6 protein-coding genes (2 of these 6 cut by a window edge) are annotated in these 57,671 nt (G+C 55.4%); 1 reads left to right on the top strand and 5 read right to left on the bottom strand.

What is annotated here, in order from left to right; genetic code table 11:
• The 3 genes in view from SPB21_RS32920 to SPB21_RS32910 are tightly spaced (at most 3 nt apart) and all read right to left on the bottom strand, a layout consistent with a single transcriptional unit that may run on beyond the window.
• Positions 1-12,398, bottom strand: the 5' portion of a protein-coding gene (locus SPB21_RS32920) for an SDR family NAD(P)-dependent oxidoreductase (RefSeq protein WP_499869265.1). Its footprint begins 6,631 nt before the window's first position; the window shows 12,398 of its 19,029 coding nt (coding positions 1-12,398); its start codon is at positions 12,396-12,398; its stop codon lies off the left edge, out of view.
• A complete protein-coding gene (locus SPB21_RS32915; RefSeq protein WP_499869263.1) occupies positions 12,395-25,594 on the bottom strand; it encodes an SDR family NAD(P)-dependent oxidoreductase in 13,200 nt (4,399 codons plus the stop codon). The genes SPB21_RS32920 and SPB21_RS32915 overlap by 4 nt, the downstream gene beginning before the upstream one ends.
• A 3-nt stretch (positions 25,595-25,597) precedes the next feature.
• The gene (locus SPB21_RS32910; protein WP_499869261.1) at positions 25,598-26,752 is read right to left on the bottom strand and encodes a MupA/Atu3671 family FMN-dependent luciferase-like monooxygenase; all 1,155 of its coding nucleotides are present in this window, start codon (positions 26,750-26,752) and stop codon (positions 25,598-25,600) included.
• A gap of 614 nt (positions 26,753-27,366) precedes the next feature.
• On the opposite strand from SPB21_RS32910, the gene SPB21_RS32905 reads away from it, so the two are divergent.
• The gene (locus SPB21_RS32905) at positions 27,367-29,136 is read left to right on the top strand and encodes an ABC1 kinase family protein (protein WP_499869260.1); all 1,770 of its coding nucleotides are present in this window, start codon (positions 27,367-27,369) and stop codon (positions 29,134-29,136) included.
• Here the strand turns inward: SPB21_RS32905 and SPB21_RS32900 are convergent.
• Together SPB21_RS32900 and SPB21_RS32895 are read right to left on the bottom strand one after the other, a co-directional pair.
• Complete coding sequence (locus tag SPB21_RS32900; RefSeq protein WP_499869259.1) at positions 29,133-50,705, bottom strand: SDR family NAD(P)-dependent oxidoreductase; 21,573 nt, start codon at positions 50,703-50,705, stop codon at positions 29,133-29,135. The genes SPB21_RS32905 and SPB21_RS32900 overlap by 4 nt on opposite strands.
• Positions 50,668-57,671 carry the 3' end of an SDR family NAD(P)-dependent oxidoreductase gene (locus SPB21_RS32895; protein WP_499869258.1) on the bottom strand. The gene runs 8,158 nt beyond the window's last position, so 7,004 of the gene's 15,162 nt are visible here — the last part of the coding sequence; its start codon lies beyond the right edge, outside the window; its stop codon occupies positions 50,668-50,670. Before SPB21_RS32895 ends, SPB21_RS32900 begins: the two co-directional genes overlap by 38 nt.

Genomic DNA, 57,671 nt, shown 5'->3' with positions numbered 1-57,671 from the left:
GACTCATCCGGACGTAAGCGATGGGGCGGTATATGGAGTGCGGAGGTAATCAATTGTCTTAAGTAATCGATGGCTACCGCTTCTGGCTCAGAATATTCATCGACCCTGGCTGTCGACCCATGGTCAACCTCAACCAAGGTCCTGTCGGGTTCAACAGAAACTTTAAGCAGCGATCGCAACCGTGACAGGTCGCCTGTTAATGGCATCATCTGGCCTTTGCCCGATGCCAATATGCATTCAAACGCCTCTAGCCCAACCACAGATGCCATGGAAGTTAATCCCAGCTTATCTGTCATCGTCGCTTGGGCAGCGGCGGCCATCTTCATGCCACCGTCCTGCCAAAGTGGCCAATCGATGCTGACGGTACGTCCACTCCGCTCACCGCGCTCAACACGCCCGTTGCGGAAATGGGCAAAGGTGTCTAAAAATGCGTTGGCCGTTGCGTAATCACTTTGGCCCGGATTGCCGAGTAATCCCGCACCCGCTGCAAACAGAGCAAAGAAATCCAGATCCAGTTGCCTCGTTGCCCGATCCAGATTCCAGGCTCCGGCAACCTTAGGGGACAGGACTTCTTGAAACTCATCAACCGGTTTCTGAAGTATGAACGCGTCCTGTAAAACCCCTGCCGCGTGAAGAATACCGTCGATTTTCACATAATCCCTGACGATCTCCTGGGCCAGGCGTTCAACGTCTGCTTCCAGGCTGATGTCGGCCTGCCGATAGTCCACACGGGCACCATTGGCATTCAAGGTTTCAAGCCATTCTCGTTGCTCGGCAGCCAAGGCTGATCGGCCTGTCAATATCAGCGTGACATCCTGCGTTTCGGTGGCAATATATTTGGCAAAGAGGCGTCCCAGACCGCCCATGCCCCCCGTGATCCAATAAACACCTCCAGATTTCCAGGGTACAGTCGATAGTTTTGTCGGCATCGGCGATGCAAATTCGCACCAATGTATCGTCCGCCGGACACCCCGCTCATATCGGATCCTGACATCCTCCAGACCAGTGGCATTCTCAGCCAAAATCTGCACCAACGTGTCTGCCGATGTTCGAACATCGACCTCAATCACTTGACCCGCAAACAGGGGATTCTCTAACCGAGCCGTGTGCAGCAAGCCCGCGAGTCCACTGAACAGGTTGCCTGTCCCTTTGGACGGAATCAAGATTTGCACTAGCACCCTACGGGTGGGTTTCTTAGCCAACAACTCCTGCGTTAAACGAAAGACTTGCGTAGAGACCCCTGCAAAAGCAGCTGCGACATCGTCTTGGTCAAACGGCAACTGTTGCCATGCAACCCCTGGTAACTTAGCGTGAACAACGTCGTCGGATAGCCCATCAACGCCATAGACCAGGAGATGACGGTGCTCAAAATTAGGTGAGGGATCCGCAGCCATAACGGATTGCTCGCGCCATTCAGGATAGGCAAGCAGCAGGCTACTCGCTGCGTCTGGGTGAGAAGAACCGGATGGTAATGGGCGAAATGTGAATCCTTTCATGCGAATGCACACCTGCCCATGGGCATCGCACAGCTCGAAATCAAGTTTCTGCCCTCCTGCTGACGGGGATGTCGCTTCACTCACCTGAATCCAGACCCACATGTCGTTCACCCATGGGGCGAAGATCTGCAATTCATCCAGGGCAAACGGTACGGTTGCCGCCAGGTTGTCAGCGACAACCGTCTGCCCCCCCTGTAGTGCCAAGCCAATCGCCGCCTGGAGCGCGCCGTCTAAGAGACTGGGATGCAGTAGATAGGCGTCGCTGGTTGCTAATGCCGCATCAGGCAGTTGCAGCCATGCCAACACGTGCTTGCTGTCAGCAAACAGTTCCACCAGGCTTTGATGGGATGGTCCGTAGTTCACCCCCATGGATTGGAATGTGGCATAGCACTGGGCGGCATCGAATCGCGGCGCGTTAACAACTGCCGCCTTGAGCCTATCCAAGTCCAGCACAGGCGTCTCAGATTCCATCTTCACAGCCTGGAGCATGGCAACCCCCTGGCCATGCAGCACAGGAGAATCATCCGTCAATGACGAGTAGATTTCGAACCGTACCTTGCCCTCCCCTTCATCCAAAAGGCCGACATGCAAAGTTTGTGGACGCTCCGCCACAACAATTGGTCGAGCCCAAACAACATGGTTGATCGACCGAACTGACAAACCTTCACATGGGCCGCTGATCTGCTCCACCGCCGCCCGTGCCATTTCCAAACAGGCTACGCCCGGCAGGAGCTTTTGACCGCCCACAACATGGTCTGCGACATAGGGCGCGTCGGCTAAGAACACTGAACTGAAGCGTAATCCATCCAGGTCCGACGTATTCTGATGAAGCAGGGGATGCAGGGGCTGCACACTCTGTCGTTCATTAGCTTTGGAGACACCCACGCGAATCCAATAGGGTTCCTGCTGAAATGGATAGGTGGGCAATACGACCCGGTTTGGACGGGGATGCCCATAGAGCTGCTCCCAGTCTATGGGCATCCCCTTGACCCACAAATCCAGAAGTTTAGACAGCTTTCGCTTGCTGTGCCAAGCTCGGATCATCTCCTGGGCGTCCTCGTCATGGGCAAGTCGTGTCAAACTATCGTGGCCGCGAGCGACACAGTCACGCACGCAGTCCTTCACCTGATCTGGCCCGACAGCAAGAAAGCCCTGGAGCTTTTCGATCAGCTCGTGCCTGGTGCGGGCAATAAAACCAACCCGCTCCTCCATCGGATCACGCCCCGTTTGCAGCGTGAAGGCGATATCGCGTAACGCCGGAAACTCAGAAGCATCAGCCCGACTCAAAAAGTGCAACAACTTTTCGACATAGGCGGAGAGACTGTCCTCCGTTTTGGCAGAAAGGACGATGATCACAGGATCGTTGTTGTCGTCGTCGTTAGCGATCGCAACTCTGTTGGGGGGCTCAGCCAGGATCACGTGGGCGTTAGAACCACCCGCTCCAAACGACGAGATGCCAGCCACATAGGGATATTCTTTCAATGGACCATCGAGCCTTAACTGGGGCCGTTCCCATGGCTCCGGCTGCACCTGCACCTTAAACGGAGTCTTTGGAAATGGGATCTTAGGATTCAAGGTTTCTGCATGCAAACTGGGCGTCAGTTCGCCGTGTCGCATCTGCAGAACCACCTTGGTTAACGCTGCAATCCCGGCAGCGGCCTCCAAGTGACCGATGTTTGACTTAACCGAACCCAAGGCACAGTAACCGGTGTCTGTAGTATCCGTTTGAAACGCCTGGGTCAGGCCGGTCACCTCAATGGGATCGCCCAACTCCGTACCCGTGCCATGGGCCTCCACATAACTGACGCTGCGAGCATCAATACCAGCATTGTCCAGCGCCTGTCTGATCAGCTCGCTTTGGGCTTTGGGGTTGGGGACGGTATAGCCATTGGTCTTACCGCCATGATTAACCTGGGTGGCCCGAATGACGGCATGAATAGGATCGCCGTCCGCTAGAGCATCAGACAAGGGTTTCAACAATACTACGCCGACGCCTTCGCCTGGAACAAAACCATTGCTGCCGTCTCCAAAACTTCGACATTGCCCAGTTTTAGACAGCATATATTGGGCACATAGACCCACGTAGGAGGACGGATGGAGATACAGATTAACGCCACCTGCCAGAGCCATGGCACAATCCCCCTGACGCAAGTGCTGACAGGCCTCATGGATGGCAGTCAGAGAGGAGGAACACATCGTGTCGATCGGCATACTGGGGCCGTGGAGATTCAGCAAATACGAGACGCGATTGGCAACTGAACCGAACGATGTATTGGGCACTGCGGTTTCCCCCTGGTTTGCCCAATCCCGTGCATATCGATCAAATCCTGTCTTGGTAATGCCAGCAAACACACCAACATTGCCATCCACGGTCTGGGCCAGTCTTGCTCGTGAGTACCCTGCCGATTCGACCGCCTCCCAGGCCGCCTGCAAAAATAGACGTTCCTGGGGATCTATGCCCATTGCTTCGAGGGGCGAGATGTTGAAGAACAGCGGATCGAAGTCGGCGAACCCGTTTAAAAATCCCCCCCATTTGCTGTAGCTCAGGCCCTGGGCCACCGCCTGCTGTGGATCCGGATGGTAAAACCCGTCCAGGGACCAGCGTTCCTCGGGAATTTCAGTGATACAGTCTTTGCCGGTTTTCAAGTTCTCCCAATAAGTGTCAAGGGAATCAGCTTGGGGATAACGACCGCTGATGCCAATGATGGCGATCGGCTCCTGAATCGACTGACGGGGGCCATTGCCTACAAGTGAGGAATCTGCGTTGTTGCCGACTCGGTTCACATCCTCAGCCGAAGGTCCGACGTCCTTGGCATTACGGGTTGTGGTTGGTCGAGTCACAGGTGCCATTACCGTGTCCAAACCTGTCCAGCGGATACAGTCCAGGCGAAACGTATCGACTAAATGATCGGTAAGATCCCGCAGATTACGGATCTCAAAGAGTAAGGTCTGGGAAACCTCTGGGAAAACACGCCCCAGTTTCAGGTTGAGTTGGGTCACCAGAATTGAATCGATGCCGTAACTTTCAAGCGGTTCATACTCATCAATCCGGTCTTTAGCAAGATTGATGGTTTCACCCAGCAGAGATTTCACCTGATCTAATGTGCGATCGCAAAGTTCCTGTTCGTCCACAGCCGCCGCTGATTCCAGGACATCATTGGCGGACTGTTTTGAATTCCCTGACAAGATGACCTGACGGAGACGCTTTGTTTCTCCGGACAGAATCATGACCTGGGTAAGTCCACTGGCAATTATTTGATAAAAGGCTTTCAGACCCGCGTCGCTCTCCAAAGGGATAGATCCCGTCCTTTCATGCATGGCTGCCAAAGTGGCATCATCCACCCTCATCCCCCCGGAATTCCAGAGGGGCCAATTGACAGAAACGATCCGGGTCGGGCGAGCATTCGCTCCATGCTGGAGCCCATGCCCATGGGCAAACGCATCCATAAAGGCATTAGCAGCAGCATAGTCTGCCTGACCCAGGTTACCGGTTACCCCAGAGCAAGACGAGAAAAGAACAATCAGCTTGGGAGCTAACTCTCGGGAAGCACGCTCCAACAGCACGGTCCCCTCCACTTTGGCTGCCAAAACAGTTTTGAATTCGGCAGTTGTTTTTTTCGTTACAAAGTTGTCACGAATCATGCCAGCGGCATGCAACACGCCATCCAACCGTCCAAAATCACGTCGAATGCTTTTCATTAAGTCTGTTACGGCAGTCTCGTCTGCCACATCGACCTGCCGATAGTCCACACGGGCACCTGCAGTTGACAGCCGGTCCAACCGAGCTTGCATTGGATCATTGAGCACCGACCGACCGACCAGAATGATACTGGGAGTCGCAACCCTGGAAACGATTTCCTCAGCAAACAACGCGGCCAGTTCTCCAGCACCGCCAGTAATTAGGTAAACGCCCTCATCCTGCCAGCATCGTGATGGCTCCTCAGACACATCAGTCAGCTCTTCGAAGGTGAGCACCATGCGGTTGCCATCGACATAGCGGATCCGTACATCCTCTGCTTGCGCATGATTTTCCAACAAGGTGGTCACCGGATCGCCATCTGGCTGTAATTCGATCACCTGACCAAACATGGCAGGATTTTCAAGGGTCGCCGTTTGCAGCAGTCCTGCAAGACCGGCCAAAATCTGCCCCTCACCCTGGCTGTCAATCAGCACCTGGACCAAGGTTTTACCCTCAGCTTTTTCAAGCAGTAGGGACTTGATGGTTTCAAACACCTGGCAACTGACATCCCCAAAGCGGACCGCAATGTCAGTCGCATCACAGTGTAAAACAGTGCAACGCGCCCCCGGTAAACCAGACTCAATAGCCGCCGCCTGGGACTCAAAACTGCCACACAGCAAGATCACATGGCGGATAAAGGGTTCAGTAGTGTTTTCAGTAGTATGCTCATCGACAGAAACCGCCGCCGCTTTCCACACTGGTCGACACAACAACGTCGAAGAGGCCAGAGAAGGAGTCAGCCCTGAGCTTGCAAGTATAGGGAGCACCCTTGAGGTGCTAACGGTTTCATCCCCTGGCATGGCAACAGTAGGCTGCCGCCAATAATGCTCCCGTGCAAAGGGATACGTCGGCAGGGAAACACGGCGTCGCTGTTTCCCTGTGTGTAGGCATTGCCAATCGATGTCAAGGCCATCGACCCAGAGTTCCATCAGTTTGGCATAATCCTCCTGTGCCATCCATTTTGCGACCAATTCTTGCATGGCACCGTCGGCAGCAAGCCGTGACAACGCATCCTGATCACGTTGCAGATGCCCTCGGAAAAGCCCAACCACATCGTCTCCGGAAAGGTAGCGTTGAAGCATTGTCTTCAGCGCCGCCTCTGATTTGGCAACGAAGGCTAAACGTTCAGTCATCGCAGCACGACCGATTTGGAGCGTATACGCCAGGTCGTGCAAACTGCACCCGGACGCCTTGAATTGGCTGTCCATGTAGTGCAGTAAATTCTCGCCGATTGCCCTGAGCCGATCGCGATTCTTGGCTGATAGCAGAATGACAGCTGGTGCCAGGGGTGCGTTGGTTGTGTCCTTTTGGAAAGACGGCACATACTCTTCGAACACCACATGAGCATTCGTGCCGCTGAATCCAAACCCGCTCACCGCAGCGCGACGCACTTCACCGTCCTTAATCTCCCAATTCCGACAGGAGGTATTCACGTAAAACGGAGAATTTTCCAGATCGATGTGCTCATTAAGTGCTTCGAAATGTATGGTCGGAGGGAGTTTTCGGTATTTCAAAGCCAGTATCGATTTGATCGCACCAGCAATACCCGCGGCTGCAAGTAGATGACCAACGTTGCTTTTAACCGAGCCGAGAGCACAATAACGCTTGCGACTCGTGTAGTCTTGGAAAGACTTTTTCAAACCCGCCACTTCAATCGGGTCGCCCAGTTTCGTCCCGGTACCATGGGCTTCGACCATTTGAATACTGTCGGGATTGAGTCCAAAGCGATCGTAAACGTATTTTTCCAACCTGGTTTGGGCATCGCCATTGGGCGCAGTGATTCCATTAGTTTTTCCGTCCTGGTTCACACCCCAACCCCGGATCACACCGTCGATGCGGTCCCCGTCCCTTTCGGCGTCCTCCAGACGTTTCAACAGAATAACGCCGACTCCTTCACCCGGCACAAAGCCGTTGGCCCGCTGGTCAAAGGTGAAACAGCGTCCATCCGGCGAGAGCATGCCAGCCTTGCTGGTCATAATGTGCATCATAGGTCCAGCCATGATGGCAACACCGCCCGCAAAGGCAAGATCGCTGTTGCCAAGGGTCAGACTATCGCAGGCTGAGGCAATGGCAACCAGCGATGACGAACAGGCCGTATCCATGGCCACGCAAGGCCCCTGCAAATTCAACACATAGGAAATGCGGGCCGCCAGAATCGACATGGATCCTCCCATCAGAGTAGACGCGTCCCTTTCTGCGCCCTCGAAACCCAGACCATAGTCGCCAGGTCCACACCCCGCAAAGACTCCACACTTGCTGCCCGCCAACTTTAACGGATCGTAACCGGCATCTTCGATGCAACTCCAACAGCTTTGCAGGAAGAGACGTTGCTGTGGATCCATTGCCTCCGCTTCCATGGGAGAAATGTTAAAGAAAAGTGGATCAAACTTGTCCACATCTTCCAACATGCCCATCCATTTGGAATAGGTTTTTCCGGGTACCTCTGGGTTGAGGTCGTAATACGACTCAAGCGGCCAACGAGTCGGCGGCACCTCCGAGATACAGTCTTTACCTTCGAGCAAGTTATTCCAAAATGTAGTGATGTCGCGGGCCATTGGAAACTGACCGGCCATGCCAATCACCGCGATGTCGTGACGCGTTAGCTCACGGTCTCGGGAAACTGTTTGAGATCGCGCCGTTGTTTCGAACCCACCCATTTGTTCGGTATCCGCAGATACCCGAGGAGTTTCAACAGTGGCGGTGCTAACCGCAGAGGGCTGGGGCTGGGGCAGATGCCTGTTATCCGGCAATCTGTTATCCGGCAAGAAGAGCCCGAGCTTGTTACCCTCATGCCGCACATATCTTGCCAGTTCATTGATTGTGGGGTGGTTGTAAATCTCCGTGGCGGGGATGGACAGTCCATAACGCTGATTGACTTCGCGCATCCAGGTCACACTGTTGATAGAGTCAAGCCCCATTTCAATGAACGCTACGTCATTTTTTATCTTGCCTAATGCCATGTGCAATTCGGCGGCCAGGGTTTCGCGTAGGGTATGAACAATGGTGCGTAAGATTTCGCTGCGTAAGACCTCGTCACCCATTGCAGAGGTTTCGGCAGCCTGGTAGTCGGACTGTGCCTCAGTCTGCTCCATTTGGGTTGCCATGGGGGTGGATGGACCACCATACAAGGTCTCAATTCTTGCACGCACCTCCTGGCTCCCCACAAAGGTTTGCTCATGCATGGCAAGTTCTGCGGCGTAGATCGATTCCAGGCGTTGCCTCAATACACGAACGCGCGTCTGCTTCCAGTCCATCAATGTTTGGCGGGAAGCAGACGCTAGATGATGCGCCGCCGCCATAGCACCCGCCAACACGTCTGAACGTGGAAGCACAGGCATGGTAATACCGCGACGCTTCAACTCATGGCCTTTAAATTCCCTAGCACCAAACAGTATTTCCCCCCCGAGATCATGCCCGAACTGATGCGGGATAATCAGGGTTGAACCGGCACCGGGCGTAAATCCATATTGCATGTAGGGACTGTGATAAACACTTTCAGCGCTAAACACGGCCCCATCGCAGAACATCCCCAGCGCCCATCCAGCACCGATACCATGGCCTTGCATCGCAGCAATCACCGGAATGTTGCATTCCAGCGGTAGACTGGTAACCCGTGAGTCAGTGAAACGCGCCCGTCCTGCCTGAATCGCCAGCAGTGCCTCACGCGTGCCACCACAAGCAAAGTAATGGCCATACCCGGTCAGCACAACCACCTTGATTGAGAAAGTCTTTTCAACCCATGCAAAGGCCTCAGTAAGACCTTGGGCAAGGGCTTCAGTAAATGTATTCTTGCTGTCTCTGTCATCCATCGTCAGGACAGCCACGCCGTCAGAAAAAATCTCTAATTTGACAACCTTGGACTGAAGATTCACGATTTCAGGGGCTGCCATCTCGGGTGTTGCGGTTGCCTTGAATGCCGACTGCAACAGTGCTTCGGACGCTTCAGAGTCTAAGGGTAAATCAGCATCTTCTACCCTCGTTATGGCAGTGACCGTTCGATCAAATGTAGCTGCAATGGGGCGGGAGAGATGCCGCTTCAACAAGGTTAGAGATTGGCGCGGGGCACCTGCCATTCGATGGGCAAGATCCAAGGCAAACTCATCAATGTCATGACGAGGCAATACCAGGCAACCAATACCAAGGTCGTACAGTTCGCCACCTGTGGAACGATTGCTGGGTTGAATCAGGGCCTTAGCGATCGCAGGGCCGAAGCGCTCTGTTAGAAAATCCATAGCTGCTTGGGAGACGGATGCTTCGGTACCGGGCTCAAACAATTGCAATCCGCTCTCTTCACCGCAGATCATCAAGTCGCAAAGTGCTCCTACCATTAATCCTGCCCCAGAGGCTGAGCCCTTCATGACCGCGATGATCGGTACCTGCTGATCGAGCGTCAACCGGCCAAGTTGTTGGTCAAAGGGCGAAACTGCCGCCGAGGGGGCACTGGTCAAGAAGCCATCGTCATTGCCCCGCAGCAATACCACATTTACATCTGCCCGGTCACATGCGATCGCTAATGCTTGTGCCAATTCATCGAGCAATGCCTGGGTCAATTGATTACAACCGTCGTGGCTATCGATTAGAACCGACACCACACCGGCTCCGTGCTCCTCTGTATTCACACTGAATAGCGACGGCTGCTTGAACGACTGCTGCTGCATCCACCAGTTCATGGGTGGATGCAACAGCCTTGGTACCTTGGCCACAGCCGGGACAGGAAACGCACTAGGCATGATGGTTGGATCGCCCAAGGCCACCAGGCGAGGTGGCTTAGCCAAAATCGTTGCAGGCGGGGGTGTCCCATCACCTATCAATGGACGGCTCCCAGCATGAACGCTTGCAGTTGGCTCTGGAGATGCTGGCACCCAATACCTTTCCTTGGCAAATGGATAGGTCGGTAAACTGACATGTCGACACTGTTTGGGTTGCGGCCAAATGAGGTCCCAATCAAATACGAGCCCCGTCACCCAAAGTTCCAGCAACAACGAATAATCACCAACGTTTGATTGGGCCTCAATGCGCTGGAGCGTCTCCTGGTCAGGTTGAAACAATGCCAGTCGACCACGCTGGCGCTGAACTCGACCGCGAAATGTCCTCGACCCTGCAGCCTCATTTTCAAGAAACTGGGTCAGCTTCTCAATCAACTCGTCAAGGGATGACACCACCCATGCCAAACGCTCTTGCATGGCTTCACGCCCAACTTGCAGGGTATGGGCAAAATCTTTTAAAGAAGGTAGCGTTTGCGAGCCCGACGTCAAAAAAGCACGGAGATTTTCCACCACATCACGCAGACGATCTTCATCCCTCGCCGACAGGACCACGGGAGTTGGCAAGCTAATATCTGATGATTTAGGAGAGGGATTAGCCTGAACATATTCTTCGATCACAACGTGGGCGTTGGTGCCGCTGAAGCCGAATGAACTCACCGCACCCCGTCTGGGATGATCTGCAAGCGCGCTCCAATCTTTCAACTCTGTGTTTACATAGAAGGGAGAATTCTCAAAATCACAGTGCGCATTGGCATGCTTGAAGTGCAAACTAGGCACCAGTTGCTGGTGTTTCAGCGACAATAACACCTTGTGAATACCGGCCATGCCCGCCGCCGCCGAGGTATGACCTATGTTGCTTTTGACCGATCCTAGAGCGCAATAATGTTGTTGATCAGTCTTTTCATGAAACACTTTGGTTAGGGCTTCGAATTCGATCGGATCCCCCAATTGGGTACCGGTGCCATGGGTCTCTACATAGCTAATTGTGGCTGGATCGATTTGAAACCGATCATAAACAGTGCGTTCCAGTTCGATCTGGCTCTGAACACTGGGGGCAGTAATGCCGTTGGTGCGGCCATCCTGATTAATACCTGAACCAATGATCACGCCATGGATACCATCGCCATCGCGCTCTGCGTCTTCAAGCCGCTTTAATACCACAAGCCCCGCCCCTTCACCGGGAACAAAACCGTTGGCCGAAGTATCAAATGACTTGCACTGACCATCCGGAGACAGCATTCCCGCCGCGCACATGCCAACGTAAGACGCTGGAGTCAGATAAAGGGTGACACCACCTACCAGGGCCATGTCAATCTCACCGCTACGCAACGCCTGACAAGCCAAATGGACGGCCACCAGAGATGACGAACAGGCGGTGTCAATAGGGATCGCCGGTCCTTTTAGATTCAAATGATACGGTATCCGGGCAGCGGCAATGGAATAACTGTTGCCCGTATTCAGCCCTCCAACCTGTTGCTGAGACAGCAAGTGGACGTACTCGCTGTTCATGATTCCCATATAGACACCGCACTTTTTGCCATCCAGCGCCTGAGGACTGTAGCCAGCATCTTCGAACGCCCTGTAGGCCTCCTCAAGAAAGATCCGATGCTGTGGGTCCATCAGTTCTGCCTCGGCGGGCGGAATCATGAAAAACGACGTGTCAAAGCAATCAATATCCGCTAAAACACCCAGCCATTTACAATAAATCTTGCCAGGTTTGGCAGGATCGGGATCGTAATACTCGTTTACGTCCCAGCGATCCTTCGGGATCTCTGCCACAGAGTTTCGCCCCTGTTTCAGATTGTCCCAAAACTGTTGAAGATCGGCGGCACCTGGATACCTTCCGGACATCCCAACAATGGCAATACCTTCAGCTACAGGGGGGTGATTTTCGGTCTGAGTGAGGGGCTGTTGAGTCTGCTCATCGAAGTGCCGTGTTGGTTGTATTGCCTGCGAAGTAACAACAGTATCAGCTGATGATGCGATCGCAGAGGTGAAAGTGTGCAACTGGGTCGGGAGCTTTCCTTGAAGTTCCGTGCCCAGGTAATCTGCGAATTGAACAATGGTTGGGTAATCGTAGGTCCGAGTTGCTGGAATCTTGAGCCCATATTGTTGATTGACCGTTTGAATCCATTCCACATTGATAATTGAGTCAAGCCCCATTTCACTAAAGGGCTCATCAAGGTCCACATCCTCCTTGTCCATGTAGAGGGCAGCAGCGAGACTTTCTCGCAGGCTTTCCTGTAACACATCCGGGGAACCCAATGCCTCTGATTGATTACCCTTTAGGTGGCCATTCGATTCCTCAGTGTTGCTGTTGGCGCGTATGTCACGTCGAGCCTCTTCCAGGCTGAGATCACCATCTTGCAGGGACTGTAGGATGTGTTTCAAGCTCATGGTTTAACAAGTTCTAATGCGGCCAGGTCAAGTTTTTCAATCAGGCGTTCAGCTTCTGAGACCTCCAATTCACCACGCTGAACGTGCTGAAGAACTTCGTCCAAAGAAGTTGATTTTGCAGGTGCAGACTCCTTGTCTTGATTTTGCGGAGGGGACTGCTGCTCCAGGGTGTCGGCAAGAAAGTTAGCGAAAGCAAGAATATTGGGATAGTCGTAGACTTTAGTAGCCGGAATCTTAACGTCAAAACGTCGATTGACTGCCTGAATCCACTCGACACCGATCACCGAATCCATGCCCATATTTGTAAACGACTCATCGGTCGAAACATCGCTCACACCCATGTAGAGAATCTCGGCTAACATATCCACCAGCACATCAACAATTGACTCGATTAAGCCTGACGGCGAGGCTAATTTGAGCTGAGGGTTCACACTGGGTTGGGCCACTTCAGATAGCTCAGTTTTGACAATCGATGGCAGATTCTGACTAAAGACCGTTTCAGATGATGGTGGGGAGAGGGTAATGTCCTGCAGCTGCGTTAGTAGCTGCACACCGTTGTCAGCTGCTGATTTATTTCCGCCCTCATTTTTCTTAGCGAACCAGAATCGTTTCCGATCGAATGGATAGGTGGGTAAGCTGATGCGTTCCGGCGTAATGTCTCCGTGGAGTTGTGACCAGTCGGGGTCGGCCCCCTCCATCCAGGCAGCCAGCCAGCTTTCAGGGGTGTCCTCGGGACCAGGCTGCCGGTTTGCGCCCCCCCGATGAACCCGACTATGGTAATAGGTCTCGGCCTTTTCACCTGCCAAAAATGATGTGAGCGTCTCAACGGTCTCGTTCAGGTCAGCGGCCACGAAACCCAACCGCTCTGCCATCGCCTCCCGCCCAGTTTGTAGCGTCCAGGCAACATTTCTCAGTCTGGAAGACTTACTGCCAGCGGTCTGCGTCAAAAAGGCCAGCAGTTTCTCGGCGTATCCCTTAAGACAGCTCATATTCCTGGCGGATAAAACCATCACCTGGGGATGATCCGCAGGTGGTTCCGGGCCAGCGGTCGCTGGTTGCCCATGGCCATAGGCTTCTAAGACTACGTGGGCATTGGCCCCCCCAATGCCGAAGCTGCTCACACCTGCCCGACGGGGCAGTTCCTGCCCATGGGCATCGCGCGGTGCTGGCCAGTTCTGGGTTTTATCGGCCAAATAAAAGGGCGTTTTCTGAAGGCCCAGATAGGGATTGGGCTCTTTCAAGTGGGGGTTACCCGGAATCTTTTGATATCGCAGCATTTGGATCACCTTAATCACCCCGGCCATCCCCGCCGCCGCCTCTAAATGGCCAATATTGGCCTTGACCGACCCTAATCCGCAATGGGGTTCACCGACGTTAATGCCCTGTCGTTGATACAACTCGGCAAAGGCCGCTTTTAATCCGTCGATCTCAACGGCATCGCCCATGGCCGTCCCGGTGCCATGGGCTTCAATGTATCCCACGGTGCTTGGATCAATCCCCGCCCGGGTGTAGGCATCGACGAGCAACGCCTGTTGAGCCACCGGATTGGGGGCTGTGGGAGAGGCAGCTTTGCCGCCATGGTTTTCGGCACTGCTGCGAATTAAACAATAAATATGGTCACCGTCTGCCAAGGCCTGATCGAGGGGCTTTAGCCATAGCGCGGCCACCCCTTCACCCCGTCCATAGCCATCGGCGCTTTTATCAAAGGTCTTGCAGCGACCGTCCTCACTAAGCACACCAGCGCGACTGGCGGCGATGGTGATATTTGGGGTCAAGATCAGATTGACGCCGCCCACTAAGGCGGACTCACAATGGCCCATCCGCATGGCCCCAATGGCGCGATGAATAGCAATTAAAGAGGACGAACAGGCGGTATCGATGGGCTCACTGGGACCGTGTAAATCCAACGCATAGGAGATGCGATTAGCAACTACAAAATGGGAAACGAGTAAAGGGCCGTCCAGTTCCTGATCAGAGGCCGCATGTTGGAGCCAGGCGTCCTTATAGTCAGAGGTGGAGACCCCCATAAAAACACCGACCGGACGACCGGAAAACTCACTGGCCCGATAGCCAGCATCTTCGACAGCGGACCAAACGGTTTCCATCAGCAGGCGCAGCTGCGGGTCCATGCCGATCGCCTCCCTGGGGGAAATACCAAAAAAGGCCGGATCAAATTGGTCCACATCCTCCATAAAACCGGCGCATTTGACTTTGGTTTTGCCTCGCTGTTCCAGTGGATCGCCGTAGTATTTCTGCCAGTCCCAGCGCTCCACTGGCACGTCTGAAATCAGGTCGTGGTTGGCTTCTAGATGACGCCACAGCTCATCCACGTCTTTGGCACCAGGGAAACGGCCACTGATGCCAATGATGGCAATGGGGTCCGGTTGACCTGGTGATGGTGGCTGAGCCATGGCGATAGTCGTCTCTTGGGACACATTCTCGATGTCCGGAGTAGGGGAATTCATGGGAGGTTCTGCCATAGGCCCATGGGTTCTGCCATGGGTTCTCCCATTTGCTCTATTAATGGGGGCAGCGACGGTCTCTTTTGGCGCACTGCGAAAACGACTGGTGGATTCAGGCGGCTTTGCCAAAACCTTGGCTGGCATATCTGGTGTTGGTTGTGGGACCAGCTGCGCCGCTAGGGTCTCCGGATAACGTTCCAGCAGGTGTTTGGCCAGGGATCTCAGGGAAGATTTTTCGAAAAATAATGTGGGCATCAGGTCGAGCTGAAAGCGGCGATTGAGCCGATTTGCAAACTCAGTGAAGGCCAGGGAATCGAAACCATATTGGGGAAGTTCCACATCCGGTTCAATTCTGTCTAAGGGCACCTTTTGCTGATCCGCCACCATGGCAGTCAGGGCCTGGAGCGTTTGTTCAAAGGAAACAGTATCGGTGCCTGCCGCAGACTCTTCACTCACAGTGTTGTCCGTTGAGGTAAACAACTTTGCTCGGATGGCTGCCCCCTCACCATGGAGGACCAGCAGATGGTCGCGATCGCTTTGCAAACAACGCTCAAATACTGTTATTCCCCTGGCCGTATCCATGGGGGTGAGACCAGAGTTTTGTTGCAGCAGGGTGTTATGTTCTGCATCGAGCTGCATACCGCCGTCACGCCAGAGGGGCCAGCCAATGGATACGGTGCGACCGCAACGGTGCCCTGCCCGGACCCGAAGATTACGTTCCCTGGCAAACAGGTCCATGAACCCATTGGCCGCAGCATAATCGGCCTGCCCTGGGTTGCCAAAGGTGCCGGTGAGTGACGAGAACAGCACCATGAAATCTAAGGGGATATCCCGGGTGACTTCATCCAAGGCCAGGGTGCCAGCAATCTTGGGCTGCATTACCCGCACTGCTTCCTGGGTGGATTTCTTCAGTAAATGGGCGTCCTCAATTACCCCTGCACAATGGACAATGCCATTTAAGACTGACTCAGTTTCCAGGATCGAAGCCAGGCTTTTTTCGACGTCGGCACGATCCGCCACATTGCATTGCAGATAGCGCACAGTAGCCCCTGCATGGGTTAGGGAATCCAAGACCTGGCGCTTATGCTGAGACAAGGGCGACCGCCCGCTCAAGACGACACGGGCCTGACGAGTCACCGCCAGATGTCGGGCCAGTTGCAGGCCGACACCGCCAAGACCCCCGGTAATCCAAATCACATCACCGGGCGAAATTTCATACGCTGGTGCCAATGTAGCAGGCACAATTTCGGCCAGCGAGGCCACAAACCGAGTTGCTTCAGCGTCATAGAATGTCTCAACATCGCCAAACGGATGACTGAGTTCGGTGGCCAAGATCCTTATCCAGCGGTCATCCAATGGGCATTGCACAGCAGCGGGCAAGTGGCAAATCCGGACATCCACGTCCCCCTGTTCCAGCCGCACTGTCCTAAATAGCCCAGCTAGGGCAGCGTGCATGGGGGAGAAAGCACCGTCTGGCACCGCCAACATAACCGGCTGAATCCTGTCCGAGGCCTGTCCGAGGGCGGCCTGGATCAGCTGCAGGACCTCCAGAACACTGGATTGTGCTGCCTCTGCCGGGTCGCTAATGGATGAGAGCTGGATGAAACGCGCCCCAGGCCATTGGGCCTGTAGAGAAGATTGCCAATGGGCGGTATCCCCGTTGAGCAGAAACACTGGGGCCACCGATGGCCGCTGAGGCTCAGGGCCGTCGCTGGCGGCCATCGCCTGGGGCCTCCAGTCCAGTACCCCATAAAGAATGTCTGCTGGGATATCTGCTGGAATATCTATTGGGGCTGCGTTACTTGGCTGAGTCGCTGGGATGGCACAGTACCCCTGCATCGAAACCACCACCTGGCCCTGGCCATTGGCGATCGCAATGTCATACTTCATGGCCCGATCGCTGGGCCCATTAGCATCATCTTCCACAACCTGGGTCACATGGGCGAATGCCTGCTCAGGCAGGTCCCCATGGATCCATAAGGCATCCACACTGAAGGGCACTGGCGGCCCACCCGGACGACGAATCAGGGACAACAGATTGGCCGCTTGTACCGCCCCATTCATCATGCTGGGATGGAGACGGTAGTCCTGAAAATCATCCCGCACGCAGGCTGGCAGTTCCAGGGTTGCCAGCGCTTCTACCTGATTGTGGCGGAAATCTACCAGGCTGCGAAAACTCGGACCCAGGTCTGTGGCTAGCCTGCGATCGCACTCTGATGGCACAAGCCTCTCACCGCACCGTTCCCGAATTTCATCAAGGGGAATGTGGGGAATGGGGCCAGCAAATTCTTCGGTGGCGATCTTGCCCTGGGCATGCACCCGATCGTCGGCGCTTACCCGATAAAGAACAGTGCCATCCTGGTGTTCTAGCGAGGTACAAACATCACGAGGGCTACCGTCCAGACGAATTAGATCGCTCCAGACTATCTGCTTTAATCCGGTCACTGGACCCATCAACGTGCCAGCCACCTGGGCCCATTCTAAGGAAACCACCCCAGGCAACAGTCCACCATGATCTTTCAGGAAAAACTCTTTCCCCGTTAATCTGCGCACGTAACGATCTCCAACTGCCCTGGCAAATGCCCGGACAGAGAACCCCTCAATGCGTACCGCCACATGGCCATCCCCATCGCACACATCAATATCCAGTTTGATCACGCCGCTGTTGGTCATATTCTCCGGAGAGCGACGTGTCCAAACCCAGGACGGGACGGGACAGACCGCAAAAACGCTGAGGCGCTCTATGGCAAAGGGTACCAACGGCGGCGACGAGCCATGGCTCCCTTGCCCATGGACAAAAGACTGCAAGCCGAGCATGGACTGGAAGGCGGTATCCATCAAACTTGGATGCAGCACAAAGGCATCAGCTCCGACGGTCGCCACCTCGGGCAGGTCAATGCGCCCAAAGGTTTCTTCATCACCGATCAGCAGTTCCTGCAAGCCCTGGTAGAAGGGACCATAGTTCAAACCACTGGAAGCAAACGTTTGGTAACACTGCTGGGCTGAGAGTTGTCCCCCCTGCATGCGTTGTTTGATGGCTGGAATGTCCAAGGGCGACGGCGGCAATGTGGCTAGCATAGATACCCGTCCCGTGGCGTGAATCACGGGCATCGCCCCGTCGGTGCGGCACTCAAAGTTAATGCCGTCATCTTGTTCTGTAAGAGCCAGCTCCACCTCCAGCCCCCCTGTCGGTATCACCAAAGGCCTTAGCCATACAACGTTTTGCAGTTGATAGCCGGATTGATAGCCAGATTGAGGGTCTCGGTGAGCGACTGACTGCTCGAACGCGGAACGGGCCATTTCTAAAATGCCAACCCCAGGCAAGACTGTTTGGCCATGGACCACATGGTCGGCCAGAAATGGCTCCTGCCCCGTGAACATAGACCTGAACTGTTGCTGAGAAAAATTAGAGGTGTTGCGATGCACCAGGGGATGCAGTTGATGAACCGCTGGCCTGATTGCTGGCCTGACCACTGGCCTGTCAGCTAGCCTGACCGGGGACGTACTACCGTCACTGACCCAGTAGTGATTGCGCTCAAACGGATAGGTGGGCAGATGCAGGCGTGGCGGCAGGGGCATCCCCCACAAAAGAGCACCGTCCAGCTGGTATCCCTGACAGTAATAATCAGCCAATGCCCGCAAGGCGTCGCCATAGTCTTCGATCGTGCGATCGCGACATTGGCCCATTAAGTCTTCCGCATGCTTCCGGATCACCGTCTGCCCTTTGAAATCCGGCGGCACCAGCCCCTGAAACACCTGGGGATGAGGTTCCTCATTCAGGGCGGCGGTCCAGGCAGCGACGGCGTCATCATAATCCGCCACCACCACCGCCAATCGGTAACGAAAATGATGGCGTCCCTCCCATAGGGTGCAACTGATCCTGTCCAGACCGGCCTCGGCAGTCGCCTCCATCTGCAATACCTGGATCAGGCTACGCACCCTAGCTTTGAGTGCGACGGATGTTTTGGCCGATAAAACTAATAAATGGTAAGGGGATACCTGTGATGGGGAATAGGTTGTCTCACAGTACTCTGCAAAGACCATATGGGCATTGGTGCCGCTCATGCCAAAAGCACTCACCCCACCCAGGCGTTCTCTAGTGTGATGGCGCGGCCAGGGTCGGGCAGTCTTGTTGACGAAAAAAGGGCTTTCATCCCAATGGATATAGTCATTTTCAGTGTGGCAATGCAGACTGGCAGGAATCAGGTCGTTTTGAAATGCCTTGACCAGGCTGACGGCACTGAGCAAACCGGAGGCAGCAAAGGTATGGCCAAAATTACTTTTCGTTGAGGTTAAGGCGCAATGACCATGGTTCTCGCTGGTGCCCTTAAACGCATCGTAAAGCGCGTTGATTTCCACCGGATCACCCAGCTTGGTGCCAGTGCCATGGGTGACGATGTAGTCCACATCCCCAGGGCGGATGTGGGCCTTTGAGTAAACGTCCCTTAGCAGCTCGGTCTGGGCAACGCCACTGGGGGCCGTAATACCATTGGTTTTGCCGTCATAATTTACACCGCTAGCCCGAATCGTCCCATAGATCGGATCCCCGTCAGCTTCAGCCTTGGCCAACGGTTTCAACACCATCGCCACCACCGCCTCACCGGGGGTCATGCCATTGGCCCGCCGGTCGAAAACAAAACACTTGCCATCGTCTGACAACATGCCCGACTGGCCCATGGCCACCAGACCGGCGGGGGTAAGCAGCAGGTTCACCCCCGCCACCAACGCCATGTCACACTCCCCACCGCGCAGACTCACACAGGCCTGATGGGCCGCAACCAATCCTGACGAACAGGCGGTGTTGATGGCCATGGCTGGCCCCCGTAGGTCCAGAAAATAGGCTAACCGCGAGGCCAGGATACCGTTATGGTTGGCGGTGATTTGCCCGTCTCCAGCCAAAAACACATAGTCACCCTCCTCTGCCCCGACAAACAGCCCCACCTTGTGATTTTGCAGATGTCGTGGGCCACAGCCAGCATCCTCCAGGGCATTCCAGGCCTCTTGCAGTAGCAAACGCTGGCGGGGGTCCATGGCTGCCGCCTCGCGGGGCGAAATTTCAAAAAACAAGGGATCAAATTCGGCAACGCCAGGAATAAAGCCGCCCCATTTACCATTGGTCTTGCGGCTGTCCGCCTGGGGGTCACCGTAATACTGACGCCAGTCAAACCGCTCTGTCGGCACTTCCTCAATCGCATCCCTGCCGGTGGCTAGGATTTCCCACAGGGTGTCTATATTCCGGGCCTGGGGAAATCGACCGCTCATGCCGATAATGGCAATCGGTTCCCCAGGGTATCGATCCGGTGGCTGGGGCACTGATGTCTGGACGACGGCTGCTGTGGTCAGGCGGTGAACAGGGGTCTGGGGTTTCACCTCGGTCTGTGGTGCCTGGGCATAAAACCCATGAACCGCCTGATGATGTTCGTCCATAAAATACTGACAGAGCTTGTTTAGGGTGGAATGCCCAAAAAACAACGCAGGTGTGATTTCGATGTCAAAATGCCTGGTCAGGGCCTCGGCGAATTCGGCCAGACTGATGGAATCAAACCCGAGATCTGCAAAATTTGCAGTTGCCTTGAGGCGGTCTCGTTTGATTTTCAAGAGGGCTCCCACCAACTCGCGCAGATCCCACAGCACACAATCCTCAACGCTGAATCCCTTCATTTCAGGCTTACGCCCCCGACCAAGAGCGGGCTCTGCGGGACGCTCCGAGGCTGTATCAGATGCCGTGCCCGCTAGGTTTAAAAACCGCCATACCCGGTGACGCTTGCCCACCAGCACTAGATGCTGCGGGCCAGGCTGGGCCAGCAACTGTTCAAATAGGTCAAACCCCTCTTGGGTTTCGAGCGCCCGCTGACCGCTAGTTTTCAGATAAAAGTCCATCTGTTCACGGTTGCCTGCCCCCATGCCTCCTTGGGCCCAAACCGGCCAGTTGATCGCTACGGTCTTGCCCTGGCGCTGCCCCTGGGCCACCAGCTGATGGCGATGCCGGGCAAAGGCCATCTGAAATCGATTGCCCATGGCATAGTTGCCAGCACCAAAGTCCCCCAGGATGGCGGCACTGGAGCTGAAATACACCATGAAATCCAGGGGCTCATGCTGGAGCACCTGATCGAGCACCCGGGTGCCATTGATTTTTGGTGCGGTCACGCGCTGAAAATCAGTCATCTCCATGTCCAGAATGGTGTGGGTCGATTCCACCCCTGCCGCATGGATGACGCCATCAATGGTGCCGAAGCGTTCTTTAGCTTGGGCCACGGCTAACGTCATGGCGTTAGCATCGCTCACGTCTGCTTGCAAATACATGACGCCGCCGCCCTGTTTGATCAAGGCATACAGTTGCGATCGCTTCTCCGGTGTCAGCTCCGAACGCCCGGTCAACACGAGATTTGCCTGGTGTTTGTGGGCCAGATGTGTGGCCAACTGCAAACCTAAGCCGCCGCCGCCGCCGGTAATTAGATAGGTGCCCCCTGGTTTCAAGGGCAGCGCAGTCTCCACAGGAGGCACCGTGTGCTCTGGCAAATTTACAGGCTGTAGGCGCGCCGCCAGGCGCTGCTCTCCTTCATATAGAACACTCTCAGCTACGGTGGCGTGCCATTCATCATGTAGCGCCTGGGCACATTGCTCAACCGCAAGGGATGGCTCGGCAATGCGCATGCCGACAACCACGACCAGGGTTTTTGGCAAAATCATTCCCAGGGACTTTTCGCACCCCACCCAAGCGTCTGCATAGCAACGCTGCAGGTCGCTATGGAATGGACACATAATTAGCACGCGAGCGGGGTTGAGCGCAGCTTTTGCCAGGGCCTGGATCAGCGGGACGATGTGGGCGGGATTATAAAGCCCGGCGGGGTTACCGATGGTGCGCAGATCGAACAGAGCATCGGGGGATCCAAACTCCTCACGGATTTGCTTGAATGACTTTTCCAGGGCACCTGCGCCATTATCCTGAATCAGCTGCCAATGGCTATCGGTTGCTAAGGATTGCAAAACATCCGCCACCGCCCGTTGTTCGGGAGCATCGCCCAGCACACATACTGCTGTCTTGGGTTTCTTGGGTTTAGAAACCGTTTCCCGAACCAGCGCTGCAGGCTGCCATGTCTCCTCGAAGAGCAGGATTTCATGGGGTGCCTCCTCGGCGACATTTGACGCACTGGGTTTAGCGGGCGCTGGAGTAGGCAGAGCGGCCAGGGTGGAGTCTGGCGCGGTTACATCCAGCCAAAAATGCTCTTTCTCAAACGGATAGGTGGGCAAATGAACACGCCTGGGATTTTCCTGGCCGTAAAGTCTGTGCCAATCAACCGCCACCCCGCCAACCCACATTTTTAACAGTTTCGAATACTGGCCCGCTTCCAGACAATGGCGCACCCATTGGCCGATGTCGTCATCATCCACTAACGCACCCAGCACAGCGTCTGACTCTGATGCTTCGCCGTAAAAAATCTGCGCTTTGTCCATGGTGCCGTTCAAAAAGGCGGTTAGTTGCGATCTTAGTTCGGCTTGCGATCGCGCCAGAAAACCCAGCCTCACGGCCATCGCCTGGCGGCCCACTTGCAGTGTGTATGCCAGGTCCTGTAAGCGTCCAACCGGATAGTGCAGCAACCTTTCTGCCGCTTGCCTGAGCTGGTCTTCCCCCTGGGCGGACAACACGATCATCAGCGGTTGTTGCTCGTCGTCAGCGGACTGAACCAACGGCTCACCACTGTCGCCTAACACCACATGGGCATTGGTACCGGTATGGCCGAAGGAACTAACGGCAGCAAAACGGTGCTCAGCGTCCCAAGCCTGCAAAGCCGTGTTTACATAAAACGGACCATGGTCAAGATCGATGTCCGGATTGACTGCTTCGAAATTCAAGGACGGCGGAATCGCCCGATGATGCAAGGCGAGGGTGGCCGTGATCAAATTGACAATGCCCGAGGCGGCCTGGGTATGGCCAATATTCGTCTTGGGGGAAGTGAGGGCGCAGTAAGGCGGATGCTCTCCATTGGCTCCAAAGGCATCCAATAGGGCATGGTATTCAATGGGATCCCCCAGAGTCGTGCCAGTGCCATGGGTAACGACGTAGGCAATCTGCTCCGGGCGGACACCACTCTGACGCTGTACCCGTTCATACAGTTCGCGCTGACGTTCGCCACTGGGGGCGGTCAAGCCATTGGTACGGCCATCATAATTAATGCCACTGCCTTTAATCACCGCATAAATAGAGTCGCCATCCCGCCTGGCCTGGGATAGGCGCTTGAGCACCACCAACCCGAGGCCCTCGCCGATCACCATGCCATTGGCCCGGTGGTCAAAGGCGTAGCAGGTTCCATCCGGTGACAGCATGTTGCCCATTTGGGACAGAGCGGCGTGGGTGCGCTCCGGCTGGCAGATAATATTGCATCCTCCCACCAACGCACAGTCACTCTCTCCATCGAGAATGCTTTTACAGGCATAATGAACAGCCACCAGGGAAGAGGAACAGGCCGTACTGATGGCCAATAATGGCCCCTTAGTATCGAGGAAATAGCCAATGCGTGCCGGTGCCGTACCGCCATGGATGGCCGTGATCTGGGATGCCGTCGATACCGGATAATCCGATTCTTCGATACCGATGAAAATACCATGATTCTTGCCTTTCCAGTCCTCCGGGTTGTAGCCAGCATCCTCAATGGCGGACCAGGCCGCCTCCAACAGCAGGCGGTGTCGCGGGTCCATGGCCTCGCATTCCCGAGGAGCGATGTTGAAAAAGAGCGGGTCAAAGGTATCGATGGACGGCAAGAACCCCCCCCGGATATCTGGGCCATCCGTCGCACCGTTAGCTCGGGCCACGGGCAACTGTGTAATGGCGCATTGGCCCTCCTTCAGCAACTGCCAGAAGTCTGCATGATCCTCAGCCCCGGCAACGCGCAAATGCATGCCAATAACTGCGATATCATCATCGGCCTGCCCGTCCGTGGCGGCCTTGTCCTTGGGGCCAGGCAACGTCTTAGCAGGGCGAGATTTTACGCTCACCCCTTCGTTGGACGCACGCCTCAATGTGGCGACATGGGTGGCTAAGCGATCGGGTGTTGAGTAGCTGAACAGATCGGATTTGCGAATGGAAACATCAAACGTGGTTTCCAACTTGGAGACCAATGAGCCGATGGAGAGTGAATCGACACCGAGTTCGGCAAACGGTAAATTAATAGTGGAGGCTTTATTCTTTTGCCCCAAAGCCTCCAGCATTACGGCCAATACTTTTTCTTTCAGGTCGCCTGGGGCGATGTCCGTCAACAACGGCTTCGCGATCGCAGGGAACCAATGACGTTTAAGTTCAAAGGGTCTTCCCTTAAAATTTTGTTGACGATCCGCCGTTGTTTGCCATGCACCTTGATAGTCTTCTAAAAGTACATGGGCATTGTTACCACCAGATCCGTAGGAATGTAAGGCTGCCAACCTTGGCTCTGAGGACTGTTCCCACAATTCGGTTTCCCGAGTAAAGCGACATGGCATCGCCTCCTTGTCGCAGAACTCGTTGGCTTGCTCGAAGCCTGGGATTTTATGAATCTTATTGGTCTGAAAGCTCCGAATAATCTTTAACAACGCCCCCAGGGAGGACGCGGCATGCATATGGCCCACCAGAGGCTTGAGCGTACTCACCCGGCAAAATCCAGGCTCGTACGCCAGCCCTTTTTCATCACACAGCTGCGTCAATGCCCGATTAATGGCGTTCCATTCCGCGATATCCGCCACTGGCAGCCCCATACCTTGGGCCTCCACATAGGCAACTCTCCTCGGATCGATGTCCGCCTCTCGGTAACACGCCTTAATTAACTCCGTATGGGCTTCAATGTTGGGGGCAGCCATGGAAAAACCACCCTGGCCGTTGAAATTGACCGAAGCGTTTTTGATCACCGCATACACAGAGCGACCCGCCGCTTCAGCATCTGACAATCGTTCAATCAAGATTGTCCCCACACCTTCGGCCCGGAGAAACCCGTCTGCACCATGGCCAAAAGACTTGACCGATGAACCAGCAGTCAACTGACCGGCCTCGGATAAGATCCTAAATGGATCAGGCAACAGAATGAGATTCGCCGCTCCCACAATGGCCCGCTCAATCAGCCCTAGCCTAACGGCGGTAAACGCCCGATGCAGTGCCACCGCGAACCCAGCACAGGTGGCGTTGACCATCTCACTGGGACCGGCAAAATCAAAATGATAGGAGATCCGGTTGGCCATCATGCTGTCGGCCTGGCTCAACCCCATGGTCGGAACAAAACCATGCTGGGCCATTAACTGCGCGTATTCGTTGGATTCACAGCCAACAAACACACCTGTAGCACTTTTCTTGAGAGATTCAGTGTTTATACTGGCATCTTCCAAGGTGCGCCACGTGGACATCAACAACAACCGTTGCCGAGGATCCATCTCGTCAGCTTCAATGGGCAGGATCCCAAATAATTCAGCATCGAAAGAAACAATATCTGGGATAAATCCACCCTGTTGCCGCCGCATAAACCCCAGCTGATCACCCCCTTGATGAATCATCAGGTCCAAACGGTGATCAGAAATAGCCGTAATCAGAGGCTGATCATGATCAATATGATTGAAGAATGAAGCCACATTCATACAGCCAGGAAAATAGCCAGAGACCCCCGTTACAACAACAGCGTCATCAGTAGCCGTGACAGAAGCTGGCGGCTGAGTAGCCGCTTTCCTGGCCTTTATCCATGTCCGGATCCATTCCAATCTTTCTGTTTCAGCCTGCATGACTTAGCCCGCTAGATGTCTAGATTCTCGGTTACGGTTAACCAGTTCCCCCACATATTCGAGTGATTGCTGCACCGCACTGTATTCAACACCGAAGTCCTGCAGTAATGCGATGTCATTCACCCCAGCAGCGATCACCTGATCGATCTGTCGCTGACAATCTGTCAACGGTCCAAAAATACCGCCCGTTTGTAAATACCGGGCATAAGAATAATCAACAATCCGATCAACTTCTGAATCGTTAAAATGCTTGCCTACCGCTTTCATCTGAGGCAAAACACTGCTAGCAATATACTCCTTAAATGGTCCGGAAACGACATGTTGCACCCAGTCCATGTCCGGGTGCACAAAGGTGTGCATCAGCAATGAGACAATTCCGGTTTCTGGATCAAAACCTGCAGCAGCACGCGCCTGGCGATAGCGGCTAATCTTTTTGGCTAACGCATTCACATTGTCGGGCAGCAGCATCGTAAAAATGTTGTAGCCCATACTACCAGCACGCTCAAATCCCTGTTCAGAGAATGTGGAATACCAAACATTTAGTTCCGGCTGAATGGGGCGCGGATACACTGATATGGGGAACATCTCTCCACCGGGTCCCGGAAAGTCAACCGTTTCTCCACGCCAGAGTTTTTGAATGATGGGAATCCGCTGATCACGCAGTTTGAAACGATTCTCGTAGGTTTCAGGGGAAAGGACAAAATCGGGTTTATTCCAGCCGCTACCGAATCCCAAATCCACTCGACCATTCGACAAGATATCGACCATGGCCCAATTCTCAACAATTTCAGCAGGGTGATGCAACGTGACAGAAACCGCAGCCGCCCGCAACCGCACATGGTTCGTCAATGGGGCGAAGTATGCCGCCACAACCGCATTATTGGCATAGATCGCGCCAAACTCATGGAAATGCCTCTCAGGAAAACAGACGGCTTCAAATCCTGAATGGTCGGCAAATTCAACCAGCTCTCTCACAAATGCATACTTGCTGCGATTGGAAATGGCCTTACGGACATCAGAGAAAAATATGCAACTGAAGGTCACGTTGGTTAAGCCACCACCAGCGTCCTGGGACAACATTGACGTTGAAGACCTGGATGGCTCCACAACAATGTTCTTAGAGAACAAATCTGTTAATCGCTGATTAACCGTGCTCATCGATCACCCTTCAATTCTGCAGGTTCTGTATCAAATCTCAACTCGCGATCGCTTGTCTAATAGGAGCGTGAGCCAAGCAGCGTGAATTGTTCGAAATATGAGCCAACTATAACTATGAAGATATCTGAAGGTTAGATCAAAAAGATCATGGCCACAATTTCCATCGTACTTCTGAACCGTTTCGATGACAACTTTAAACGTTACGACCTCACCCCTCAGACTCTCGACATTTGAGCATAGCTACCCATGGGTGTATTTGAGACGTGAGATTTGAGACGCTAAATTTGATTTATTACGTCTATCAGACATTCTAAATTCAGAACGTGCTAAATAATACAAAATAATACAGGGAGATTGCAACCGCTTTCCTGGAAAGCTAGTAGAATGCCTTTCACAATCGAGTGTAAATTTTTCTTATCACGGTTTATCCAATGTAATTAGACAAGAGAAAGAAACTATTTCTTAAAAAGAAATAGTCGCTCTCCGCATGTGCTTGGTCATCCGAATCGCACCAACAGATTTCAGAGTGGAATGAATCGCTGTAGCCGATCAGCCATCGCTGATGCTCCGTCAAATGGTAAATGTTATCTTGCGTCGAGCCCCAAAATGCCACCATGCTAAAGAAAAGCCAATGTACAACGCCATTACTACAACCATCGGAGAAAAAGGCGTTGCAAGAAGTACCGGTCAGTAAACCGCAATTTTGGCGGATCTTCTTTATCTTAGGTCGACTGTTGCTGTTGGTGCTCAATTTTTTGCGTGACATCGTTCTGCAAGGTTCTGAAGAGGGCAGAGCAGCCAAGGTGCGTGAGTTTCTAGAACTCTTAGGCGGCATGTGGATCAAAGTGGGGCAGATATTCGCCATGCGAACCGATTTGTTTTCACTAGAGTTTTGTAGGGAACTTGCAAAACTTCAGGATCGCGCCATGATATTTTCACCCCAACTTTCTATGGAGATCATTGAGGCGCAGTTGGGAACTTCTATCGATGAAGTATTTGATGATTTCGAGCTGGAACCGTTTGCCGCCGCCTCTCTCTCTCAGGTGCACAAGGCGAGGCGCAAACAGGCAGGCAACTGGGTGGTCATTAAAGTTCAACGTCCCTACGCAGCCGAATATTTTCAATATGACTTTAACTTGTTGAACCTGGCATTCAATCTTCTGGGTCAATTCAAGGCCCTACAGTATTTAAGGTTAGATGAAATGCTTCAGGAAATTCAGGCGAGCATGGAAGAGGAGTTGGACTACCGACTGGAGGCCAGCAACATGCTCAGGCTCAAGCAAACACTTACTGATCATGGAATCTATGTGCCTGATGTCTACCTGGAGTTCAACACCGACCGTGTTCTTGTCATGGAATTCATTGACGGTGTATTTGTTAGTGATTTCAACAGTGTATTAAGGGACGATCCTAAAAGGGTCAAGCACTGGCTTGCAGAAAATAACATTGATCCCTGTAAAGTTGCCCAGGAACTCTTACAAAGTGCTTTCAGACAACTGTATGAAGATTTACTTTTTCATGGTGATTTACATTCGGGCAATATTATTCTTCTGAGAAACAGCAAGCTGGCGTTGATTGATTTTGGCAGTGTTGGCAGACTCGATCCGAAGTTTGCTGCCCAGTATGATCAATATTTCCGAGCTATGGCCGAAGGGGCATTTGACAAGGCAGCCGAGCTATTATTGCTCACCATGGGCCAACTGCCGCCGATAGACCTCGTGAAAGTGAAAAGGCGAATTGTCCGAGTACTCAACAAACAGGCAGCCCGCAGCATGATCAAGAATCTGCCTTACTACGAAAAGTCCATTGGCAGCTCTTCAGCCGAACTCGGTCAAATCATGGCCGAGTTCAAAATTGGTGTGAATTGGCAGTACCTGAGGATGAGACGTACTTTTGACACATTAGACCAAAACATCAGCATTCTGAATCCAGGGTTTGATTTTGTAGCGGAAATACAGATGTATCTGGAAGGGAAATTTCGCCGGATGAAATGTAAGCAAATACAACAGCCACCGGACATGATGCAACGCATCAATGACTTGTATGAACTACTGACACCTGCACTCACCAGACGAGCGTTTGAGTTTGAAGGAGAAGTCTCGCTCGAATCTCGCTTGGCGGCCATGGTATTGCAAAGTATTACCCTCGCCATGTGGCTTGTTCTGATCTTTTGCTTTGGAATCTATCTCTATCAATACCACTACTCTATTGTGGGAAATCTTCACCTGACGAGCAACTGGTTCACCCATTGGCTCGATTCAATTCCCCCTATTCACCCATATGCTTGGTATCTGCTTGGTTCTGTCATGATTGTCATCATCTTTCGAACCAGTCGATTCGCGTCCTCTCTTTTGGAGCCGGTTGTGCCGCTGCCACGGGATTAATTTGATGGATTGTCTTTCACTTCCTTATTGAGTTTTTCCATCAGTAAATTTAGCGTCGGATACTCAATCAGCCATCGGGGTTGCACTGGACAATTTAAATGCTTTTCTAATGTGGTGGCCAGTTGCATGGCAATAATCGAATCCAATCCGTAATCCTGGAGTGGATGGTTCCAATCCAGTTCACTTTCCGGAATCTTCAGGGTCTTCTTGATACTGGCCAAAATGGCCGCTCGTAATGGATCTGAGTCTTTAGACGCTGGCTTAGGGCTAATTGCGACTTGGATTGGGCTGTTAGAGGGCTGTTGCCCAGTATCAATACGAGCACCGTTGCTGTTGCGTTTCTTTCCAGCAGGCCGTTCAGCAGGTCGTGAAAACGAATCAGCAGCACGGATCACCCGAATGATTTCAGCTTGGATGGAGTCAGTCAGATCCTGGTCGGGAACTGAATCCAAGAACCGAGCCAGATCCAAATCCGTCCATTGCTGGTGCTCATAAGCTTTGATTCCGTTTGCGATCGCCTCTTCACTGACATGGCTATCCGCCCCCAGCCCCAGCGTGCGCCGCACCCGCTCGCGATCAAAAACGGCCATAAAGCCCACCACACTGGTGTCATCCCTGACAGAGGCCTGCATCAGGGCCATGGCAGAGGCCGCATCAATGGTATCCATACCCATGCCGCGCAGGCGTTCCAGTCGTTTAGGCAACTGTTCTGAGGAGACCACACCATCCACATCCCACTGTCCCCAACAGATGGACCGGGTCCGCCCTGAACGTCGTCCCTGGGAGACTTGTTGGTCGCGAGACCGAGCCAGGGTATTTTGATACGCTGCGGAGAAAGCATAATCCGGCGAGCCCTGGATACCAAATGCCGCCATTGAGGAATACATCAGAAAAAAGTCCAACGGTTCATCGGCGGTCACGGCATCAAGGTTTAAACCACCCATGACCTTGGCCGCCATCACATCAATAAAATCATGGAAATTCTTCTGAACAATCGGGGCATCGGCCACCCGCCGCGCCATATGGATCACCCCGTTGAGTGTCACCCCCTCGGCCTTGACGGACGCCATCGCCTGCCTCAAGGCAGTTTGGTCCACAATATCGACGGAGCGATAGAACACCGTGGCACCAGCAGCCCTGATCCGGTTTAACGCTGCCTCTGCTTGATGTTCCCCACGCCGAGAAAAGATCACCAACCGCGCTTGATACCGACGGCCCAATTCTTCGCAAACCTGCAATCCAGCAGGGCCAAGGGCACCAACCATCAGGTATGTGGCCCCCTGACGAAATACATTAAGCTCACTCAAATCCGTAGGCGGCATTGATTCAGCCGCCCGCAATTCGTAACGTTGTCCCTGTTCGTAACGGACCATTGGCACCATCGCCACTGGCAGTTCCTGGGTTTCATCGCACAGCCATTCCTGGACTATTCTCAACGCTGTGCGTCCGTCTATAGCGGATGCGGCGTCATGGGACACCACCCGATAGCGATGGTTCACCGACTCTGCCATCGCGGACTTAAATAATCCCGCCAAGGCCTCACCGTACAACCAGTGTGCAGCAGCCGGTTCCGTATAACAACAATAGAAATGTGTCGACCTGGCATGCATCACCCGCATCACAGACTGAACAGTGGCAAACACCTGAGCAAGCTGATCGATGCCGTCATCGACTATCGGTGGCACACACAGAAAAATGGTGAGGGGGTGAGTGACATCCCCCCGAACAATGGCAGCCAACAGGGTTTCATCCAACCCATGGGTGTCAAGGGATAAATGCCTCACCGTCCAGGTATTGGCTGGATATTCAGCCAGCCTGGCGACGGTCTCGCAAACCTTCATGATGGCGTCTGCATCTTCTAATTTTGCACTGATAACCAGCACTTCGTTCGTCTTGACCGCATCGATTCTTGGCGTCCAATCAGCCACCTCAATCGGGGCCGCATACCAGTCTTCCTGGCAAGTCAAAAACTCTTTCTCAAGCGGGGCCGCACCCCAGTCTTCCTGACAAGCCAGAAACTCTTTTTTTCCAGAAATATTTTGGGGTGTGCCCAGGGAAGCCGCCAGAATCTGTTGCCCCAATTCGTGGGATTCCCCACAGGGGAAAACCACCGATGCGAAGCCCTCCTCTCTTAGCACCTTTTCCCAAGTCTCGGGATATAGAGCCGGTGAACCAGGGATGCGTAATTCGTTGTCTTCATTCAGCCACCAGCCATCTAGCAGCCCAAAGGTGAGATGCCCGAGCAGAGACTTGCGGCTGATTTCGTTAATTAACAAGAGCCCATTGGACCGTAGCACCGAACGGGCATGACCCACGGTACGCCGGATGTTGCGCGTGGCATGCAACACATTGCTAGCAATAACAAAGTCGTATTGTCCCTGGGCCACACCCTGTTCTGTAGGCGGTCGTTCCACATCGAAAAGTTGAGCACGAACAAAGGGATAGTCTGGAACAAATCGCTCTTCGGCATGGAACTGAAACGATTTGGAAATATCCGTGTGACAATATTCGACCACATGCTGACCAAAGGCTTTGAGGCATGGCAATACAGCAGCGGTCATGCCACCGGTACCGGCACCGATCTCAAGGATGCGAATGCGAGCCTCAGGATCGGCGGCAATACGCTGTTCGATGCAACTCGTCAGTGTGCGACTGAGGATCTCGTTGAACAGGTCTGACACCGGATTGCCTTGATAAAACGGTTCCACCAGCTCTAGTGAAGCATCTGGGAACATCACTTCCACGGCGGTGCGATCGCCTTGTAGAATCTCGGGCAAAGAGCGCAAGCAAGCCTCAATCAAGGGAAACTGGGCCTGCTTGAGTGGATCGCGGCTTTCAATCTGCTGCTGCAAGTCCCACAGAGTCCAGAGGGATGCAAGGCTGGGTGGATGAGCATCGGGGGTGACAAACTTGCCAGCAGAATAATCCAGCTGCCCCCGCCGGACAAAGTCTTGGAGAGCTGCCTGTAGCCAACGTTCGTATCCCTGACGAATCTTGCCAGCGGCCATGGCTGCAGACAAGTCAAAAGAGCCTCGTTGAAACAGCCCCATGGCTTGCAATATGCCCCATAGCAATTGGGCCAACAAGTCTTCTAAAGCAGCTGGCACAAAGTCCCTGGCAACTCCGAGGGGATCAAGGTCCTTTAGAGTCAGCGTTGGCAGTTGCAGGGGGGAGAGTAGTGGACGTTGCGTGGCTGAGGATTGAGGCAGGGTACTGCTGCCCCCTGGGTTTTCTGCCACTGCATCTACCCAGCAGCGATGGCGGGCAAACGGGTAGGTGGGCAAACTGATGCGCCTTGGCCTGGCACTGCCATACAAACGGTGCCAATTGACATCCAGGCCTTTTACCCACAGTTGCAAAACGCTATCGAGATTGCCCTGTTGCATCCACTGGTCAACAGTTTCTATAAAGGTCTCATCATCCACGAGGGCCTGGACCGTTTCATCATGGGGGTTGACCTGCCCCCGAAAGTACCGGGCATTACCGGGCGCATCCGCCAGAAATCCCTGTAGCGCTTGAATCAGTTCATCCATCGAATCCACAATAAAAGCCAGCCGTTCCTCCAGTTCAGCCCTGCCTACCTGGAGAGTGTAGGCCAATGACGGTAACTCGATGGCATCTGGGGTCTCGGTGGCAATTAAATGATCATGTAACTGACGGACTACTGTTTGTAATTGGTCTACTCGTCTGGCAGAAAGCACGATGACCACGGGGGATGGCCCGCTCGGTGCTGGCGACGCAGAGGGTGGTCCCACATAGTCTTCCAACACCAGATGGGCATTGGTGCCACTGAATCCGAAGGCGCTCACGGCAGCCCGACGAGGGGAAGACGGCTCCGTTGGCCAGGCCTTGAGTTCGGTATTTACATAGAACGGCGACTCGGCAAACTTGAAGTGGCGATTGGGCTTTTTAAAGTGCAAACTGGCGGGCAGTTGTTGGTGCTGCATGGCCAGCAGTGTCTTTTGTACGCCTGCCACACCAGCCGCCGCCGAGGTGTGACCAATGTTGCTCTTCACCGAGCCCAGGGCGCAGAATTGCTGACCATCGGTTGACTGACGGAAGGCCGTAGTTAAGGCCTCTAGCTCGATTGGGTCGCCCAGCCTGGTGCCGGTGCCATGGGTTTCGACATAACTGATGGTGCTGGGATCGATGCCATAGGTAGTGTAGATGCTCTGCAATAGATCGATCTGGCGCTGGGCACTGGGGGCGGTGATGCCATTGGTTTTGCCATCCTGGTTGATGCCAGAAGCGATGATCAGTCCATAAATGTGATCACCGTCCCTTTCTGCATCGGCAAGACGTTTTAAAACCACACTGCCAGCCCCTTCTCCAGGGACAAACCCATTGGCATCATCATCAAAGGCTTTGCATTGGCCGTCAGGCGACACCATACCAGCGGCGCACATGCCCACATAGGATTCTGGAATCAGATACAGGCTGACACCTCCCGCCAGGGCCATGTCAATCTCCCGCTGCCTGAGGGCCTGGCAGGCGAGATGAATGGCCACCAAAGAGGAAGAACAGGCGGTATCAACGGGGATTGCCGGTCCCTTCAGATTGAGGAAATAGGGAATGCGGGCCGCGCCGATGGCAAAACTATTGCCAGTGTTTGTTAGCTCGGCCTGACGCTGCTGGAGCAAAAAGGCGTACTCATAGCTCATCACCCCCATGTAGACGCCACAGTTGACATTGCTCAGCAGGCGGGGACCGTAGCCCGCATCCTCAAAGGCTCGGTAGCCTTCTTCTAGAAACAACCGATGCTGCGGGTCCATGCCTTCGGCTTCGGCAGGGGAGATGCCGAAAAACAATGGGTCGAAACAGTCGACCTCATCCAGGGCACCCAACCATTTGCAGTAGATCTTGCCCGGTGTGGAAGGATTAGGATCAAAATAGGCATCCACATTCCAGCGATCGCGAGGAATTTCACGAATGGAATTCTGACCGACAGCCAGGTTCTGCCAGAACTGCTCCAGATCCTTAGCCTGCGGATATCGGCCTGACATGCCGACGACGGCGATGGGTTCGGGGGGTGGGGGGGATGACGGCTGGCGATCGCGACTAGCAACGGACGTCTCTAATGGTTGTTCTGGGGGAGACGGAGAAGAGAGGGAAGCGGGGGCCGGTGGCGGCACGGTGGGTGGGACAGGCAGGATGTTCTTGAGGTGCTCCGCCAGCGCCTGGATAGTCGGGTAATCGTAAACCCGAGTTGCCGATAAATTCACGCCAAATTCCGTATTGATAGCGTGCACCCATTCCACACCGACAATGGAATCTAGGCCAAAATCGACAAAAGGCTTCTTGGGGTCGATGGCCTTGGGTTCAATGAACAGCGCCTTGGCTAAACTGGTGACTAAGAAGGTCTCTAATTGGGCCGTTGTGAATCCATGGGCGGGCTCTTGCACGGTCGATGTGGGTGTCGGTGTGGGTGCTGACCCATTGGATATGGGTGCCTCGGATACGGGTCCATCGGAGTTGGCGGTTGCCCCATCGGAGTTGGCGACCCTGGGGGTGGCAGGTTCTGTTGCCTGGGTTGTGTCGGCTAAGGCCTGCCGTAAATATGTGGCCAATTGACGGATAGTGGGAAAATCGTACACTCGGGTGGCCGATAGGCTCAGTCCGAACTCCTTGTTGATGGCATGGACCCATTCAACGCCAACGATGGAATCCAGGCCCATGTCGATATAGGGTTGATTGATTGCGATCGCCCCTTCATCAATAAACAGGGCCTTGGCCAAACTCCTCTTTAAGCTACGGATTAGCGTTCCTTCGGAAAGTTGCGGCTCAGGGCTATTGGACAAGGGCGATGTGGCCATATCCTGTAGATCCGAGGCCACCGGAACGCTCAGATTACGCAGTAAGAGATCCTTGGGTTTGGCAGCAGGGCTGACAAAATTCATCTGGTTATCTGGGGCTTGAGCAAGCACTCTCTGGATCTTCTGCAATGGCGGCGTCGAGAACTCTGTGGGCGTTGGCCTGGAAACGGCATGGGTCAGGATTGGCCGATCACCATCACCGGACAGTTCCCCCGGTGCAATCCAATACCGTTCTCGGGCAAACGGATAAGTGGGGGCGGCCAGACGGCGCGGTGGTCGGGTCCGATAACGTTGATGCCAGTTGACCGGATGCCCCTGCACCCAGGCCTGGGCCAGCCTGGTCGGGTCTAGACTGCTGGGATTGATAGTGGTCGCTGCCCCGGTCGAGATTTCCTGTTCGTGATCCACTTGTCCCCGACAACAGTCTTTACCCAGGGGTTGGCCATCAATGAAAAGGCTAAGGTTGGCCACCAGCTCAGATTGGGAATGAACCACCATGGCCAGCCGCTGATCCATGGCCTCTCGGCCAACTTGTAAGGTGTAGAGGAAATCAGGTAGCTGGTTGGCTGATATATGGTTTTGCAGGTGGTCCCGCATCGCCCTCGCGTAATCCCTGAGACGGTCTTCATTTTTAGCGGACAGCACAAATACCGCTGGCGGGTTGTCGGCATCGGCTTGCGGGGGATGGATAGTTTCGTCCATGTACTCTTCGAGAATCACATGGGCGTTGGCTCCTCCTGCCCCAAATGATGACAACCCGGCGATGCGGGGATATTCCCTGGGGGTGCCATCAACGTTGACCTGGGGACGGTGCCAGTCCGCCAGTGAGCGCTGTACCTGGAAGGGGGTGTTCTCGAAAGAAATGTTCGGATTCAATCGATCGGCATGCAGGCTGGGTGCCAGTTTTCCGTGCTTCATCTGCAAGAGAATTTTGGTCAGCCCTGCCATCCCGGCAGCGGCCTCCAGGTGACCGATATTGGACTTGACCGACCCCAATGCGCAGAAGCCCACATCCGTGGTGTCATGGTGAAAGGCCTGGGTGAGGCCAGTGACCTCAATCGGGTCCCCCAGAGCCGTCCCGGTGCCGTGGGCCTCCACATAACTGACGGTGCGTGCGTGGATGCCTGCTAGATCTAATGTTTTGCGGATCAACTCGGCCTGGGCCTTGGGGTTAGGAACGGTATAGCCGTTGGTCTTACCCCCATGGTTGACCGCCGTCGCCCGAATCACACCGTGGATATGGTCCCGATCCTGCAAGGCCTGGGCCAGGGGTTTTAAGATCACAACGCCGACGCCCTCGCCGGGGACAAAACCGTCGCCCCCCTCCCCAAAACTGCGGCATTTCCCGCCCTTAGAAAGCATTTTCAGGGCCGATAGCTCAACATAGTTGGTGGGGTGCAGGTAAAGATTGACCCCACCTGCGATCGCCATTGGACAAACACCCTGACGTAATCGCTCACAGGCCTCATGGATGGCAACCAACGAGGAGGAGCACATGGTATCAATGGGCATGCTGGGGCCATGCAGGTTCAGCAGATAGGAGACCCGATTAGCCACGGACCCAAAGGACGTGTGGGGATAAAACAGTTTTCCATGCTGACGCCACTCCGCCCCGTGCAGGTCATAACCGGTCTTGGTGATGCCAGCAAACACACCGACATTGCCATCAAACCGAGATTGCAGGGTTTCCCGAGTGTAGCCAGCATCCTCCAGCGCGGCCCAGGCCGATTGCAAGAACAGCCGTTCCTGGGGGTCCATACTCATGGCTTCGCGCCCCGAAATGTTAAAGAACTGGGGGTCAAACTCCGCGAACCCGTCAAGGAAGCTGCCCCACTTGCCATAGCTCATGGCCTGGGCCACCGCTTCCTCCGGTTGCTCCAGATAAAATCCCTCCAGGGACCAACGCTCGGGCGGGATTTCCGTTACACCATCCTGGCCCACAGACAGATTGGACCAGAAGGCCGCTAGCGAATCGGCTTGGGGATAATGACCGCTAATGCCAATGATGGCAATCGGTTCCTGGCGGGGTCCGCCGGTTGCCTTGATAGCCCCGGCGACCAAAGCGGTCGGGACCGCTGCACTGACAGCTGGTGGGGGATTACCACTAGACTTACCCCCCAAACCACACCAGCGCTGGCAGTCCTCTGGATGGTCTGCCACAAAATAATCCGTCAGGGCACTCAAGGTTTGATATTCGAAAAATAGGGTCTTGGAAATTTCCCCAAAGACGGCTTCAAGATCCTGATTGAGATCTGTGATCAGGATCGAATCAATGCCATAGCGCTCAAAGGGCTCCTGGGAGGCAATCCGTTCCGGTGACAGTTTAAGGCGTGCGCCCAACAACTGTTTGAGTTGCTGTAGCGTTGCGGCCCTCAGGGCCTGGTGATCAATCGGCCCAGTCTGGCGGACTGTTTCAGCCTTATGCGGTGTCCCAAACAACCGCTGCCGAATGGTGGCAAGATCTCCAGTAACCACACCCACCTGGGGGTGTTTGGCCATCAGTGCCTGGTAAAAGGCCTGGATGCCGATGGTGGTCGGCATCGCCTTCATGCCGGTCCGTTGGTGCATCAGCGCCACCGTGGCCGCATCCACCTGCATGCCCCCCTGCTGCCAAAGGGGCCAATTGATGGACAGGGTTTGGCCAAATCGTTGCCCTGCGGCCACGAGTCTTTGCCGATGGGTGGCGAACTGATCCATAAACCCATTGGCAGCGGCATAGTCGGCCTGGCCCAAATTGCCGGTCACCGCCGCCCCGGAGGAAAACAGGGCAAAAAAGTCTAAAGGAGTAGCGGCCAGACTTTGGTCAAGGTTAACGGTGCCCTGGACCTTAGGGGCTAAAACAGCTCTAAACTCGTCATCTGGCTTGTGGATGAGGTAATTATCCCGGTGAATTCCTGCTGCATGGATTACGCCGTTCAAGGGGCCGTGGTTAGCCTGAATATCCAAAATCAGGGCCTGTACCTGCTGCGGTTGACTGATATCGACCTGGCGATAGTCGATGCGGGTGCCGTTCTGTGCGATCGCATTAAGGCGGGCTTCTTTTTCTAATGTGAGGGGTGATCGGCCTATGAGCACAAGGGTGGCCTGATTAACCCGACTGGCAATTTCACTGGCAAAAATCAAACCAATACCACCGGCCCCACCGGTAATCAAATAAATGCCTTGGTCCTTCCAGGGCAGGCCAGAGGCAGACAGGTCACCAGGACTCAATTCATGCCATCGGATGACCTGTCGAACCCCATTTTCGTAGCGGATCAGAGTGTCCTGGGCGCAGCGGGCATTAGCTTCAATTTTAGTCAGCAGCCCCTGGTCGGTGTCCCTGACATCCAGGGCGATCACCTGCCCCTGTAGTTTTGGATTCTCCTGCTGGGCAGTGTGCAATAACCCGGCAATGCCCAGCAACACCGAGGCCTCTGCATCGTCAGGAATCACCACTTGCACCAGGGTTTTTGTTCTGCCATGGGATTGCAGTCTATTGCGGACGTGCTGAAAGACCTGCAAGGAAAAGTCGGTATAGGCGGTATCCAGCGGGGTTGAGTGTCGGTCTAAACGGATGACTGAGGCATTGGGTGTCGTCAGCCGTTCGCAGACCTGTTCGATCACAGTAGTGGGGTCAGCCCAGAGCATAATCAGTCGCTGCATCCCTTCAGGCATAGATACACTGGAGGGAACTGGGACCGTTTGCCAGGCGGGAGATGCGAGCAGGTAGTCGCTGGTGTCAGCACCATCAAGGGGCGTAGGCGCTGTAGCCGCCAAGACAGGTGCAGCCCCCATGCCTGTTTGGGTGGCTCCGTTTGCCCAATAGCGTTCCTTGGCAAAGGGGTACGTGGGCAAATGGATGCGGACCGGTTTGCGATCGCCATACAGCCGCTGCCAATCCACTGACCCTCCCTGGGACCAATAATCAGCAATGGCTTCAAACCTCTCCTCTGCCAGCCATTGAGACAGTTGGTCAGGAGAGTTAGCTGCCAGGCTGCCATCAGTTCTCCCCGAGGCCCCATCCGCTAACCAGTCAGTCAGCGCTTGCTGTAGTTCAGCCAGGTTATGGACGACCAATGCCATACGGCAATTCATCGCTTCGCGGCCCGTTTGCAGCGTATAGGCAAGATTCCTGAGGGTCCCTGGCCCGGCAGCCCGCGGAGTGTCACGCAAATACCCCCGCAACTGTTGCACCACCTGTCTGAGCCGCCGCTCATCTTTGGCGGAAAGCGGCACGATCGCAGGATTCGATGGCATTTGAACCGACTCATCCGTGGGTGCCCATAGCGGCGGCTGATATTCACGAATCACAAAATGGACATTGGTGCCACTGTGGCCAAAGGAACTCAAAGCCGCCATTAAGGGCTTGCCATCATCCCTCGACCAATCCGTTGTCTGAGCAGGAATAAAGAAGGGGGCATGGTCAAATTCAATCCGGGGGTTGAGGGTTTCAAAATGGGGTAACCCCGGCAGTTTGCGGTGTTGCAACGATAGCAATACCTTGATCAAGCCAATTATCCCGGCCCCGGCAGCCGTGTGACCAATGTGGGCTTTGGCACTGCCCAGGGCGCAATAGTGCTGCCGATTTGTAAATCTGCGAAATGCCTGGGTCAGGGCATTGGCTTCCACCGGGTCCCCCAGACGGGTGCCCGTGCCATGGGCCTCGACATAGCTGATATCCTCTGGGTTGATGCCATAACGCTGATAAACATCGGTGATCAATTCTTCCTGGGCCACACCGCTGGGGGCTGTGATGCCGTTGCTGGCTCCGTCCTGATTCAGCCCGGAGGCCGCAATCACACCGTAGATGGGATCGCCGTCCCTTTCGGCGTCTGCCAGGCGTTTCAGTGTGACCATACCGACGCCTTCCGACAACACCATGCCATCGCCCTCGGCATCAAAGGTGCGGCAGCAACCCGACGGCGACAGCATTTCAATTTCCGATAGTGAAATTAGATGGGCCTGGTTCATCGACGCATAGACGCCCCCCGCCAGGGCCATGGAGCACTCGCCATTTCTGAGGCTTTCACAGGCCAGATGCAGGGCCGTCGCCGCAGAAGAACACCCTGTATTAACCACCAGGGCCGGTCCCCGCAGATTCAGGAAGTAGGATAGCCTGGAGGCAATAATGGCCTCCGATGCCCCCGTAAAGGTCTCATGGAAATAGCCGTTTGGTTCGGAGCCCACAAAGATGCCAGTCGGAACACCAGCCAAAGATTTTGGATTGTATCCTGCGTCCTCAAGGGCCTTCCAGCCCTCCTGCATAATCAAGCGCTGATGCGGATTCATGGATTCCGCATCGCGGGGGGAAAGATTGAAGAACAAAGGATCAAAACAATCTCGATCCTTTAGCACACCGCCCTGGTGGCAGTAGGTTTTACCCTTTTGCCGCTGTGGGCTGTAGTACGTTTCACGGTCCAGATAATGGGCCGGCAATTCGCTCACCGCGTTCTGACCGCTGAGCAGGTGTTGCCAAAAGTCGGGGGGGGTTTGGGCACCAGGGACCTGTAGGGAAAGTCCGATAACGGCAATGTCGGTGGCAGCTGGGGAGGTGCTAGGGGATTGGGAAACGGTCGGTGTTGTCTGCGGCCTTGATCTGGGTGCCTGCCCAGGGCTGGAGGCGGGGGTAGTCTGGCCCCCCAGGGGTTCCTGGGCACCCAGGGGTTCCTGGGCACCCGGTGTCTCTAACTCGGGGGCTCGATCGGGCGCAGGCGGGGTAATGCGATCGCCATAGGCTTCCAGAACATGGGCACTGAGTCGCTCCACGGTGGGGTAATTGAAAATAATCGTCGTATTCAGGTCAATATCTAACGCTGCACTGACTAAGGTGATAAACTGCGCCCCTAAGATGGAGTCCACACCGTAATCGGAAAATGACACATCCAGTTCGAACCGACTGTCATCCAGCCGCAGGGTCCGAGACAGGCAAGCGACGATCTGCTGTTGCACATAGGCCGATTTGTCTATGGTTGGCTCCGTGTGGCTCTCTGGTGGCTGGTGACGCTCCGCCACGGGCAAGGCGATCAGTTCAGGGGCAACTTGCGATCGCTTCTGTCTAATCACGCCATCGCTCTCCGCCACAATAATTTGCTGGGCCAGGGGTTGGGCCGAGGGCACCGGCAGTTGGATGTGCTTAAAGCCAGTTTCCGCCAATAGCTGCCGCCAAGCAGCGGGGGTTAGACCGGGACTACCGGGAATCCGCAGGTGAGTATCTTGGGCCAGGGACCAACCGTCGATTAAGCCAAAAATCAAGGTGGCAAATACCGTCTTGGCGGTCATCTCATTGAGCAGTAGCACCCCATTTTCCGCCAGGGCGGCCTTGGCATTGCGCACCGTATTACCCATGGAGTGAGTGGCATGCAATACATTGGTGGCAATCACCAGGTCATATGCCCCCACCTCCAGCCCCTGTGCCGCCAGGGGCTGCTCGATGTCACAAATTTTGTATTCCAGGTAGGGATGGGCCGCACCATATCGCTGGGCGGCATCCATCAAAAACGAATTGGAAATGTCCGTGTAGCAATAGGTTGCGATCGCCTGCTTAAACGGGGCCAGGTGGGGCAGCACTGTGGATGTGGTCCCACCGGTCCCCGCACCAATTTCGAGGATGTGAATTTGGGCTTGAGGATCGACGTCCAGGCGCTGCTGTAACCAGGCAGCGGCAACTTCCGCCAGGGCCGTATTAAAGAAATGGGCGATGGAGTTGTCCTTATAGAGGACTTCCATTTTGTTCACGGCACCTGCCGGAAATAGAATGTCCGTAATTAATGTGTGGCCGCGCACAATGGCAGGCAGTGCCCGAAAGCATTCATCAATGATGGCGGTCAGTGGCCGCATCTCATCATCCTGATCGGTTTGTTGACAAAACGCCTGCCATTGCCGCCAGATCAGCTCAGGGTTTTCAAGCAATGCGGCATCCTTAACGGTGATGGTGCCGTTGTTGAGGTGGACCCATCCCTGCTGGCCAAAGGCCGCCATCACCTCATCCCACCAAATCTGATACTTGGCCAGCACCCCCGTGCGCTGTCGCAATGTGGCACTGTTTTCGATGACGCCGTTCTGCAATACACCCATTTGCAAAAACTGGGCCAACAATAATTTCACCATCCAGACATCCAGTTCAGCCAGAAGCGGATGCACGGCTGGAACTGCAATGGCGGGTGAGAATTCCGCCAGGGTCGGCAAGCATGACGGCACAACTCTAGGTGCCTGGGCTATGGTCTGATCCAACACCACACCCCGAGGGGGCCTTGAGGCATCGGATTTGATAAAGGCCCATGGGGAGAGGTTGCTACTGATGCACTGTTCTAATACCCCCATGCCCACGTCAGCATTGATCGGCTGTACTCCCTCGGTCTCTTGGAGATGCCGCCTGAGGGTATCCGAGATTCTGGCACCGCCGCCGATGCTCCAAAAGCCCCAGTTGATCACCTTGACAGGGATAGAGCAGATCTGGGAGAGCCCCAGGGCAAAGGCATCTTGGAAGACACAGCCAGCTGCATAGCTGCTCATGCCCCGCACCTTGCCAAAGGAGGCCAGGGACGAGAAGAAAAGGATGACATCCAACGGCGCGTCTGCAAATACCTGGGCAACCCGCACTGTGATATCAACCTTGGCGGAAAGGACGGAGCGGAATTGGGCCTCATCCATGGCCGTTAAACTCTGGTCATAGCTGCCCAGGGCCGAATGGACCACCCCGTGAATCGAGCCGTACTTTTGTTGAACGGCGTTGCGAACCCTCTCCAGGTCACTGACGTTGGCGGCATCCGCCGAGAGATACCAGGGAGCTGCCCCCAGCGCTGCCAGGGCGTCGATTTTGGTTTGAATATCCGGATTCAAGGGCCGCCGTCCCACCCAAATCACCTGGGCCTGCCAATGCTGGATCAGATGTCGAGACAGCACCTCCCCCAGCCCTCCCGCGCCACCAATGATGATGTATGTACCCTGGGTCCGGAACGGTTCTGGGTTGACCGCCAGATCCTGCACCGGTATTAGCGCTTGCTGGAACCACTGGTTTCCCCGGTAGGCCAGGGCTTCCCCTTGAGGGTTGGGGGGGATGGTCCACAGGTCATCCGGCCAGGGCTGGGCGTCTAGATCCAGCAGCCGCACCTGCCATTGGGGAAATTCCTTCGCCATACTGCCGACAAATCCATGGATACCGGCATGAGTGGGATGAATGGGCTCCGTCGGAAGCACGGCCTGGGCCTGGTCAGTAATTACGGTCCAACCCAACGGTTTTTGACCATAGCCCAGGGAAAGCAACGCTTTGACTAACCGAAAAAGTTGAATGACGCCGATGTCCTGGGCCTCAATCACCCGGTCGTCCACTAGCGATAATGGCTCAGTTTCAGGCACAATCCAGAGGATATGAGCCAACCCTGGTAGGCGATCCAAGATGGCAGACCACGGGTCCAAATCGGCGGTATTGGGCAGCTCCAATGGCTGTGCCGACGGATATTCCTGGCGTACGGCCCTCAGCTGATCCGGAGTGCCGCCAATGATGGCAATGGCGGCATTGCCATCGGGAAATCGCTCCACTGCTTTGGGGCAAACCCCATCCCACACCGGGTGCAACGTCCACTCGGTCACCGTCTGGGCATCTAGCTCCTTAGCAACGGTTTTATGAATGGCGGTGTCATGCACGGCGATGTCATGGACAGCTGGCTTCGACCGTTTTAGTTCTGGCAGCCAATAGCGCTCCCTGGCAAAGGGATAGGTGGGCAAACTGACGATACCGGGTTGGGTGGCCTGGTATAGCCGCGTCCAGTCGATGCTCAGACCTTGGGTCCAGAGTTCCAGCAATTTGCTCAGCTTGCCCCGTTGTATCCAGCGGTCAACCGTCTCGCCGAAGTCCTCGTCGTTGCTAATTAAAGCTAGGGGGGTGCGATCGCGCCCCCTACGCCCCTGAAAACAATCGGTCCCCCGGTTCCGCCCCTGCAAAAACCCATCCAGGTTTTCCAAGAGTTCATCCAGGGTCGACACCGCCATCGCTAACCGTTCATCCATAGCGACGCGACCCAGTTGAAGCGTATAAGCAATGTCTTGCAGCCGCCCGTCCAGCGCTGATCGATGGTCCACCAGAAAATCCTTGAGGCGTTTGGCATACACCTGCAACCGCTCCTGGGTTTTCGCCGATAGAACGATGCCCACAGGGCCGACCAGCTGGGGAGTGGCCCTGATTGGGGAGGGGGCATCTGTAGCGGCCAGTCCACCGGGATACTCTTCCACCACCACATGGGCGTTAGACCCACCCGCACCAAAGGATGAAAGGCAAGCGATGCGCGGGACTTCCTGGGTGGCATCGTTGACGACGGGTCGCGGCCAATCTGCCAATGTCTGTTGCAGCTGGAACGGAGTATCGTCAAACTCAATATGGGGATTGAACTCCGCTGCATGCAGACTGGGCACCAGCTGTCGATGGCGCATCTGTAGCAAAATCTTGACCAGACCAGCAATCCCAGCTGCCGCCTCCAGATGGCCCAGGTTGGACTTGACCGAGCCCAGAGCACAGAACCCTGTGGCGCTTGTATCCGCCCGAAATGCTTGGGTCAGTCCCTCCACTTCAATCGGGTCGCCCAGGGAGGTGCCAGTGCCATGGGCCTCCACATAACTGACCGTCCTGGCATCAACCCCGGCTTTATCCAGAGTCCGACGAATCAGGTCCGCTTGGGCCTTGGGATTGGGCACCGTATACCCATTGGTTCTGCCGCCATGGTTGACCCGACTGCCCCGAATGACGGCGTGGATCTGATCGCCATCGGCCACGGCGTTGACCAGGGGCTTCAGTAAAACAACGGCGACACCCTCTCCTGGTACAAAACCGTCGCCCCCGTTCCCAAAGCTACGACAGCGCCCATCTTTTGAGAGCATCTGGAGAGTTGATAATTCAACGTAGTTGGCAGGATGCAGGTACAGGTTTACCCCGCCCGCCAGGGCCATGGCGCAGTCACCCAAGCGTAACCGCTGGCAAGCTTCATGGATAGCAGTCAGCGATGAGGAACACATGGTGTCCACCGGCATGCTGGGGCCTTTGAGATTCAGCAGAAAAGACACCCGATTCGCCACAGACGCAAAAGACGTCCGGGGTTGCAGGGTATCCCCCGTCTGCCACAGTTCCGGTCCGTACAGGTCGTAGCCGGTCTTGGTGATGCCCGCGAACACCCCCACGTTGCGATCGCAGCACTGCGCCAAGCGAGCGGGGGTGTACCCCGCATCTTCCAGGGCCGACCATGACGTTTGCAGAAACAACCGTTCCTGGGGGTCCATTCTCAATGCTTCCTGGGGAGAAAGATTGAAAAAGAGCGGATCGAAGTCGGCAAATCCCTCCAGAAATGCCCCCCATTTGCCATAGCTTTTACCCTGGGCCACCGCCTGCTTTGGGTCTGGCTCATAGAAACCGGCTAAGGGCCAGCGTTCGGATGGAATTTCTGTCACTACATGGGTCCCCGATCTCAACATTGACCAAAACGCATCCAGGGTTTCGGCCTGGGGAAACCGAGCACTCAGCCCGATGATGGCAATCGGCTCCTGGGCGGTGGGACTGGGTTTCCTCCCTGAGCCCCTACTGACCTGCTGCCCCCGAGCCTCAGGGGGGCGGCTGTTATGGCTATCATTACTATCTTGAGCGGGGCTCGGATCCGGTCGCCCAGCCAGCCCCGTGGCCATCGGCTGGGACGACAGTGGGGACGCCAACGACAGCCCCGTCCAATTGGCGCATTCCGCCGGAAAGGTGTCGACAAAATAACTGCATAGGGAGGCCAGGGTGGGATATTCAAAAAATAAGGTTTTAGGGAACTTCTGAAAGACTGGTGCCAGCTTTTGGTTCATCTGGGTGACGATGATCGAGTCCACGCCGAAGTCCTCCATGGACGCCTGGACATCGATCCGGTCTGGATGTAGTTGAATGACCTCGCCAAACAGCTGCACCAGCTGCCCCAGGGTCCGCTGCCAGAGTCTTTCCCGAGCATGGCGGGCGAGATGGGGCAGGCGAGACCGCCGGGATTCGCTCTCACCCACCGGTTCCTGCCTAAGGAATATTCTGCGCAGCCGGGCAGCATCACCGTAGGCGATCATCACCTGGGCTTGATTGGCCGCCAAGGCTCGGTAGCAGGCGTCCATGCCTGCCGCTACGGGCATGGCCATCATGCCTGTGTTTTGTTCCAAAGCATCCGCTGTGGCGACATCCAGCCCCATTCCCCCTTGCTGCCAGAGGGGCCAGCATAGGGCGACGGTTCTCTGGGGCAATTTCCCAGCTAGCTGGGGCAATTGCCTAGCCAGCTCGGCTGACAGCGCCTGACGGCAATGCTCGGCCCAGGCGTTCATAAAGCCATTGGCGGCGGCGTAATCTGCTTGCCCTGGGTTACCCATCACCCCAGACACCGATGAGAATAATAGGAATACCTCCGGGGCCAGGGCGGCAAAGGCCGCTGCTAAATTAACGGTGCCGGATACCTTGGGGGCCAGGACGTCTCTCAGATCGGCTGGATTCTTTTTGAGAATAAAGCTGTCCCGCACCAGACCGGCGGCATGGAGGATGCCATCCAGTCGGCCAAACTGGGTTTGAATATGGTGGGCCAGGCGATCGACGGAGGCGCGATCGCAAACATCGGTCTGGCAATAGTCCAGGCGAGCCCCCCTCACTGCCACATCGGCCTCAAGCTGCCGCAGGCTTTCCCGTTGGCCATCGCTGAGGTCGGAACGTCCTGTGAGAATCAAGGTGACGTCCTGGGCCTGGGTGGCAATCTCTCGGGCAAACAGCAACCCCAGCCCCCCCGCACCCCCGGATATCAAATAGACGCCGTTGTCCCGCCAGGGGGGAGTAACGGCGTCCGTCATGGCCAATTCTTGCCACGTTTGCACCAGACGCTCCCCATGGCCATAGCGGATGTGAGTGTCCCCCGGAGAATGACTGTCCTGTATCAGACGCTCCCCAATCGCCGCCATCCCCTCGGATGGATCCACTTCAATCACCTGACCGTGGAGGTTGGGATTTTCCTGGTATGCAGTTTTTAGCATCCCGCTAAGACCGCTATGCAGCTGCGCTTCCCCCCCGGTTGGCACCACCAATTGAATTAATGTGGTCGCAGACCGGTCCCGGAGTAGGGTGCGGAGCAGATCAAGGAGCTGGGCCGCGTAATCCGCGAATCGCCCATGGATTTGATCAGCCTGGCTCTCCATAAGGTGGCAGGTGATGCCCCTGGCCTGAAACCCAGCCCAAGCGTCAGGGCTACATTCACCCAGATCGCACAGCAGGATGTAATGCTGTGTCCATTGGCCCTGGCTGGCCATCAAGGGCCTGGGCTGCCATTGCGGCACCATCATTAAGGTAGAGGCTGACGGCGTCGGGCTAGGGGAGGTTATATCTCTGTCAAACCAGTAGCGATCGCAATCAAAAGGATAGGTGGGCAGGCTGACTCGACGCCGGGTACCCGGGGCATGCAGACGGTGCCAATCAAATTCCCCACCCCAAACCCAAAGGCTTAGCAGTTTGTCGTACTTGCGGTGCTGTATCCAGGCCGCCACAACATCGCGCAGATCGTCATCACCACTGAAGGCCAGGGCATCACGGTGCCCCCCCATCTGGCCCCGATGCAGCCTATGCTCATCGCTGCCATTACGGACAAACCGTCGTAGCTGATCGATCAGCTCATCCCCGGAAGAGACCACGCAGCCCAGGCGTTCCGCCATCGCTTCGCGCCCGACTTGCAGCGAGAAGGCGGCATCGTGCAACCATTGGGCGTCTATCTCCGGCATTTTTTCCAAATAAGCCAGGAGCTGACGGGCTGAGCGTTGCAAGCCCGCCTCATTTTTTGCCGACAGCACAATCACCGCCGGTTGCCCCGCATCAGCTAACCCAGCAGTCTGGGTACGTTGAACCTGCTGAAACTCCTCTAGCACGACATGGGCATTGGTGCCACCGGCCCCAAAGGACGACACACCGGCCAGCCTTGGATACTGACGCGATTCGCCCTGCAGTGCCAATTCAGGTCTTGGCCAGGGACCGGCCTGGCGCTGGACGTAAAATGGTGTTTTCTCAAAGCTGATATTTGGATTCAACGCTGTCGCATGCAAACTGGGGGCCAGCCGTCCATGTTTGAGCTGCAGGACAACTTTGGTGAGACCGGCGATACCCGCCGCCGCCTCTAGATGACCCAGATTGGATTTGACGGAGCCAATGGCGCAAAAGCCAGTGTCATCTGTGTCCGATTCGAAGGCTAGGGAGAGGCCGGTGATCTCAATCGGGTCGCCCAATTCCGTACCCGTGCCATGGGCTTCGATATAACTCATCGACCGCGCATGGACCCCCGCCTGCGCTAAAGCCACCTGGATCAGATCCCGTTGGGCTAAGGGATTGGGCACCGTGTAGCCATTGGTCTTGCCGCCATGGTTGACGCTGGAGCCCCGAATGACAGCGTGGATGTTGTCCCCATCTGCGATCGCCCGCTGTAGCGGTTTCAGAACCACCGCCCCCACCCCTTCCCCAGGAACAAAGCCGTCGCCGCCCGCCCCGAAGGATTTGCACTTGCCATCCTGGGACAACATGCCACTGGCACACAGTTCGACATAGCTCGACGGATGCAAGAAGAGATTCACGCCCCCGGCGATCACCAGATCACAGGTGCCCCGACGCAAATGCTCACAGGCCTCATGGATTGCCGTCAACGACGATGAGCACATGGTATCGATGGGCATGCTCGGCCCGTGGATATTTAAAAAATAGGAAACTCGATTGGCCGCTGAACTAAAGGAAGTACGGGGTTGGAAGCGACCGCCACGGGCTTGAAAATCAGCACCAAACAGCTCGAACCCCGTGCGCGAGATGCCGACAAAAACCCCAACTCTGCCACCGTACTGGTCTGCCAGCATGGTGCGTGTGTGACCGGCGTCTTCCAGGGCCTCCCAGGTGGCCTGCAAAAACAGCCGTTCCTGGGGGTCCATTTTCATGGCCTCGCTGGGGGGTATACCAAAAAACAACGGATCAAAATCGGCAAAGCCTGGGAGAAAACTGCCCCACTTGCTATAGCTTTTAGTCTGCTTGACCGCCTTTTCCATATCTGCTTCAAAGAAGCCATCCAGGGACCATCGGTCCGCCGGAATTTCTGTGACGCAATGGTGGCCAGCTTCCAGATTTTTCCAGAATGTATCCAGGTTGTCCGCCTGAGCATAGTGACCGCTAATACCGATAATGGCGATTTCGGAGGCCAGAGCCGGACCGCCACTCTGCCCCTCACTCTGACTCTCACTCTGGGGGCGATGGCGTTCAGCAGATACCGTGGTTTCGGTGCCTGCCAGACCTGGGGCAGACACCACCGGCATAACCGCCTGACTAGGGGAACTCTTGGCCCTCAGCACACGTTCCAGAGCTGGCCGTTGATGGTGAATAAAATGGTCAGCCAGGGCGTCAATGGTCTGGGCCTCGAACAACAGGGTACTGCGCACATCTCCAAAATTTGCCCTGAGTTTGGCGTTAACACGATTGATTAAAATCGAGTCGATGCCATAGCTTTCTAACGGTTCTGTAGCTGCGATTTCGTCGACCCGCAGCTTTAGGGTGGCGGCCATCAGCTGTTTGAAGTAAGCGACTGCTTGCGATCGCAAGGACACCTCAGCCCCGACGCCACTGCCATTGCTATTTATCGGCACCGGCGGCTGTTGGTTAGCGGTCTCCGGAATGCTCTGGCGCACCCAGCCGTCACTGGCCGCTAAGATAATCTGTTGTCCCAGACCGTGGGCCCACTGACCGGGGAACACCACCGGATCAAACCCTTCATCAGCCAGTACCCGCCGCCAAGTTTCTGACGCCAGCAGGGGCGACCCAGGGATGCGCAGAGCCTTGTCCTCAGGACGCCACCACCCCTCCAATAAACCAAAGGTGACATGGCCCCACAGGGTTTTATCCTTGACCTCATTGATCAGCAGGATGCCATTGCACCGCATCGCCGTTTTCACGTGGCGTAGGGTGTGACGAATATTTTTCGTAGCATGTAGGATGTTGGTCGCAATCACAAAGTCGTAACGTCCAGGTTCAATCCCCTGGGACTCAGGGGGCGACTCCACATCGAACAAAGCCGTGCGCAGGTATGGATGGCCAGGGGCATACCGTTCCCTGGCATGGAGCAGAAAGAACTGAGAAATATCGGTATACAAATATTCCGCAATCCCATGCTTGAAAGGCTGGAGTTTTTTCAACACCTCTACGGTGGTTCCGCCCGTGCCAGCACCAATTTCGAGAATGCGTACCGTCTGGGTTTCATCTGTCGTCAACCGCGCCCCTAAGATCTGCACCAGGGCGTCTGCCATCAGACCGTTGAACAGATCGGCCACGGCATTCCCCTGGTATAGATGCTCAACCAGGGCCATGGAGGCATCGGGAAAAATTACGTCGGTTGCCCGTTGCCTGCCTGCCAGCATATCGGGCAGGGCGCGCAGGCAGATTTCCGCCAGTTGCCATCGGGCCTGATTGTCCCTACCAGCCTGGGCGCGGGCGTGACGCCACTGGTCCCACAGCTGATGGAGCGGGGGGCGCTCCGCATCGGGCACGGTATAGTGCCCCCCATCTCGGCTGCCCAATAGCCCCCACTGATGGAGCGCGGCCAGGCTCTCCGCCAGCCAGCGATCGTAGGCTGGCTTAAACAACACCCGTGCTTTCAACTCCTCCAGGGTGAACCTCTGTTCCCGGAAGAACCCATAGGCATCGAATATGCCAGCCAGCAATTCGGCAATTCGGCGCTCGATGGTCTCAAATTCTTGAGTTATGTCCAAGCGAAACGAACTCATCTGCTCCATGGGTCTCCATCTGTAACAAAATGTTTCGGATTAACGATGGCGGGAGATCATCGGTTTGGCGAGAGATCAATGCCGCACTAGCAACTCCGTCGATGGCATCGGGCCTGGATGTATTTACCAATGCCATTTGTTCCAACGACCCCTGCATCAGGGTCTGTAAGCCCTGCATGCCCATGGGGGGCTGAATTGGCTCGATACCCAGCTGCTGATAGCGGCGTTTGACCTGAGCCGACACTCGCTCGCCCGAACCCACCCCCCAGTAGCCCCAATTGACCACCTTCACCGCATGGGGTAGCTCAGTGTTTAAGGCTCGCGCGTAAGCATCCATAAACACACATCCCGACGCATATCCCCCATAACCGCCTGCCTTGGCAAACGATGCCATGGAGGAAAAGAACAAAATAAAATCTAAGGATTGATGGCGAACGGCCTCGGCGATCCGCACGCTGATATTGATCCGGCTCGCCAACACCCGGCGAAATCGCTCTGGGGTCATATCGGCCAGGGCCAGATCAAACACATCCATGGCGGCATGGACGATGCCGTGAATCCTGCCGTAGCGCTGGCGAATTCGTTGGAGCACCCCCTCCAGAACACCGGGCTCAGCCGCATCCGCCTGGAAGTAAGCGGGTTTTAAACCATCTTTGGCGAGGGCGTTCAGCTGTTGTTCCAGGGCCGCCGCGGGTCGTCGACCAAGCCAGATCACCTGGGCCTGATAATGCTCCTGCATCCAGCGAGTCCACACCTGGCCCAATCCGCCGCCGCCACCGACCACAACATAGACACCCCCACGCCGATAGCCATTGCCGTCTGCATCCAGCCCCCTGATTGGTAACAGCACCGACTTAAACCACGTCCCATCCCGATAGGCCAGCGGGGTGCCCAGGGCGTCCAAGGTCGGTGGGGTCGGTGGGAAAATGTCCTGAACCGGCCAGGCTGCTGGCAGGTCCAGGGCCTGAATCTGCCACTGGGGGTATTCCTGGGCCAGGGTGCCAGCCAAGCCATGGACACCGGCATGGGCGGGTTGAATGCGATCGCTACGGTAGACGGCCTGGGTCTGGGTGGTGATCACCGTCAACCGTAGGGACCGATCGCCATAGCCCAACAGCAGCAACCCTTTGACCAAATTAAACAGTTGAAAAAGCCCTGTTTCCTGGGCCTCAATCATGGATTGCCCCAGCTCCCGCCCCAAGTCAGAGGACGGCGCAATCCAAACCAGATGCTCCACATCACCCTGCTGCCGGATGCTATCCGCCACCACGGCAGGACTGGCCGCCACCGGTAGGGTCAAAACGGTTGCCGCCGCCTGCTTACGGATGGCAGCGATCTGCTCCGGTGTGCCGCCGACAATGAGGGGGGAGGTGGTCGTAATGCGGCGCGATCCGGACGCATTTGGCACCGGGAGAGCCTCCCAACCAGGATAAAAAGCCTGTAAATTCCCATCATGGGGCGCTACTGGCGGCGTTGGCTCCATCGCAAGGGGCAGATGCCCGTTCTGGGGCATGACACCAACCCAACAACGGTCGCGGGCAAAGGGATAGGTGGGCAGGCTGACCCGAACCGGATGGATGTCACCGTAACATTGCTGCCAATCGACGGTCCCCCCATTCACCCAATGCGCCAACAAGCGGCTGTAGTCACCGGACTGTCTGCATTGTTCCACCAGTGGCTGGCTGGCATCTGGGCCAGGCACATCAGGGTAAGTCTGGCCGTTTACTTCGCCGCAGAACAGCCCCCCCGGATCACCGGCACCCTGGAGGTAATGCCGCAGTTTATGCCGCATCATCTGGAAGGATTCGGCCACAAACGCCAATCGGCTTGCCATCGCCGTGCGCCCCACCTGCAGCGAGTAGGCCACTCCATGCAGGCTAGGGGCGGCCCTCCCTGACGCAACAGCAGATCGATCAACCCATGCCAGCAGGTTTTGGACCAGGTCCCGCAGGCGATCGCCATTGCGAGCCGACAGCACAATCATCGGGGTAGGCCAGGCGACCCTCGGGGACGATGGCCGAACAGTGCCATCGTATGCTTCGAGAATCACATGGGCATTCACACCGCCAATGCCAAACGAACTCACCCCTGCTCTGCGAGGCAACTCCTTGCCCTGCGGGTCCCGTAGAGCCACCCATGGCTGATTTTCCTGGACCACATAGAAAGGACTGTCCTGCAGTCGAATATAAGGATTTAGCCGTTCAGCATGGAGACTCTTTACCAGGGTGCGATGTTTGAATTGCAGCAGCACTTTGAGCACGCTGGCGACACCGGCGGCCAATTCCGTATGACCAATATTGGACTTGACGGAGCCCAAACCACAGCCCTGACGCCCCACATCCAGCCCATCTGCAAGCAACGGATAGGTTTCACGTAATTCGTTAAATGCCGTGATCAGACCGTTGATCTCCACGGGGTCCCCCAGCTTTGTGCCGGTGCCATGGGTTTCGATATAGCTGACGGTGCTTGGATCGATGCCTGCTCGGGTGTAGGTGGTTTTTAGTAAGTCAGCCTGGGACCTGGGATTGGGCGAGGTCAGCGAACCGGCTCGACCGCCGTGATTTTCAGCGGAGCCGCGAATCACCCCATAGATATGATCGCCATCGTTCTCGGCAGCTGACAGGGGTTTGAGCAACAGCATGCCGACACCTTCGCTGCGAACATAGCCATTGGCTTGCTCTGAAAAGGGTTTGCATCGACCGTCCACAGCCAGGGCTCCGGCCTTGTTCATGCTGATGTGCACGTCCGGTGTCACCAGCGTATTCACGCCGCCCACCACGGCCATCTCGCAGTGACCGTTTTGAATCGCCGTCACGCCATGGTGCACTGCCACCAGGGAAGACGAACAGGCGGTTTCGATCGGTTCGCTGGGACCATGTAAGTTGAGGTAATGGCTGATGCGGTTGGGTCCAACCGACGGCAGGTTACCAATGGCGGTATGGCCTTCGATCGGCATTCCTGTCTTTTCGACCAGGGTGTGGTAACCACTGCTGGCGGTGCCGACAAAGATACCAGTAGCACTGCCCGACAAAGATTCAGCGGCATAGCCAGCATCCTCGAACACTTTCCAAACGTGGGTCATCAACAGCCGCTGTTGGGGGTCCATCAACTCCGCTTCTCCCCGAGAAATGCCAAAAAAGAGCGGGTCAAACTCGTCTACGCCAGCAATAAAGCCGCCCCATTTGATATTGGTTTTGTTGTCCTCATGATCCGGATCGCCGTACCAGGCAGCCCAATCCCATCTTGATTTGGGAATTTCTGTGATGCAGTCCTGGCCTGTGTTTAAGTTATGCCAGAAGGCCTCTAGATCAGGGGCCATGGGAAAGCTGCCCGATATACCGATAATGGCGATGGGCTCAGCCGGAGCAACAAAATCCTGCCTGACCGTAGCAGAGCACTGCGGTTGAGCCTGAGCCCCATTGGCCTGAGCCCCATTGGCCTGAACCCCATTGGCCTGAGTATTGTTGACCTGAGTACTGTTGGCCTGAGTATTGTTGACCTGAGTATTATTGGCCTGAGTATTATTGCCCTGATCGCCGTTAGAACGGCTTTGGATTAAGCTGGCCAGGGCATGCCGATAGTCAGAGGCGATATAGTCGGCAATGCGGGCAATGGTCAGGCGCTCAAAAAAGACTGCTGGCGTCAGATCGAGTCCCAGTCGAGTATTCAAACGAACTGCCAGTTCGATCAACAGGGTGGAATCGAACCCATAAACATTTAGGTGAGCCGATGGATCGAGATCTCCGGTGGGGATTTTGAGCAAATCGGAAACGATCTGGGTCAAAATCGTTTCCACCTGTGGGCGGATCTGACTCGCCTCCGGGTTGGGCGCACCGCTGGTCAGGTCGAGACCTTGCCCATCACCCCGTTCAGCCATCTGAAGGCTGGTTCTCATCGCGTCTGGATCACCACACATCACCAATAGACGCGGTTGTTCCGCTGCCAATGCCTGGGATAGCGCCTGTAGTCCCCAAGGGGTGGGCATCGGCGTTAATCCATAACGCTGTTTAAATGCGGCCTGGACCGCCCCATGGGTTTGAATACCGCCATCTTTCCACAGGGGCCAACCGATGGCCACCGTTCGGCCCGTCCTCTGGCCCTTGATCACAAGTTGGGAGCGGTACTCGGCAAAGACATCCTGAAAGGCATTGGCGGTGGCGTAGTCCACCTGCCCCGGATTACCCAGCACCGCCGCATTGGAAGAGCACAGGAGAAAAATATCCAGGTCAAGGTGACGTGAGGCCTGATCCAGATAAAAGGTGCCTGTCAGCTTCGGGGCCAACACCGCTGCAAAGTCCTCGACTTTCTTTTCGCGAATGATCTGGTCACGGGTTATACCGGCACAATGGAGGATGCCATCAAGGCCTCCATAGGCATGCTGAACGGATTGAATCAGGGTGTCGGTGTCGGCTCGGTCGGCGATATTGGCTTGCCTGTATTCGACCTGGACACCGAGCGATCGCACTCGTTCAATCACCGCAAGTTTGTCACCATCCAGTGGCGAACGCCCCACCAGGATCAAAGTGGCACTGCGGGTGTTACGGGCAATTTCCTCCGCAAAAATGCTCCCCAAACCACCGCCACCGCCCACAATCAAGTAAACGCCGTTCTGCCTCCAATCAAAGGATTTTTCAGTGGAGGCTGGTACGGTTTCCTGCCAGGATCTGATGTAGCGATCATGGCCGTGATAACGAATATGTAGATCGTCAGGATGGCAGGCGCAGTCATTCACCCTGGCGACCGTCTCCGAGAATAATGCCTGCCCATCCAGTTCAATCAGTTGCGGTACCAGCCATTTATATTCCGCCCGCGCCGTCTTCAACATGCCGATCAGGCCACCATGCAGACAGATTCCCCCATGATGGGGAACCACCACTTGCAAAAGAAGTTTCTCAGGCGAATTCAAGCCTTGGATAAGTTTTTGGATGAGTTTAAAGACCTGGAGAGCGGCATGGCCTAGCTGTGCTTCCAGGGTCCCCTGATCTGAGGCAAGAACTGGGGAAGGGATGTGATGGACCATCACCCCCTCCAAACGAGCCGCACACTCTCTGCCAAGGCTCTGGTCAAGACCACAGAACAAAACATGACGTTCATGAAACGATGGCGGTTCTGATAATCCATGGTCCGCAACGGGATGCGCAGTCCAACCGGGTTCGAAGATCAAAAGTGAAGACAACGATGAGGGTGGCGATGCAGCTAGCGGCGGCGGCAGATTTACCGATTTTGACCCGGCGTCGGACGAGAGCAGACGGGCCTTATGCATCCAATATCGTTGTCGGGCGAATGGATAGGTGGGCAAGGACACCCGGCGCGGCTGACCCTGGTCATAGAACAGGTGCCAGTCAACATCCAGCCCCCTCACCCAAAGGCTCAGAATATGGGAGAACTTGCGCTTTCTGGCCCAGGCCCTGAGCATCTCAGCGGCATCCCCGTCAGTATTGAGGCACCCGAGGACCTCCTGGCCGTGCTTGGCATGGCCACGCGCCCGTTCGTTGGTTTCACCAGCCAGATAAGAGCGCAGTGCTTGCATCAGTTCGTCAAGGGATGACACCACCCAGCCAACCCGCTCATCCATGGCCTGCCGACCGGTTTGCAGGGTGTAAGCAATACTCAGCAGATCGGGGACAACGGTGTCCGGGCAGTCCAGTTGCTGTTCCAAATAGGTCAGTAGATTTTGGCCAGACACCTGCAACTGTTCCTCAGTGCGGGCGGAAAGAACGACCATGGCAGGCGACTCCAGCCGCTCTTGACTGACACCAAGGTCTCCGGTCAGGGCTCCATATTCCTCAATCACCAGATGGGCATTGGTGCCACTAAACCCAAAGGAATTGATCGCCGCACAGCGCGTTTGCCCTGGGGGCGCAACCCATGCTTGCCCAGCACTGTTCACATAAAACGGTGAACCCTCCAGATCAATTTGGTCATTGAGGGTTTCAAAATGAAGGGTGGGCGGAATATGTCGATGCCGGATCGCCTGCAGAATTTTAATCACTCCCGCCACTCCCGCCGCCATCAGGGAATGGCCGATATTGCTCTTAACCGCCCCCAGGGCACAATACCCACGCCTGTCTGTGTACTGCCGAAACGACTGCTTTAACCCCTCTACCTCAATGGGATCACCCAGTTTGGTGCCAGTACCGTGGGCCTCCACATATTGAATGGTGGCCGGATCAATGTTGAACCGATCGTAAACCTGTCGCTGTAGCCGGGTTTGGGAATCTCCATTGGGGGCAGTAATGCCGTTAGTACGACCATCCTGATTCACGCCCCAGCCGCGAATCACCCCCAGGATCCGGTCACCGTCCCGTTCTGCGTCCTCCAGCCGCTTCATTAACAAAACGCCTACGCCTTCCCCAGGCACAAAACCATTGGCGCGCTGGTCAAAGGTGTGGCAGCGCCCGTTGGCGGACAGCATGCCAGCATTGCCCGTCATCAGATGCATGGCCGGTCCCGCCAGCACGGTCACCCCGCCCGCCAGGGTCATGTCACTGTTACCAGCCACCAAACTATCGCAGGCCATGGCCATGGCCACCAGGGAGGAGGAGCAAGCCGTATCTAAAGCCAGGCAGGGTCCATGCAGATTCAACGTGTAGGCAATGCGGGCGGGCAAAATAGATGCGGCTCCCCCCATTAAGGCCTGGGCATTTAACCCGTCTGCCTCCAGGGACAGGCCGTAATCCCCGGCACCACACCCCGCAAACACGCCACACTTTTTGCCGGACAAGGAGGATGGGTCGTACCCTGCATCCTCAATACAGGCCCAACTGGCTTCTAGAAATAGCCGTTGTTGCGGGTCCATGAGTTCCGCTTCACGGGGAGAAATGTTGAAAAACAACGGATCGAACTTATCAACATCCTCCAATACCCCCATCCACTTATGGGGGGGGTGGTTCGGAGCATGGTCGCGACTGTTATAAAAGTCTGCTGGGGACCATCGCTCCTGAGGAATCTCGGTAACGCAGTCTA

This window comes from Leptothoe sp. ISB3NOV94-8A (assembly GCF_043421595.1).
Classification (GTDB): domain Bacteria; phylum Cyanobacteriota; class Cyanobacteriia; order Phormidesmidales; family Phormidesmidaceae; genus Leptothoe; species Leptothoe turfae.
The sequence above is the reverse complement of the archived record's forward strand: the minus strand, read 5'-3'. Positions and strand labels throughout refer to the sequence as shown.

Coding starts and splice junctions, on each gene's coding strand:
- SPB21_RS32900 (WP_499869259.1), bottom strand. CDS start 50,705: ATGAGTTCGTTTCGCTTGGACATAACTCAAGAATTTGAGACCATCGAG.
- SPB21_RS32910 (WP_499869261.1), bottom strand. CDS start 26,752: ATGAGCACGGTTAATCAGCGATTAACAGATTTGTTCTCTAAGAACATT.
- SPB21_RS32905 (WP_499869260.1), top strand. CDS start 27,367: ATGCTAAAGAAAAGCCAATGTACAACGCCATTACTACAACCATCGGAG.
- SPB21_RS32915 (WP_499869263.1), bottom strand. CDS start 25,594: ATGCAGGCTGAAACAGAAAGATTGGAATGGATCCGGACATGGATAAAG.